Here is a 45,032-nt window from a genome sequence, read left to right as displayed (position 1 = left end):
AAAAGTATGCACGCCACCCACACCCCGAAGGACACAGGTAACAACCATACGAAGCGAACCCCAAAAGGGTCCTGATTAACTGGCACAGACCGAGCATGGCTCAGTCCGTCATCCAAAGGAATCCTCAACGAACCCGAGACAGCCACCGGCATGAACCGGCACCACATCGAGCCCGCCAACGAGGAAAATAATTGGCATTGACTATCAAGCACACTGTTGAGTTCTCAAACAACCGACGCACACCGTCGCAGTCCGTAGCACTACTGGCTTCGAACCCCGTCCGGGGCAACCTCTTAAACTTACCAGACCCGATCCGCCGGCGCAAATCCGCAGTTCCGGAGAACCAGCGAGATCCGCGACGTGGGCTGAGCCCGGTCCCCATCCGCAGAGGAGAGACGGACGCTCGAAGCGTCTGTCTCAGAGATGGGAACCAGCCCCGGCGCGGCCACCCGATCTCTCGGTTGTCCGTCCGCCCGTCGGGCTGACATCCAGAACATTACACAGGTCCACGGGCAGGTGCCAACTCGGGAGGCGTGACCCCGCCCACACCGCTCAGCCGAGCAGAACCGCTGGTCAGGCGCGTCACGGACGTCCATCCAGCGCCACCGGGGGTCTCAGCCCTCCGCGGCCTCGTCCAGCGCTTCCTGCACCGCCGACCAGAACCCCACCTGCACCCGCGGCGTCGCAGCGACGGTGGACGGGGCATGGTCCTCCCCGTACAGGCTCGGCAGGTAGGGCGGGCCGGTCACCCAGTGGTCGGCCCGCTCGTCCCGGACGATCCGCAGGTCCGCGTCAGTCCCCGACTCCTCCACCTGGTGGACGATCGCGTCGAGGTACCCGCAGGAGGACCACAGGGAGTCCCTTCCCCCGCACGCCAGCACCACCGGTCCTGCGATCTCCTCCACGGGCACCACCGAGCCCGCCGGCGGCGGGCTCACCGTGTCCTGGGCGCGGGAGATCAGATGCTGGCAGGTGAACGGCAGCGGCTCCCCGCCGAGCGACCAGGCGGACCGGCTGCGCGCCACCGGCGAGCACACGAGGCGCCCCGCACCCACCGGCGCGAACGCCCCGTGCACCAGGGCAGGCCGGTGCGCCGCGAGCCACAGCGCCATCTCGCCACCGCGGGAGACCCCGAAGGTGAAGACCCGTCCCGTGTCGACCTCGGGCCGGCCGTGCAACCAGTCCAACGCGGTCAGGAAGGTCTCGACGGGTACCTCCGTGAGCTCGGCGGGCACGCCGGGCGCGTCGAAGTACGCGACGGCGAGGGCCGGGTAGCCGAGCCCGGCGATCGTGCGGGCGGCGTCCTCCCCGCCCAGCAGGCCGCCCTCGGAGCCCCCGAACGTGAGCACGGCCGGGCGCCGCTCGCCCTCGCGGAGGTCGTCCGGGACGACGTACACGGCGGTCAGGCCGCCGTGGGTGACCCGGGTGACCCTGACGTCGTCCGGGTAGTAGGGCGGCCGCTCGACGGTGGCCGCGGCCAGCTCGTCGCCGCCGCTCAGCACCCGCAGGCCGGCGGTGTGCCCGGCGACGAACGCGTCGTGGGGTACGTCGCCGGCGGGCTGCATCGACCAGAACGGCGCCATGGCGTCCGGCTCGGACCACGTGCCGTCCACCGGCTCCGCCCTCGCGAGGTCGAGCACCCCGTCGTCGGGCGCCACGAAGGTGGCCCAGGACGAGAAGCCCCACTGCTCCGCCGTCGCCTCGAGGCGCACCTCCTCGCCGGCGGGGAGGCCCGACAGCTCGACCGCGAGCGGCTCGAACGGCCCGTCGACCTCGGTCACGTCGATCCGCGGCTCGGCGGCAGCGCAGCCCGCGAGACCACCGACCAGGGCGACGATCAGGACGAGGGCGAGCGACCGCCGTCGGGCAGGCATGGTGTGACTGTGGCACAAACCGGACACCGGGTCGTGCCCGGCGCGCGGGCGGTACGTTCGGCGCATGATCGTGCGCCCCGCCACCACCGACGACGCGGCCGAGGTCGCCTGGCTCGCCGCCCTCACCTTCCCGCTCGCATGCCCGCCGGGCACGCTCCGCGAGGACATGGCCGCGCACGTTGCTCACAACCTCACCCCCGCGCACTTCCGCGCCTGGGCGGGCAGCCCGCACCACGCGCTGCTCGTCGCGGAGGCGGCCGACGGCGGCGCTCGCTTCCGCGGGTACGTCCTGCTCGCGCTGGGGTCGCCCGACGGCGAGGCGGAGGCCGCGGCCGTCCGCTCAGGCTCCGGGCAGGACGCGCCCTACGTCGAGCTGTCGAAGATCTACGTGCACCCCGACGACCTGGGGTCCGGCGTCGCGTCCGCGCTCATGACCGCCGCCGTGGACGAGGCCGGCCGGCTCGGGCCCGGGCGGCCGCTGTGGCTGGGCACCAACGGCCTCAACGAGCGCGCCCAGGCGTTCTACCGCAAGCACGGCTTCGAGGTCGTGGGCAAGCGCACCTACCTGGTCGGCGGCGTGGAGCACGACGATGTCGTCATGCTCCACGCCGCCTGAGATCAGGAACGGGTCGAGAACGCGGCGTCGAAGGCCGCCTCGGGCGCGTCGAAGGCGTTGCGGCGCACGAACTCGAGCGCCTCGGGCGCCCCGACGAGCCGGTCCATCCCCGCGTCCTCCCACTCGACCGAGATGGGCCCGTCGTAGCCGATCGTGTTGAGCATGCGGAACGCGTCCTCCCAGGGCACGTCGCCGTGGCCGGTGGACACGAAGTCCCAGCCGCGGCGCGGGTCGGCCCAGGGCAGGTGGGACGACAGCCGGCCGTTGCGGCCGTTGGTCATCCGCTTCTTCGTGTCCTTGCAGTCCACGTGGTAGATGCGGTCGCGGAAGTCCCAGAGGAAGCTCACCGGGTCGAGGTCCTGCCACACCATGTGGCTGGGGTCCCAGTTGAGGCCGAACGCCTCCCGGTGGCCGATGGCCTCCAGCGTGCGGACCGTCGTCCAGTAGTCGTAGGCGATCTCGCTGGGGTGCACCTCGTGGGCGAACCGGACGCCCACCTCGTCGAACACGTCGAGGATCGGGTTCCAGCGGTCCGCGAAGTCCTGGTACCCCGCCTCGATCATGGCCTCGGAGGCCGGCGGGAACATCGCCACGTACTTCCAGATGGACGACCCGGTGAAGCCCACGACCGTGCTCACGCCCAGCCTGGCGGCCAGGCGGGCCGTGTGCTTCATCTCCTCGGCGGCGCGGCGGCGCACGCCCTCCGGGTCGCCGTCGCCCCAGACCACGTCGGACAGCATGTCGCGGTGCCGCTGGTCGATGGGGTCGTCGCAGACGGCCTGGCCCTTGAGGTGGTTCGAGATCGCCCACACCTTCAGGCCGTACCGGTCCAGCAGGTCGAGGCGACCCTGCACGTAGTCGTCGTCGTCCCAGCGCCACGGGTCCAGGTGGTCCCCCCAGCAGGCGAGCTCCAGGCCCTCGTAGCCCCAGCCGGACGCGAGGCGGGCCACCTCCTCCAGCGGCAGGTCGGCCCACTGGCCGGTGAACAGGGTGATCGGTCGTGTCATCGTGCGTTCCTCTCTCGGACTCGTGCTCTGCGCAGCACCACGACGGCGGCGAGCGCCGCCAGGAGGGCTGCGCCGCCCACCAGGTAGGGGACGGTCGCCGGGGCCGCTGCCCCGGCGGAGGCGGCCTCGGCGGCGGGTGCGGCGTCGGGCGTGCTGCCCGACGGCGACGCGGCCGGCTCGGGTGCGGGCGGCGGCGGGACCACGTCGACCTGGGTCGACGCCTCGGCCTGCACGGGGCCCGCCACCGTGGCGGTCAGCGTCCAGTGGCCCGCGCCGAGGATCCCGGCGTCGGACCGGTACCAGCCGACCCCCTCGGAGGCCGACGCCAGGACGACCGGGCCGACCACGGAGCCGTCGTCGGCCACCGCTGTGACCGTGACCTGGACCGCCTCCTCCACGGGGTGGCCGTCGGCCGCCCAGGTGAGGGTCGCGGAGACGCCGCCGGCGCCGTCCGTCCCGAGCGCCACCGCGACGTCGCCGCCGTGCGCCGCGGCCGGGAGCGGCGCGAGCGCCGCCACGGCGAGGGCGACGGCCGCGGCGGCCAGGGCCGCGCGTCGCGTGATGCCTCTCCACATGCTGTTCCTCCTGACGCTGGTGGTCCCTCGGCGCAGGACCGGAGCGCGGCTCCTGCGCCGAGGGGTGCCGGCTGGGCCGGCGGGTGTCGCGAGCGGGGCGCCGCCCCCGGGCGGACCGGGGCCGCGGTCACGTCCGGGCGCCCCTCGGCGTCCCGCTCGCGACGTTCGGGCGGCGCCTCACGGGGCGCCGCGGTCTGTCAGCCGCAGGCCACCTCCCCGACGGTGACCAGCAGGGTGGCCTTGCCGGACGGGCTGGCGACCCAGCCCGGGTCGAGGTCGAGCGTGACCTTCTTGTCCGGCGTGGCGGTGACGAGGTACTGGCCGGGGGCGAGGTCACCGAGGTCCTTCGGCTTGCCCGCGGTTGCCCCGTCCGCCCAGACATGGACTGTGTACCCCTTGACGCCCGGGACCTCGACGGGGGTCAGGACCGCGCCCGCGTCGCAGGTGGGCGGGGTGAGCTCGACGGCGGGGGCACGGTCGCAGCCGTACCGCCCGATGGTGACGACGAGCTGCGCCTTGCCGGACGGGCTGGCGCGCCAGCCCTCGGCCAGCTCGAGGACGTGGCCCTCGGCCGGGGTGGCGATGACGCTGTACTGGCCCGGTACCAGGTTCGCGAGGTCGGCCGGCTTGCCGGCCAGCGCGCCGTCGACCCAGTTGTGGACCACGTACGAGGCGACGCCGTCGACCGGGACCAGGGTGATGGACCCGCCGGCGCGGACGTTCCCGCCCGCGCCGTCCACCGTGCAGGAAGCCTGCACGACGTCCACGACGGGCGTGGCGGCGACGGGCGCCGGGGTGGCGATCATGAACCGCAGGGTCTCCCCGGTCGCGGTCTCGCCGCCCGCCGACGCGCGGACCTCGACGGCGTGCTCGCCCGGGGCGCTGACCACGACCGGGGCCGTGTACTCGGCCCAGCCCGCGCCGTCGACGTTCACCTCGCGGTAGACCTGCGTGCCCGCGGGCCCGCCGGCCGTCTCCACGGTGACGGTGACCGGTCCGAGCCACGACCCGTCGGGGCCGTCCGGCTCCGCCGGGGAGAGCGACCCGGTGACGGCGAGCGGCTCCGTGTCACCGACCACCCGGAAGTGGTCGAACGACGCCGTCACCGCCGCGGTCTGCGAGGCGCCGAGGGCGTACAGCCCCACACCCGCTCCGCCGACCGCCGCGTTGGTCACCGCGCCCGGGATCTCGGACCAGGTCTGGCCGTCCGCGCTGTACGACGCCGTGAACGTGGTGCCGGACCGGGACAGCCGCAGCCACCACTCGCCGGACAGGAGGTCGCCGGCGTTCGGCTGCGGGTCCTGCACCACGCCGCCCACCTCGCTCCGCAGCTCGATCCGGCGGACCGGCGTCTGCCCGGCCTGGTTGTCGGTGACGACGTCGAGCTTGACGTAGTTGTCGTCGTCGCCGTACACGATCAGGCCGGCCTGGTGGTACTGGCGGTCGAAGGCGGAGCCGTCGACCCGGGTCTGGACCGTCCAGTCTCCGTCGGGCTGGTCCTGCAGGACGATGTTGGGCACGCCCGTGTTGCCCGACCCGTAGATGTCGGTCGGGGTCGTGTCGAGCTGCAGGGCTCCGCCGGCCACCCGCAGGCCCGCCGGGTCCGGCCGGACCACCGACCAGCGGCAGCCGTCCAGGCTCGTGCCGTCGAACTCGTCGTCCGGCCCGGGGGCCACCGCCGTGTCGTCGGGCGTGAGGTGGAACCAGTCGAAGCGCGCGTCCACGACGGGCGCGGCCGAGCCGGTGCCCGCGAGCGCCACCAGGCCGATCCGCGCGTCGGTCAGGCCGGCGAGCGACTTGGTCTCCGGCATGTCGGTGAACGTGAGGCCGTCCGCCGAGTAGGACGCCCGGAGGGACGTCCCGTCGGTGCTGGTGAACCGGACGTAGACCGTGGACGGGTAGGCCGCGCCGAGCGCCGCCGTGTTGGACGCGGCGACCTCGTTGGGCGCGCCGCCCTCCTCGCGGATGAGCTGGAAGACCCGCGTGGCGGGGTCCGCCGGGGCCGAGCGGCCCTGGATCACCATCTTGGCGTAGTCGTCGGGACCGCTGTAGATCAGCAGCCCTGCCTGCTGGTACTGCGCGTTCGCGGGGATCGTCAGCCGGGCGGTGGCGGTGAACGGCCCGTCGGGCAGGTCCTGCAGCACGACGTTCGGCACCGTGGTGTTGGTGGTGCCGTAGAAGTCCGACGGCGTGGCCGGGATCACCAGCTCGCCGTCCGTGACCCGCAGGTTCTGGTCGCGGTCGAGCACCTCCCACCGTGCGGGGTCGAGGTCGGCTCCGGTGAAGTCGTCGGACCGGCCGGAGAAGCAGAGCGCCGGGCCGCCGCCGCCCGCCCGGACCGTGACGGTCTCGTACCGGACCGAGTACGCACCACGCGCGTCCGTGGCGCGGACCTGGAGCCGGTAGGTGCCCGGCTCGGTGTACGTGGTGGTGAACGTGCCGGACCCGTCCTCGAAGCCGGCCCCGCGGCCCGCGTCCCAGGCGAGGGTGACCGCGTCGCCCTCGGCGTCGGTCGCGGCGGCCGACGCCGACACCACGAGGGGTGCGGTGCCGGACAGCGGGTCGACGTCGAACGTGGTGATCTCCGGCCGGACGTTCTCGGTGACCCCGCGGCCCACGAACTCGAGCCAGTTCACGTTCGACTGGCCGGAGGTCTGGACGAAGTACAGGGTGCCCGTGCCGGAGGGGACGTCGTGCAGGGTCGCGGTGACGTCGGTGTAGACCTGCCAGCCCCCGGTCGCGGGGACGGTGACGCTGCCGATCTCGGGGCCGTCGGGCGCGTCCCACCGCAGGGAGACCTGTCCGCCGGGCGACGACGCCGCCCGCAGGGTGATCGCCTCGACGCCGGCGAGCGACACGGGCGAGAACGCCCACCAGTCGTCGGCCTCGATGAACCCGATGTTCTGCCCGCCGCCGGCGGTGTCACCGGTGGTCTCGGTCTGGACGCCCGGGTCCCCGCTGCTGGCCGAACCCGCGAGCCGCCCCGTGGACGTGAAGAACTCCGCCTGGAGCAGCTTGGGCTGCAGGATCTGCAGGTCGTTGCCGGTGAGCGGCACGCCCGCCGCGCCGCCGTCGTCGGCGTACGAGCCCTCGACCACCCAGAAGATGTTGGACTCGATGCCGTGGCCCTCGTCGCGGGCGGTCTGGAGCATTCCCTCGCAGCCCGTGAGGTCCTCCATCGGATGGGCGTGGGAGTCGTGCCCCAGCGAGGTGAAGAGGTGGACCTTGGAGCAGTCGACGGTGCCGTCCGGGTCGTCGACCTGGACCTGGTACCGCACCTGGTCGCCCCACTCGAAGAAGCCGCCGTCGTCGGGGAACGTGATGGTCACGGTGGGCGCGACGTTGCCCACCACGATCGTCACGTTCGCGACGCCGGTCTGGCCGGACGGGTCCGTGGCGACGAGCTGCGCGGTGTAGCTGCCGTTCGCCGTGTAGACGTGCGAGGGGTTCGCCTCGGCGGACGGCGCGGAGCCGTCGCCGAATGTCCACTGCAGGCTGAGCGGCTCCCCCGCCGGGTGGCGCGTGCCCTCCGAGGAGAACTGGACCGTCAGGGGCGCGAGGCCGCTGGTCACGTCCGCGCTCGCCCGCGCGACGGGCGCCGGGTCGCCCCGGACGTAGTCGACGCGGTAGATGCCGCTCGTGTCGTTGTTGCCACCGAAGCCCTCACCCCAGTCGACGACGTAGAGAGCACCGTCCGGGCCGAAGTCCATGTCCATGGGCCGGTCGAAGCCCGCCGACGGGTCGAGGTGCTGCGGCAGCACCCGGTTGATGTCGACGAGGTCGTCGCGTTCCGGCCCGTCGAGCTGGAACGAGTACACCTTGCCCTGGTTCCACTCGCCGAAGAGGGCCTTGCCGTCCCAGTACTCGGGCCACTTGACGTCGGAGTCCAGCGCGGGGTCGTAGTCGTACACAGGGCCGCCCATGGGCGCGCCTCCGCCGCCGATCTCCGGGAAGAGCGGGTTGGTCGCGTAGCCGTACCAGACCTCCGCCTCGACGGCGGGCGGGAGCTGGCGCAGGCCCGTGTTGTTCGGGGAGTCGTTGACGACGCCCCCGGCACAGTCGAACGGTGCCCCGGACTGCCCGGTCGCGAAGTCGTAGTCGACGTAGGCGCTGTTCGCGCCCGTGCAGTACGGCCAGCCGTAGAAGCCCGGCTCGCTGACCACGTTCCACTCGACGGTCCCGGCCGGTCCCCGGGCAGGGTCGGCGGAGCCGGCGTCGGGCCCGTAGTCCGCGACCAGGACGTTGCCCGTGTCGGGGTCGAGGCCGATCCGGAACGGGTTGCGGAAGCCCATCGCGAAGATCTCGGGCCGGGTCTGGGCCGCGCCCGCGGGGAACATGTTGCCCGCGGGGACGCTGTAGCCGCCCGCCGCCTCGGGGCGGATCCGGAGCACCTTGCCGCGCAGGTCGGCGGTGTTGGCCGACGTGCGCTGCGAGTCGTAGTTCTCGCGACCCGTGCGCTCGTCGATCGGCGCGTAGCCGGCCGACTCGAAGGGGTTGGAGTTGTCCCCCGTGACGACGTACAGGTTGCCCTCCGCGTCGAACTGCATGTCACCGCCCGCGTGGCAGCACGTCTGCCGCTGGGTGGGGATCTTCAGGACGACCGACTCGCTCGACGGCGGGACCGTGCGCGTCACCGGGTCGTAGGTGAACCGCGAGACCCGGTTGTGCGGGCCGTCCGCTCCCACGTCGGAGGGCGACCAGAAGAGGTAGAGCCACCGGTTCTCCGCGAAGCCCGGGTCGAGCACGATGCCCGTGAGCCCGTCCTCGTTGGCGAGGGTCACCGGCAGCGTCGCCGCCGTGGTGGTCTGCTGGGTCACCGGGTCGATCAGGCGGACGCGCCCGTCCCGCTCGGCGTAGAAGACCGTGCCGTCCGGGGCGACGTCGAGCATCATCGGGTTCGAGGTGCCCTCGTCGAGCGGGACCACCTCGTAGCTCGCGCTCTGCGTCGCGTTGCAGTCGGAGTCGACGACGCCCGCCGCCGTGCGGATCCCGCCGAGCAGGTGCTGGAGGAACTCCGGCTCCGCGAACGACTCCTGGGTGTGGCCACCGCCCGTGTACCAGGAGCGGCCGCCGTCGAAGGCCTGGCACCAGGCCGTGGGGTGCTCGGCGCCCATCGCGCCGCCGCCGGCCGAGTAGGTGGTCTCGTCGAGGCTCGCCAGGACGTGCACCGTGTCCCGCGGGTTGCTGCGGAAGTTGTACCACTCGTCGAACCGCTCCCACCGAGGGGGCAGGTGCGCCGTGGAGTCGTGGACGTGGTCCTCGACCTTGACCGTCGCCGTCTGGTTGGCGGGGTGCGCGCTGAAGTAGGCGCCGACGAGCTCGCCGTACCAGGGCCAGGCGTACTCGGTGTCGGACGCGGCGTGGATGCCCGCGTACCCTCCACCCCCCTGGATGTAGCGCTCGAAGGCCGCCTGCTGGCCGGCGTCGAGGACGTCGCCCGTGGTCGACAGGAACACGACCACCTCGTAGCCGGCCAGGCCCTCGTCGGTGAAGACGCCGGGGTCCTCGGTGGCGGTCACCGTGAAGCCGTTGGCGGAGCCGAGCTGCTGGATGGCGGCCACGCCCGCCGGGATGGAGTCGTGGCGGAAGCCGGCGGTCCTCGAGAACACGAGGGCGTCGAACGGCTCGGCGGCGGCCTCGGCCGCTGCGGCGGCCGTCGTCGTCAGGTCGGCGACGGCGGGGGCGGCGTGAGCCGCCTGCACCGTCGCGATGGTCAGGGGAAGGGTCATCGCCGTGACGGCAGCTGCCGCTACGGCTCGCCGCCAGGCGGCTGAGACCTCTCGGGGCACGTGTGTCACCAGGACTCCTCGTCGAGTAGGGATCGGTCGTGCGCTCCGGCGTGACGCCGCGCCGGCCCGAGGTCGCGGCGTCACCGGTCGTGCACCGCGGGCAGCTCCCGCGGTCGTCCTTCTGTCAGCCGAGCGGCACCCAGCCGCTGCCCGTGGTCGCGCTGGTCTCGACGGCCTCGAGCACCTTCTGGACCCCGAGCCCGTCGGCGAACGTCGGCTCGGGCTGGGTGCCTTCGGCGATCGCCCGCACCAGGTCCACGACCTGGTGGGTGAACGCGTGCTCGTAGCCGAGCCCGTGGCCGGCCGGCCACCAGCTCGCGATGTAGTCGTGCTGCGGCTCCGTCACGACGATCCGGCGGAACCCGGCCGTCGCCGGATCCTCCGTGGCGTCGTGGAAGTGGAGGACGTTCATGTCCTCGAAGTCGAAGGCCACGGACCCCTCCGACCCGTTGATCTCGATCCGGATGGCGTTCTTGCGGCCCGTCGCGAACCGCGTCGCCTCGAACACGCCCATCGCCCCGCCGGACATCCGCGCGAGGAAGGCTGTGGCGTCGTCGACCGTCACCGGACCGCGCTCCGGGCCGCCGCGGCCCGAGAGGCCGGCGAACTCGGCGGCCACCGGCCGCTCCGTGACGAACGTGTCGAGGAGCCCGGACACCCCGGTGATCCGCTCCCCGGTGATGTACTGCGCGAGGTCGATCACGTGGGCGCCGATGTCGCCGAGCGCGCCGCTGCCCGCCTTGGTCTTGTCCAGCCGCCACGACAGCGGCGTCTGGTCGTCGGAGAGCCAGTCCTGCAGGTACTGGGCGCGGACATGGCGCACGGTCCCGAGCCGCCCCTCGGTGACGAGGCGGCGCGCCAGCCGGATGGCGGGCACCCGGCGGTAGGTGAAGCCGACCATCGCGACGACGCCGTGCCGGGCCGCTGCCTCGGCGGCCGCCACCATGACCTCGGCCTCGGCGACGCTGTTGGCGAGCGGCTTCTCGCACAGCACGTGCTTGCCCGCCTCGAGCGCGGCCACGGCGATCTCCGCGTGGGTGTCGCCGGGGGTGCAGATGTCGACGAGGCCGACGTCGTCCCGCTCGACCACCGCCTGCCAGCCGACGGCCGAGCCCTCCCAGCCCAGCCGGCCGGCCGCGGCCGCCGCCGCGGCGCCGTCGCGGCCCGCCACGACACGCATCCGAGGATGGAGCGGCAGGTCGAAGAACCTGGGGGCCGTACGCCAGGCCTGCGAGTGCGCTGCCCCCATGAACGAGTACCCGACCATGCCGACGCCCAGGTCCGGGCGTTCCTTGACTGCCATGTCTATCCCTTCGTACGCGCGCCGACGGCCCGTCCGGGCTCACTGGTGGAGCCGGGCCCGGCCGGGCCGTCGGCGCGCGTGGTCGTTCTCGGTGGTTCGGTCAGGACTCGAAGGCGCTGGGCAGGAACTGCTCCACGTTGTCCGAGGTCACGACAGGCGCGTAGAGCTGCACCGTGCGCGGGACGCTCGAGGAGGCGAGGTCGCTCATGTTCTTCTCGTGGACCACGAGGCGAGCCAGCTTGATGCCGTCAGCGGCCTGCGTGGACGGGTAGATCACGGTGGCCCGGACCACGGAGTCGCCCGACTGGATCTCGCGCATCATGTTCGCCGAGCCGGCTCCGCCGACCAGGAAGAACTCGTCGCGGCCGGCGTTCTCGACCGCGGCCAGCACGCCGACGCCCTGGTCGTCGTCGTGGTTCCAGATGGCGTCGATCTGCCCCTCGGCCTGGAGCAGGTTCGCGGCCGCCTGCTCGCCGCCGGCGACGGTGAAGTCCGCCGCGACGCGCCGGTCGACGTCGAGCCCGCAGTCCTCGAGCGCGTCGGCGAAGCCCTGGCTGCGGTCCTGCGTCAGCGGCAGCGAGTCGATGCCCGCGATCTCGGCGACCACGGCGTCCGGGTTGTCGCCGAGCTCCTCGCAGATGTAGGTGCCCGCCGACACGCCCATCCCGTAGTTGTCGCCGAGCACGGTCGCCCGCGCGGCGAACGGGCTGGAGAACTCGCGGTCGACGTTGATGACGGGGATGCCCGCCTCCATCGCCTCGGTCGCGACCTCGGTGAGCGCGGCGCCGTCGAACGGCAGAAGCACGATCGCGTCGACGCCGTCGTTGATGAAGCCTTCGATCTGGCTGATCTGCACGCTCACGTCGTTGGTGCCCTCGGCGACCCGGAGCTCCACGTCCTCGTACTTCTCGGCCTCGGCCCGGGCGGAGGCCGTGATGGCCCCCATCCAGCCGTGGTCGGCCGCCGGGGCGGAGAACCCGATGACGACGGGGTCGCCGGGAGCGTCGTTGTCGGACGCGGCCTGGTTGGTGGTGCCGGTGCCGCCGTCTCCCTCGTCGTCCGAGGGGGGCGGGGTGTTGGACGTGCACGCCGTGGCGAGCAGGGCCGCGGACGCGGCCATGACGGCCGCGGTGGCGACGCGGCGGCGGAGGGTGGTGCGTGCGGACATGAGATCTCCTTCGATGCTGTCCTGGGGACTTGCGGGGGTGAGAAAGCCGGTCAGGCGCTCGACGACCTGGTGGTGAATCGCTGCTGGAGCAGGACGGCGACGACGATGATCGCGCCCTTGGCGATCAGCTGGACCGAGCTGTCGAGGTTGTTCTGGATGAACAGGTTCTGGAGCGACGCGAAGATCAGGACACCGAGGACGGTGCCGACGATGGTTCCGCGGCCGCCCGCGATGAGGGTGCCGCCGACGACGACCGCGGCGATCGCGTCGAGCTCGTAGAACATGCCGTTGGTGGACGAGCCCGCCGTGGTGCGGGCGAGCATCATCACGGCCGCGATCCCGGCGGCGAGGCCGGCGAGCGCGTACAGGTACATGGTGTGGCGCCGCACCTTGATGCCCGCCAGGCGGGCGGCCTCCGGGTTGCCGCCGACGGCCACGGTGCGGCGGCCGAAGGTGGTGCGGTTGAGCAGGAACCAGCCCGCGGCCGCGACGGCGACGAAGATCCAGACGATCTTCGGCACGCCGAGCAGGTCACCACGGAACGTGTCCGTGAACGAGTCCACGCTGACGATCTGGGTGCGGCGGTTCGCGATGAGCTCGGCGAGCCCGCGGGCCGCCACCATCATCGCGAGCGTGGCGATGAAGGCCACGACCCGGCCGTAGGCGATGAGCACGCCGTTGACCACCCCGGCACCGAGACCGACGGCCAGGGCGCACGCCACCATGATGATCCAGCCGTTCTGGTCGGCCATGGTCTGGGTGGCGAGCGTGGTGGCCCACACGGAGGCCAGGCCGAGCACGGAGCCCACCGAGAGGTCGATGCCGCCGCCGGTGATGACGAACGTCATGCCGATGCTGAGCACGCCGATCACGGAGGCCAGCGAGAGGATCACCATGAGGTTGTCGACGCTCGCGAAGCGGTCCCCGGCGGTCAGGTACCCGACCACGCCGATCACCGCGAGCGCCACCACCAGGCCGAGGTTGCGGCCGGCGGTCCCGCCGGGGAGCCCGGCCCGCCGGGTGCTCTCCTTCCGCGCCGGGGGCTCGGCGGCCCGGTCCGCCTCGCGGACGTCCTCCACGCGTGCCGGGCTGTCTGCCGGCACCTTCTGCTCGTTCACGCGACGCTTCCTTCCATGACCATGTCGAGCACCTGGTGCTCGTCGATCGAATCGGCGGGGCCTTCGTGGACGACCCGGCCCTCGGAGACCACGAGGACGCGGTCGGCGAGACCGAGGACCTCGGGGATCTCGCTGGAGACGACGACCACTGCGGCTCCCGAGTCCGCGAGACGGCGGACCAGGCTGTAGATCTCGGCGCGCGCCCCGACGTCGACACCGCGGGTGGGCTCGTCGAGGAGGAGCACCCGGCACCCGTGGACGAGCCAGCGCGCCAGCATCGCCTTCTGCTGGTTGCCGCCCGACATCGTCCGGATGGGGCGGTCGACGCCCGCCGGGCGGAGGTCGAGCGCGCGGGACTGCTCCAGCGCTGCGGCCCGCTCGGCGGGCTCGTCGAGCACGCCGCCGCGGGCGAAGCGGGCGAAGGTGGAGAGGGTGACGTTGCGGTAGACGGGCTCGTCGAGGAGCAAGCCCTGGCTCTTGCGCTCCTCGGGGGCCAGGCCGATGCCCGCACCGACTGCCGCGGGGACGGACCCGGCGGGCAGTCGCCGTCCGTCGACCCGGACCTCGCCGGCGCTCGCCCGGCGGGCGCCGTAGACGGTCTCGAGGATCTCGGAGCGGCCGGAGCCGACCAGGCCGGCGAGGCCGACGATCTCCCCGGCCCGGACAGTGAGGTCCACGTCGCGGAAGACCCCGCGCAGCGCCAGGCCGCGTACCTCGAGGACGACAGGGGCGTCGTCGGCGAAGGTGCCGGCGGGCGGGAAGACGTACTCGACCGAACGGCCGGTCATGAGCCGGATGAGGTCGGCGGTGGGCGTCTGCGCGACGGGGAGGTTCTGGGCGACGGTGCGCCCGTCCTTGATGACGGTGATCCGGTCGCCGATCTCGCGGATCTCCTCGAGGCGGTGGGAGATGTAGACGACGGCGACGCCCGCGGCGGTGAGCTCGCGGACGACCCGGAAGAGGTTGGCGACCTCCTCGGAGTCGAGGACGGCCGAGGGCTCGTCCATGACGATGACCCGCGCGTCGTGCGAGAGGGCGCGCGCCATGGAGACGATCTGCTTGCCGGCGGCGGACAGCCGCCCGACCTCCTGCCGCGGGGAGATCTCCGGGTGACCGAGCCGGCGCAGGATCTCCCTGGTGCGGCGGATGGCCTCGGTCCGCCGGGACACGCCCAGGGTGTCGAGCTCGTGGCCGAGGTAGACGTTCTCGGCGACGCTCAGGCCGTCGACGACGTCGAGCTCCTGGTACATCGTGGCCACGCCATGGCCGAGCGCGGCCACGGGGTCGGCGATGGTGATGGGGCTGCCGTCGAGGAGGACCTGTCCCTCGGTGGGCTGGTGCGCACCGGCGAGGACCTTGATGAGGGTGGACTTCCCGGCGCCGTTCTGGCCGAGGAGGCAGTGGACCTCACCGGGGGCGATGTGGAGGTCGACGCCGTCGAGGGCCCGAGCACCGGGGAAGACCTTGACGATGCCTTGCATCTGGAGAAATGGCTGGGGGTCTGCACTGACCATGCGGCGAACCTAACGCACCTTTTGACGGCGGTCAATCATAAGTTGCGAAGTCATCCGCAGAGATCTTCCGTTGTCGATGCGGAAGTGTGACCTCCTCCGTGATTCACTGTGCCCATGGAGGAGCTGCTCAAGTTCGCACCCCGGCCGACCGGCGCGGGAGAGATGTTCCAGCTGCTCCGTGACGGCCAGCCCCGGACGCGGGCCGACCTGGCGGCGATCACGGGGCAGGCGCGCTCGACAATCGCCGCCCGCATCGACCTCCTGATGTCCGCCGGTCTCATCGCTCCCGCCGGCGAGGCGAGCTCGACCGGCGGGCGACCGCCCGCGACGTTCGCGTTCCACCCGGGGGCACGGGTCGTCCTCGCCGTCGACCTCGGCGCCACGCACGCCCACCTGGCGGTCACGGACCTCGCCTCGAACATCCTGGCCGAGCTGGAGACGCCGCTGGCGATCGCGGACGGGCCGGACGCCGTCCTGTCCTGGGTCGCCGAGCACGGCGACAAGCTGCTGGAGACGGCGGGACGCCGCCGCGACGAGCTGGTGAGCGTCGGGGTGGGCCTGCCGGGCCCCGTCGAGCACTCCACGGGCCGCCCGATCAACCCGCCGATCATGCCCGCCTGGGACGACGTCGACGTGGCCGGGATCCTCCACCGGCACTTCGGTACGGCGGTGCTCGTGGACAACGACGTCAACATCATGGCGCTCGGCGAGCACCGGACGGTGTGGCCGGCGGTCACGGACATGCTGTTCGTCAAGGTCGCCACGGGCATCGGGTCCGGGATCATCGCGGACGGCCGGCTGCGGCGCGGGGCCCAGGGCGCCGCCGGCGACATCGGGCACATCGCCGTGCCGCACGCGCCCGACGTCCCGTGCCGGTGCGGCAACGTCGGCTGCCTCGAGGCCGTCGCGAGCGGGCAGGCCGTCGCCGCCGCGCTGCGTGCCACCGGGCTGGAGGCTGCCACGAGCGGCGACGTGGTCTCCCTCGTCCGCTCGGGCGACCTCACCGCGAGCCGGGCCGTCCGTCAGGCCGGCCGTGACCTCGGCTCCGTGCTCGCCGCGTGCGTGAGCCTCCTCAACCCCTCGCTCATCGTCATCGGCGGCATCGTCGCCGACGCGGGCGAGCACCTCATCGCCGGGATCCGGGAGGTCGTGTACCAGCGGTCCCTCCCCCTGGCGACCCAGCACCTGCGGATCGTGACGTCGCAGGCCCGGGCCCGAGCCGGCGTCCTGGGCGCCAGCGCGATGGCCGTCGATCACGTACTCTCTCCCGCAGCGATCGACGCCCTCATCACCTGAGGCGCGGAGCCGCGCGTCGTCAGTGCCGTCGACAACCCTAGGAGCACCTATGACCGTCGGGAACCGCCGAGCCCTCGTCGTACGGGGCGGCTGGCCCGGGCACGCGCCCGTGGAGGCCGCCGACCTGTTCGTGCCGTTCCTCCAGGAGTCCGGGTTCGAGGTCGCCCTCGAGGAGACGCTGGAGGCCTACGCCGACGACGAGTTCATGGCAGGGATCGACCTCGTGGTCCAGTGCTGGACCATGGGCGAGATCCTGCCGGACGAGATGCGCGGCCTGCGGGCCGCCGTCGCGGGCGGTGCGGGCCTCGCCGGGTGGCACGGCGGGATCGTCGACTCGTTCCGGCTGGCCACCGACTACCTGCAGATGGTGGGCGGCCAGTTCGCGGCCCACCCGCACGACCTGGTGCACCACACCATCGACGTGGCCCCCGGCAAGGAGGACCACCCGGTGATGGCCGGCATCGATACCGTCTCGCTCCACTCGGAGCAGTACTGGGTGCTCACGGACGCCCTGTCGGACGTGCTCGCCACCACGACGATCGTGCCGCAGCCGGGAGACCCGTGGACCGAGCCGCTCGTCTGCCCCGCCGTGTGGACCCGCCGGTGGGGGGCCGGGAAGATCTTCGTGTCCACGGCCGGCCACCAGCTCGCCGACCTGGAGAACCCCGCGCTGCGCGCGATCGTCGAGCGCGGGATGCTCTGGGCCAGCCGCTGACGGTCACCTGCTGACGCGGTCGTCCTGCCGGTCCGGCGCCTGCCGGTCCGGCGCCTGCCGGTCCGGCGCCTGCCGGTCCGCGGCCTGCCGCAGCGCCCGGCCCCTCGCCAGGTCCTCCTGCCGCTTGGCCTCCCGCTTCTCGCTCGCCCGCGTGCTGCGGGGCGGGAGCTGGAGGGTCTCCTCGGCGGCGATCCCGGACTGGAGCTCGCGCCCCCGTTCCAGCTCGGAGTCCAGCTCCGCCCCGAAGAGGAGCGCCAGGTTGGTGATCCACATCCACAGGAGGAAGACGACGAAACCGGCCAGCGTGCCGTACGTCGCGCCGTAGTCGGAGAATCCCGAGACGTAGAGCCCGAAGGCGGCCGACGCGACCAGCCAGACGAGGATCGCGACGACCGCGCCGACGCTGAGCCAGCGGAACCGCGGCTGCCGCACGTTGGGCGTCCAGTGGTAGAGGATCGCCACCAGGAGCACCACGAGCAGCAGCATGACCGGCCACTTCGCGATGTTCCATACGGTCACGGCGGCCTCGCCCAGCCCGACCGTCTCACCCACCGCCCGGGCCACGGGCCCGGTGAGGACGAGCGACGCGACGACCAGCCCGGCGAGCAGGACCGTCACCAGCGTCAGGAGCAGCATCACGGGCCGCAGCACCCAGACGGGCCGGCCCTCGTCGATCTCGTAGACGCGGTTCATCGCCCGCCCGAAGGCACCCACGTAGCCGGACGCCGACCACAGGGCGAGCACGACACCGAGGACGAGGGCCAGGCCTGCCCTGCCCCCGCCCTCGGCGGCGTTCGCGACGAGCGGCTCCACGACGGAGAGCACGTCCTCGGGCACCACGCCCTCCACGGTCCCCAGCACCTGGTCGACCATGCGCTGCCCGTTCCCCGCGAGCCCCAGCAACGACACCAGCGCCAGGAGCGCGGGCGCCGCGGCGAGGACCGCGTAGTAGGTCAGGGCGGCGGCCAGGTCGAGGCACTGGTCCCGCGAGAACTGGCGCACCGTGGTGCGCAGCACGTACGCCCAGGACCGCTTGTGCAGGTCGGTGGGGTCGTCCGGCTTGCGCGAGTCGTCGGGGGCAGGCGCCCCCGCCTTGGACGTGCTCTCCGCGTGGCTCATCGCTGTCCTCCCCGGTCAGGCCCCGCCGCTCGCCGACGAGCGGACGTCGCCGGCGGCACCCTTGCCGTGCTCACCGACCTCCTGCGCGGCCTGGCGGCCGTGCTCCTTCACCTCGCGGGCCTTCTCCTTCGCGGAGTCCTGCACCGCGCGGAGCTCCTCCTGGGCGGGGCCCTTGAGATCCTGGGCCACCTCGTTCGCCGTCTGCTTGACGTCCTCCATCAGCGGCTGGGCCTTGTCCTTGACCCGTGTCGCAGCGCGCGCCTCCGCCTGGCTCGCCGGGATGAGGGACGCGGCGATCATGCCCACGCCGAAGGCTACGAGACCCGCGGCCAGCGGGTTGCCCTCCGTCTGCCGGCGGACCGTCTGCGGGGCCGAGGACACGGTGTCCGCGACCGACGACGCCGCGCCGCGCACCGAGTCCGCCGCGCCGTGCGCCGTCCCGGACACGCTCTCGCCCACGCCGTGCCTGGCGTCGTGCGCCGTACCCATCACGCGGTCCTTCATGCGCGACACCGAGCCGCGCACGCGGTCCGTCCGGCGGCGCACCACGTTCTTGGGGCTCACCTTCTCACCCAGCGCGTCCACGTCCGCGCTCAGCTCCACGCGGGTGCGCTCGATGTCGGCCCGGATCACCTCAGGATCGGTGCTCATGAGTTCTTCTCCTCGTGTCCTTTGAGTGCGTTCGGGATCTTCTTCAGGGAGTCGGTGGTCTCGGGCAGGCCCTTGACCCGGCGGACCTCGGCCCGCCCGCGCAGGTACAGCACCGCCGCCACGATGCCCCAGACCAGGGCGACGACGACCGCCGACCACGCCCGGCCCATGACGGAGCCGAGGCCCCACCACAGGGCGATCGACAGGAACAGCAGGACCATGTGGCCCGCCATCCCGGCCCCGGCGAACATGCCCGCGCCCTTGCCCGCCTCCTTGGCCGACTGGGTGGCCTCGGCCTTGGCGAGCGCCACCTCCTGCCGTACCAGCGTCGAGAAGTCACGGCTCAGCTCGCTGACGATCTCGCCGAGGCTCGCGGTCTCCGGGTCCGGAGCACTGCCGGGTACCCGGTCGGTGGCCGGCACCCGGGCGTGGGTGCCCGACGGCGTCGTGGCCGGGACCGGCGGCTGCGCCCAGTCGGGCTCACGTCCGATCGACATCGTCCACACCTCCCGTGCTCGTCCGGTGCGGCGACGTGGGGACGTCCAGCTCGTCCGCCAGCGGGTCGCCGGTGGTGGCGGGGTAGCCGCCCGAGGTGCCCAGGTCCGACGTCGGCGCGTACGCCCCCGAAGCCGCACGCGTACCCACGGCGGGCTCGCCCGTCACGCCGCCGACGCCCGCGGCGGGGTCGCTGCCGTAGCCCGTGCCCGCGCCGTACGCCGAGCCGGTCGCGTACTCCGTGCCGGTCCCGTACGTGGTACCGGCCGGGCCGTACGAGCTCGCGACGTCGGCCCGCCCGGCCGGGCCGTCACCGTCCGCGTCCTTGAGCCCGCGGGCCAGGCGTCCGGCCAGCAGGCCGGCCCCGGCCGCGACGGCGAGGAACACCCCGGGACGACGACGGGCGAAGTCCTGCACCTCGCTGAGGATCGAACCGGGGTCGCGGTCCTCGAACCACGACGCCGCGCGTCGGCTGAGGTCGCCCGCGCGGTCGGCCAGGTCGGCGGCGTAGCCGTGCTCCTGGCTCGAGCCCGCCATCTGCGCGAGCTCGTCGCCGAAGGTGCGCAGCCCGCCGGCGAGACGCTGCTGCTGCGTCTGCGCCTGCCCGCGCAGCTGCTCGCGAGCCTGCCCCGCGAGGTTGCGCGCGCGCTCCTTGGCCTCGCCGGCGACCTCGCCGGCCTTCTCACGGGACTCCTGTGCCAGCCCCTTGGTCGCCTCGCCGGCGTGCGACGCCACCTCGGCGGCACGGCCCTTCGCCTCCTGGGCCGTGGACCCCGAGGACTGCTGCGAGGACGGGACACCCGGTCCGGACGACAGACCGGAGGACGCCCCTGTGGTCTCGTGCGCCACGCCCGTGGGCGTGCGCTGCGGGTAGCTGCTCTCACTCATGCTCGGTCTCCTGTCGTCAGACGCCGGCCGCGTGGCGGCCGGTCTGCCTACGGGAGCGAGGCGGGCTGAAGCGGTGCGAGCCCGACTCGCGGGCGGCCGTTTCCTGACCTCTTTCGAGGCTAGGCGGCCTCGGGGCACTCACAACTCAGGGGCCCGGCCCGTCCGCACAGAGCATTCAGAGGGCGTCCGGCCCGCCCTCCAGCAGCCTGACGAAGCCCGCCTCGTCGAGCACCGGCAGGCCGAGCTCCTCCGCCTTGGCCGCCTTGGTGCCGGCGTTCTCACCCACCACCACGTAGTCCGTCTTCTTGGAGACCGAGCCCGCGGCCTTGCCGCCCGCGGCGATGATGGCCTCCTTGGCGCCGTCGCGCGAGAAGTTCTCGAGGGAGCCGGTCACCACGACAGTGAGCCCGGCCAGCGGGCCGGTCGGCGCGGCGCCCGCGGCCGCCTGCGCGGCCATCGCCTCCGGGCCGGGGTGGCCGGGGGTCGCGAACCGGACTCCCGCCGCTGCCCACGCCTCGACGATCTCGCGGTGCCAGTCCACGGTGAACCACTCGACGACCTGGTCGGCGATCACCGGGCCGACGCCCTCGACCGCGGCGAGCTCGTCGCGGGTGGCAGCGCGGATCGCGTCCAGCGAGCCGAACCAGTCGGCGAGCGCCCGGGCCGCCACGGGCCCGACATGCCGGATGTTGAGCGACACGAGGATGCGCCACAGGTCCTTGGTCTTGGCACGCTCGAGCTCCTCCAGCAGCTTGCCGGCCTGGGCCGTGGGCTCCCACCCGGGGAGGGTCTCGCCCCGCTGGGCGGCCTCGGCGACGGCCCTGCGGGTGTGCTTGACCTGCTTGCGGAACGGGGTGCGGCGGCGCGCCGTGCCGTCGTCGTCCAGCTTGGGCAGGCCGGTCTCGGCGTCGCGCACCACCACCTCGATGGGCAGCAGGTCCTCCAGGGTGAGGGAGAACAGGCCCGCCTCGGTGCGCAGCGGCGGCTCGTCCGGGACGTCGGGCTGGGTGAGCGCGGCGGCGGTGACCTCACCCAGCGCCTCGATGTCCAGGCCGCCGCGCGACCCGATGTGCTCCACCCGCCCGCGCACCTGCGCCGGGCACGACTCCGCGTTGGGGCAGCGCAGGTCGACGTCGGCCTCCTTCATGGGCCGCAGCTCCGTGCCGCACTCGGGGCACGTCGTGGGCATGACGAAGTCCTCACGCGGGTACCCGTCGCCGGCCAGCGCGGAGACCGGGCCGAGGATCTCGGGGATCACGTCGCCCGCCTTGCGGAGCACCACCACGTCGCCGATGCGGACGCCCTTGACGCGCACCACGTCCTGGTTGTGGAGGGTGGCCTGCCGCACGGTGCTGCCGGCCACCTTCACCGGCTCCATCACGGCGTAGGGCGTGGCCCGGCCGGTGCGCCCCACGGCGACCCGGATCTCCAGCAGCCGGGTGTTGACCTCCTCCGGCGGGTACTTGTACGCGATGGCCCAGCGGGGCGCACGGCTCGTGGCGCCCAGCCGGCGCTGCAGCTCCAGCTCGTCGACCTTGACCACGATGCCGTCGAGCTCGTGCTCGATGGCGTGCCGGTGCTCGCCGAAGTACTCGATCATCTCGGCGACGGCGTCGACGCCCTCGAGCACCCGGTTGTGCGGGGAGACGGGCAGGCCCCACTCCGCGAAGTGGGTGTAGGCCTCGGACTGCCGCTGCAGCTCGGCGTGCTCCCCCGCCGTCCACTGCAGCGCACCGACGCCGTGCACGTACAGCCGCAGGGCGGCGATCCGCGCCTGCCCGGCCTCGAGCTCCAGGCCGTCCTTCTTGTCCAGGAGCTGCCGCAGCCCGCCGGCCGCCGCGTTGCGTGGGTTGGCGAACGCGGGGAAGCGGCGCTCCGCGGCCAGGCGCGCCCGCGCCTCGTCGAAGTCGCCCTGGGCGGCGACCCTCCCGCCGAAGCGGTCGCGCGCCTCCGCGACGACCCTCTCCCGCAGGTCGGCCTGCAGCGCGTTCAGCCCGTGGAAGGCCTCGACCGGGATGAACACCTCGCCCCGCACCTCGACGACGTCGGGGTGGTCGTCGCCCGCCAGCCGGTGCGGGATGTCGGCGATCCGGAGCGCGTTGGCCGTGACGTCCTCGCCCGTGCGGCCGTCGCCGCGCGTGGCGGCGCGCACGAGCCGCCCCTTCTCGTACAGGAGCGCGATGGCGAGCCCGTCGATCTTGACCTCGGAGAGGTAGCCCACCTGGGCGCCCTCCCCCGCACCCAGGTCGCGGGCCACCTTGGCGTCCCACGCGCGCAGCTCCTCGACCGAGAAGACGTTGTCCAGCGACAGCATGCGCTCCAGGTGCTCCACGGTGGCGAATCCGGCGGCCACCTGGCCGCCCACCCGCTGCGTGGGCGACTCCGGCGTGGCCAGCGCGGGGTGCTCCGCCTCGAGCGCCCGCAGCTCGGCCATCCGCGCGTCGTACTCCGCGTCGGACACCACCGGCGCGTCCCGCTCGTAGTACGCGCGCTGGTCCTCCTCGACCAGGGCGACGAGCTCGGCCCAGCGGCGCTGGGCCGCCGTCTCGTCGGCGATCGCGGCGCCGGTCTCGGCGTCGTCGGGGCGGGTGCTCAGGTCGGTCGTCTCGCTCACGCGCCCATCATTGCGCGGGACACCGACATCGCGCCGTCTCAGACGGGCCAGCCCGCCGCCTCCAGCAGGACGTCGACCAGCCGCTCCGCGGCGTCGGGCCGCCCGTGCTCACGGGCCGCGCGCGCCATCTGCTCGCGGCGCGCCGGGTCGGCCAGCAGCGGGCCGACTGCGTCGCGCAGCCGGTCCGAGGTGACCTCACCGGCGAGCGCGACGGCGGCGCCCACCTCCTCGAGCCGCGCGGCGTTGTGCGCCTGCTCGTTCCCCGCCGCCGAGGCGAGCGGGACCAGGACCGAGGGCTTGCCCAGAGCGGTGAGCTCGGCGATGGTCCCGGCACCGCTGCGGGAGATCACGACGTCGGCCAGGGCCAGCAGGTGGGGCAGCTCCGGGCCGACGAACCCGGCGAGGCGGTAGCGCGCCGCGAGGTGCTCCGGCAGCGTGGCGGCGCGCGCGCTCATGTCGTCCACGTTGGCGGGGCCGCACTGGTGCACCAGGTTGGCCCGCTCCAGCAACCACGGCAGCGCGTCCGCCACCAGGTTGTTGATCTGCACGGACCCCTGGGCACCACCCGTCACGTAGACGGTGGGCAGGTCGGGGTGGAAGGTGTCGAGGTTCAGCGCCTCGACGGCCTTGAGCGGCTCGCCGGTGAGGACCTCCGCCCGCACCGGGTTGCCCGTGACCACCGCACGCTCCCGGACGCCCGACGGCAGCAGGTCCAGCGTCGAGGGCGACGACACGGCGACGCGCGTCGCCGTCCGGACCAGGACGCGGTTGGCGAGCCCCAGGCGGACCGTCTGCTCGTGCACCACGAGCGGACGGCGGCAGAGTCCCGCGGCGATCCCCACGGGGACGGCGACGTAGCCCCCGGTCGACAGGATCACGTCCGGCCGGAACGTGGCGACGATCGACCGCGCCTGCGCGACCCCGACCGGGACCCGGGCCATGTCCCGGGCGTTCTGGGCGGTCAGCATCCCGAGCGGGTTGCCCGACCGGCGTACCTTGCCCGTGGCGACCTCGGCGAACGCGATGCCCTCCGCGGCGGCGACCCGGGCCTCGAGCCCGTCCTCGGTCCCCGCCCACAGGGCCTCCACCACCGCGCCGCGCTGTGCGAGCCGCGCCTGGAGCGTGCGGAGCGTGGTGAGCGCCGGGTACGTGTGGCCGCCGGTACCGCCGCCGGTGACCAGGAGCCGGAACCGGGTGGAGGTGTTCTGCCCTGCAGGGGAAGCGCTGCTCATGAGTAGAAGGTAGCCCGCGTCTGGGGGTGGGTGGGATCGGCCGGACTCGCTACCGGTCAACCAGTTGATATCGCTACCATTCGACCAAATCGGCAGGTGTATACCGCCACGAATGGGAGACAACGTGAAGATCGCCGTCATCGGTGCAGGTTTCGCGGGTCTCGCAGCGGCAAAGGTGCTGCTCGAGCTCGACCACGACGTCACCGTCTACGAGAAGGCGCCCGACGTGGGCGGGGTGTGGAGCGCCACCCGCCGCTACTCGGGCCTCCGCACGCAGAACAACAGGGACTCCTACACGTTCTCCGACCTCACGATGCCCCGGAGCTTCGACGAGTTCCCGCTGGGCGAGCACGTGCAGGCCTACCTGGAGACGTACACCGACACCTTCGGCCTGCGTCCGTCGCTCCGGCTCTCCACGGAGGTCGTCCGCGCCGAGCTCACCGACGGCGAGGACGGCTGGCTGATCACCGCCCGGCCGGCCGGTGGCGCCGTCGGCGGACCGGAGCGCTACGACCACGTCGTCGTGGCCAACGGCATCTTCTCCGACCCGGTGTTCCCTCGCTACGAGGGCTACGCCGACCTCGTGCGAGCCGGCGGGCGCATGGTGGCCGCCTCGCAGCTGGTCGACGTCGAGGCGGAGCGCGGCAAGCACGTCGTCGTCGTGGGCTACGGCAAGTCCGCGTGCGACGTGGCCGCGGAGCTCGGCCCCGTCGCCGCGAGCACCACGGTGGTGGCGAGGCAGCTCCTGTGGAAGATGCCGAAGTACATCGGCAAGGTCCTGAACATGAAGTACCTGCTCCTTACCCGGATGGGCGAGGCCCTGTTCCAGTACAAGGAGCTGGAGGGCTTCGAGAAGTTCCTGCACGGCCCCGGCAAGCCGGTCACGTCGGGCATGGTGGAGTCCCTGGGCGCGGTCGCCACGGCGCAGTTCAGGCTGAAGAAGCTGGGGCTCGTGCCGCACGGCAAGTTCGCGGACATCGCCAGCAGCACCGTCAGCCTCGCGACGGACAGCCTCTACGACCAGATCGCCGACGGCACGATCACCGTGCACCGGGACGCCGAGATCGAGCGCTTCGTCGTCAAGGACGGCGAGCCGTGGGCACGGCTGACCGACGGCGCCGAGGTGCGCGCCGACCTGGTGGTCTGCGGCACCGGCTTCCACCAGAGGCTGCCGTTCCTGTCGGAGGAGCTGCAGTCGCGCGTGGTCGGCGAGGACGGCAACTTCCACCTGTGGCGGCACATCCTGCCCCACGACCTGCCGCACCTGACCTTCTCGGGCTACAACTCGTCCTTCTTCAGCCCGCTGTCGGCGGAGGTGGGCGCCGTCTGGACCGGTGCGTACCTCGCCGGGCTCGTCGACCTGCCCCCGATCGAGGAGCGCCGCCGGCTGGTCGCCGAGCGGGTGCGCTGGCTCCAGGAGCGCACCAACGGCCGGCACGCCCGCGGCACCAACGTCATCCCGTTCTCGCTGCACAACATCGACGAGACGCTCGGCGACCTCGGACTCGACATCGGCTCCGCCGCGAAGCTGAAGCAGTGGCTGCTGCCCGTCGACCCCACGGCCTACCGCGGCATGACCGCCCGGCTCAAGCAGCGCATCGCGGAGCGCGCGCCGGCCGAGGTCTGAGCCGGGACCGCCCGGGTCACGCCGTCCCGAGCCGCACAGGCAGCGCGCTCGGACGGCGTGACCACGGCGACGGCACCAGCTCGATCGCCTCGGGCTCGACGGCCAACGCCATGCCCGGCGCACGGTGCAGCACCGTCTCCACCGTCGTGCGGGTGATGATCGTCGCCGCGCGGTGCGCGGGGCACGCGTGCGCGCCCGCGCCCCACGTCAGGTGGAAGCGGTTGTCGGCCTCGAGCCAGGGCTCGGACGTCGCGTGCACCGCCTGGTCCGCGTTCGCGGCGGCGAGCGCCGGGACGACGGCGTCCCCGCGCGCCACCAGCCGGCCGCCCAGCTCGCAGTCGGACACGGCGAACCGCGGCAGGACGTGGCTCGTCGGGGGCGTCGTGCGGGAGACCTCGGCGAGCGCGCCCTCGAGGTCGATCCGCCCGCCCTGGAACCGGGCGACGAAGGCACCGTCGGTGAGGAAGGCGTGCAGCGCGCTCGCGATCCAGGCGGTCCCCGCCTCGTGCCCGATGGTGAACAGCAGGGCGACCGCGGCCTGCACCTCGATGTCGTTGGCGAGCTCGCGCCGGGCGATCAGGGACGTGGTCAGGTCGCCGGCCGGCTCGGCGCGGTGCGCGGCGACGTGCTCGATGAGCAGCATGAGCTGCTCGTCGGACGCCTCCTGGGCCGCCGTCAGGCCCTGGTGCTGCGCCTGGGAGAGGTCACGCATCCGTGCGGCGTCGACGAGGCTCAGGCCCAGCGTCTCCCCGAGGACCTGCACCACGACCTCGACCGCGTAGTCGCGCACCAGGTCCACCTCGGCGCGGGGGGCGAGGCGGTCCAGCACAGCGTGCGCGGTCGCGGACGTGGTCCGTGCCAGGCGGGTCTCGTCCAGCTCCGCCAGGGCGTCGTCGATCGCCTCGCGCAGCCGGCGGTGGTGGGCACCGTCCACGTAGTAGGCGTTCTCGCGGGGGGCGAGCAGCCCGAGCACGGCCGACACGGGGTCGAGGCCGTGCTCGGCGACGTACCGCCAGGTCCGCGAGTCGCGCGAGAAAAGGAGCTCGTTGCGCAGCACCGAGCTCGCCTCCCGGTGCCCCAGCACCAGCCAGGCCGGCACGCCGGGCTCCAGGTCGACCGGCGCCACGGGGCCCCACTGCAGCCGCAGGCGTGCGTACACCTCCTGCGGGTCCGGTGCACCCGTCACCTCGACGAGCCGGACGCGGTGCGGCACATCCTCGAGCCGCTCCTGATGGGTCGTCACGCGCCACCGATCGACGAGGCGGACTCCCAGGGCGCCCGGCGCCGGCCCCCCTGGGCCAGCCCGGTGGTGGGAGTGAAGACCACCGGCATCGCCGCGGGGTAGCGCGACCAGGGCGACGGCGCCCAGACCACGTCAGGGCCCGCGAGGCGCAGGTCCAGCCGCTGGACCAGGCTCTCCACGGCGATCTTGACGATCAGCCGGCCGGCGCGGGGCGCGGGGCAGGCGTGGGGCCCGACGCCGAACGACACGTGGGACCTGTTCCCGGTCTCGAACCACTCGTCCTCGGTGTGCACCCGGGGGTCGGCGTTCGCCGCTGCCACGCCCATCACCAGGGCGTCGCCCTCCCGCACCACGCGGCCGCCGAGCTCGCAGTCGGTCAGCGCGAACCGCGCGGGCAGGTTGGCGATCGGAGGCTCGCGCCACAGGGTCTCGTCGAGGGCGTCGTCCAGGCCGCGGCGCGGTCCCGACACCCTGCCCGTGTACCGCGGGTCGGTCATGATGAGCCGCAGGGTGGCCGCGACCCAGGACACGAGCATCTCGTTCGCCGCGCAGATCGCGACCACGAGGGAGTGGACCACCTCCTCGTCCTCCTCGAAGGCTGGGTGACCGGCCAGCACCGTCGTGAGGTCCTCCGTGGGGCGGGCCCGCCGCTCCCGGACGTGGTCCAGGACGATCCGGTCCATCTCCGCGAGGCCCGTCTCCGGGTCGCCGCCGTGACCGAAGATCTCGCCCACGCACCGCAGCAGCGCCAGCCCGTCCTTCTCACGGAAGCCGAACATGCCGGCCACGGAGAGGAAGGACACCGCGATGGCGTACTCGGAGATGAGGTCGGCGCGCCCGCGCGGACCGAACTGCCCGATGAGGCCCTCGCAGATCCCCCGGACCAGGGCCGCGGTACGGGGCTCGTCGAGGGAACCGAAGGCGTCGTCGAGCGGGGCGCGGAGCCGGCGGTGCTCGGGACCGTCCGCGTAGTAGGCCGCCTGGCGCCCGGGAGAGAGCATGGAGCGCAGGGACGAGCCCGCCGGCAGGAGCCGCTCGTAGTTCCACCGCCAGTTCCGCGGGTCGCGCGAGAACAGGCCCTCGTTGCGCATCACGTCGCAGATCTCGCGGTGTCCCAGGACGAGCCAGCCCGGCACGCCGGGCTCCAGGTCCACCGGGGCGACCATGCCCCAGCGTGCCTGCAGCCCGGCCAGCGCCGCGTGCATGTCGTCCGCACCGGTGACGGAGACGAGCGGGGTGCGGTCGGGGATGTCGGTGAGGTGGAGGAACGAGTCCTCGGTCGGGGTCACAGGTGTTCCTTCGTCATGAGGTCGGGACACCGGGCGGCGGCGCCCCCGGCGTGGACCCGGCGGCACCCGCCCCCGCCCCCTGCGGGCGGAACGTCACCGGAAGGCTCTGGGGATGGCGCGACCACGGACGCGCCAGCATCGGCACGTCCGAGGCCGGGACCGCGAGGCGAAGGTTCTCCAGCGCGTGCAGCACCACGTCGACGGCGGTCCGGACGATGAGCCGCCCGTGCCGCGAGGCCGGGCACGTGTGCGCACCGGCACCCCAGCCGAGGTGGGCACGGTTTCCCTGCTCGGCCCAGGGGTCCGCCGCGTGCACCCGCGGGTCCGCGTTGGCGGCGGCCAGGCTCAGCACCAGGGCGTCGCCCGCGGAGATCGCGGTGCCGCCGAGCACGCAGTCCACCCGGGCGTACCGCGCCGGCAGGTTGCTCATCGGCGGGTCCCGCCACAGCACCTCGTCGAGGGCGTCGTCGACGCCGAGCCGTCCGCCCAGCACGCGCCCGGCGAACCGCGCGTCGGTCAGGACCAGGCGCAGCGCGTTGGTGACCCACGCGGTCGTCATGTCGTGGCCGGCCGTGAACATGAGCATCATCCCGGCCACCACCTCGTCGTCGTCGTGCAGGTTGGGGTGGCGCGCCAGCACGCTCGCGAGGTCGCGCGCCGGGGCGCGGCGGCGCGTCGCGGCGACGTCGGACAGCATGCGCAGCAGCTCGTGGCGCGCGGCGCCCGTGTGGGCCGGGGTTCCGCCCGCCATGGTCAGGGCCAGATCCATGAACCGCGCCTGCTCGGACCGGTCCAGGCCCACCATGCCGGCGACCGCCAGCAACGGCACCACGTTCGCGTACTCGACCACCAGGTCGGCGGAGCCGCGGTCCGCGAAGCGCTCGACGAGCGACTCGCACACGTCGCGGATCATGACCGCCGTCGCGTGCTCGTCGAGGGCGGCGATGCCGTCGTCGAGCGGCTCGCGCAGCCGCCGGTGCTCGTCGCCGTCGCTGTAGTACGCCGTGTGCGGCGCGGGGGTCATCATGCTGCGCACGGCCGGGTCCTGCGCCCGGCCACCACGCCGGTGCAGCGACCAGAACGACGGGTCGGCCGAGAAGAGGTGCTCCCTGCGGCTCACCTCGCGCAGCTCGTGGTAGCCGAGCACCAGCCAGGCGTTGAGGCCGGGCTCCAGCTCCACCGGCGCCACGCCGCCCCACCGGTCCCGCAGGCGGGCGTACACCGCCGCGGGGTCCGGGCAGTCCGTGGTCTCCACGAGCCGGGTGAGGCCCGTCATGGCATCCAGGCCGCCCGGGGCCGGGAGGTCCTCCCCGCCCACCGGCAGCGACCAGCCGATCGCCTCCAGGTCGTGGTGGCGGGCCGGGTCCTGCGTCTCCATCAGCGTCTCCTGTCCCTGAGGGTGCCCGCGCCCGGAACGGCGCGCGGGCGCGGAGGCCTCAGAACTGCTCGGCGACCGCCGGGGTCCCGCTCACGCCAGGACCTTCTGGAAGACCGGGAAGGTCAGGGCGTGCTCGACGAGCGCCACGAGCACCCGCACCGCGGACGTCCTGTCGCGCGCGTCGCACTTCACGATGGGCGTGGTCGGCAGCAGGTCCAGCGCGGCGCGGAGCCGCTCCACCGGGTACTTCGGCGCGTCGGGGAACTCGTTGACGACCACCGCGAACGGCATGGTGGTCCGCAGCTCGAGCTGGTCGAGCACCTCGAAGCTGTCCTCGAGGTGGCGGGTGTCGATCATGACCACGGCCCCGACGGCGCCGTCGGCCAGGCCCGCCCACAGGTCCCAGAACCGGCGCTGGCCCGGCGTGCCGAACAGGTAGAGCGCCACCTCGGGGCTCACCGTCACCCGGCCGAAGTCCATGGCGACGGTCGTGGTGGTCTTCTCGCCGTGGACGGCGACGGGGTCGACGCCGACGCTGGCCGTGGTGATGACCTCCTCCGTCCGCAGCGGCTCGATCTCGCTGACGGAACCGATGAGGGTCGTCTTGCCCACGCCGAAGGCTCCGACCACCAGCACCTTCACCGACCGTGCGACGGTCGGTGCCAGGTGCTGCGAGGTGCGGGCCGTCTGTTCAGAGGTTACGGAGTCCATCGAGCACCTTCTCCAGGACGTCCCTGCTGGGCAGCGCGTGGGCCTGGTGGTTGGAACGGATCGTGAGGTGACCGGTGTCGACCAGGTCGGAGACCAGGACGACGACGAGGCTGACCGGGAGGCCGAGGTACGCGGCGACCTCGGCCACGGCCAGCGTCCCCCGGCACAGCCGGAGCAGCTCGCGCTGCTGCCCGCTCGCCGTGGCGGGTGCGGGGCGTCCGTCGACCGCGACGATCAGGGTCTCGGGCCGCAGGGTGTTGCGGGTCGGGTGCGCACGTCCCGAGGTGAGCACGTAGGACCGGACCGGGTGGTCGCGGTACTCCTCGTCGTCCCTCATGGGTTCCTCCCCGTCCTCAGGCGAGCGCGTCCGTGCCGAGCGTGCGCTCCCCGATCATCAGGACCTGCGCCTGCATCTGCTGCGCGATGAGCGCCGGATCGATGGTCGCCTCCGTGACCACCGCGAGCCGCGAGCCGTCCCCGGCGCCGCGGACGAAGAGGAAACCGCCCTCGAACTCGACGACGACCTGGCGGATCGTGTCCCCCGTGCCGAACTCCCGGCTCATCCCGACCCCCAGGGCGGCGAGGCCCGCGCACGCGGCCGAGACCTTGTCGGCCACGTCGAGCGGCGTGTTGTCGGTCCGGACCTTGAGGAGGCCGTCGGACGTGAGCACCACCACGTGGCGCACCCCGCGCACCCCGCTGATGAGCTCGAGCATCCAGCTGTTGCTGTCGGCCTGAGTGGTCTCGTCGGCCTGTGTGGTCATCGGTCCTCCGAAGTCATGTCAGCATCGGCTGACGTGCTGCTGTGTGGTGCCCCGCCCGGATCACCGGTGCTGAAGAAGGCGCCCATCCACTGGCCGGCCTCCTCGGCGCTCTGCTGGCGGACAGGGCGGGACGGGGCGGCCGGGGCGGGGACGCCGGGCACGTCCTCCCCGCGGCGGGAACGACGCTGCGGGAGCGCGGCAGGATCGGCGAACTCGTCGTCCTCCGGGGTGCGTCCGCGGCGCAGGAGCGGGGTCTCCGTGGTGGAGGCGGGGGGCGCGGGCGGAGCCGTGTAGGTCTCCTCCTCGGCGGGCACGCCGTTGTCGGCCTGCGGCTCGGCCGGGGGCTCCCGGTCGAGCGTCGCGGGCGACGCCCCGGCGGCGGGCGTCTCGATCGGCCTCTCGGCCGGCCAGGCGTCGTCGGTCCGCACTGTCTCCTCCTCGGCGAGCAGCCCGGCAGCGGGCTCCGTGACGGCGCGGGCCGCGGGCAGGCTCGGCACCGTGGGGACGCTCGCCGGCGACTGCCTGACGGGCACCGACGGGACCGTCGGGATGGAGTGGACCGTCGCGACGGCGGCCTGGCGGGGCTCGGGCAGGCTCGTCGTCCCGGTCGTCATGCCGGCGGGGACGAGCGGCTCCGTGAGCTCGGCGGGGATCATGACGATCGCCCGCAGGCCGCCGTACACCGACTCCGTGATGTCGACGCGGAACCCGTGCCGGCGGGCGTAGGTGCCCACCACGGCGAGGCCGGTCTGCGGGATCTCGCCCAGATCGACGATGCTGACGGTCTTGCGGCCGGACGCGATCTCGCGCGCCTGGTCGAGCTGCTTCGTGTCGAGGCCCACGCCGCAGTCGTCGATCTCGACGACCGCGCCCCGCTGGACCTGCCGCAGGGACACGAGGACCTGCGTGGTGGGCGGCGAGGACTGGGTCGCGTTCGCGAGCAGCTCGGACACCAGGTGGATCAGGGGCTCGACGACACGGGCCGAGACGGCGACCCCAGGGTCTCCGGAGACCTCGACGCGGTGGAAGGCGGTGATGCGCCCGGCGGCGCCCTTGACGACGTCGGGCAGCGCGAGCGGCTCGTTCCACTGCTGGCCCGGCCACTCGCCGCACAGCGCCGCCAGGCTCTGCGCCTGGCGCGCCTGCTGGGCGGCGGCGTGGTCCACGCGCATGGACGTCTGCAGGATGTCGGGGTCCGTGGGGTGCCGCTGCACCATGCGCGCGGCCTCCTCCTGGATGCGGTGCGCCGACGCCTGGACCTTCCGGCCGAGCGCCACGACCGCGACCTGCACCGCGTCGCGGCGGGCGAGCCGGGAGTCCTGGACCCGCATGATGGCGGTGGCCGCCTCGTCGAGGTAGCCGCGGGCGACCTCGTCCTCGAGCGGCGGCTGCGGCGGCGTGGGGGCGCCGTCGAAGTACGCCTGGAGCTGGCCGTTGACGAGAGCGTCCAGAGCGATGCGCCGTGCCTCGGCGCTCGCCTCGGCGGTGCGGGCGCGGTACAGCAGGCGCCGGTGCTCCTCCTCGTCGGCGCGCACGCTGCGGGCGGACACGAGCGCGGCGACGACGGCCAGCAGCACGGCTGCCCCTCCGACCACCCACGCGAGCCACTCGGCACCCATGCCGGTCTGGAGGTACAGCACCGGGGTGACCACGGCATAGGCGACGACGCCGACCACGCTCACCCAGGGCGCGACCTGCCGGATCCGGCTCGGCGGGTTAGAAGACATCGAGCTCACCGAGCCGGTCCTCCCAAAGGTTTCTCGTCGGAACCGCACCCGCGGCGTGCGGGTGTGCCGTGAAGATCGCGCGAACTTCACCGCGAACGCGGTTGAACAGGGCGAATACCCCGTCGGGATGGTTTTCTACCACAGCCGACACGCCCGGGGAACCCTCCCACGTGATGTGACGCGGGCGCCCGCGGCACCTCCGGCGCCCCGGAACGGCCTGGCCTGGCCCTTCGCGTGTCGCCACGCCCGCGAACCGGGGTGGCGGCTCGCCGGGGAATGCGGGGAATTCGCCGGGCGTGAATCCAGCACCCGCCACAGGGCGAATTCCCCGATTTGACATATAAGGAGGCTAAAGGGCAGTATTCGCCGCCGCAGACGCCGAAGACCCGGCCCCGCCGGAGGGGACGGCCGGCGGGGCCGGGTCGGTCTCGGGGGCGTTACGCCGCGGCGGCCCGGCGGGCCGCCCGCACCTCCTCGCGGGACGTGCCGTAGTACGCGGCGGTCATGATGTCCTTCATGTCGTCGAGCATCGGCAGCCGGGGGTTGGCCGGGGCGCACTGGTCCTCGTAGGCACGCATCGCGAGGGCGTCGAGCCCGCCGACGAACTCGGCCTCCGGGACTCCCTGCGCCTGGAACGACCGCTCGATCCCCGCGGCGTCGCGCAGCCGCTCCACCGCCCGGGCGTAGGACTCCACGCCCTCCTCGGGGGTGCCGGCCGGGAGGCCGAGGTGCCGGGCGAGCTGCTGGTACCGCTCGGGCGCCACGTACCGCTCCGCCTTGGGCCAGCCCGTCACCTTGGACGGGACCTGGCCGTTGTAGCGGACCGCGTGCGGCAGGAGCACCGCGTTGGTGCGGCCGTGGACCAGACGGAAGGTCGCGCCCACGGTGTGGGCCATCGCGTGCACGATCCCGAGGAACGCGTTGCCGAACGCCATGCCGGCGATGGTCGCCGCGTTGTGCATCTTCTCGCGCGCCGCCTCGGTGGCCGGGTCGTCCGGCCGCCCGGTGACGGACTGCTCCAGGTTCTCGAACACCAGCTTCACCGCGTGCAGCGCGAGGCCGTCCGTGAAGTCGTTCGCGTACACGCTGACGTACGCCTCGGTGGCGTGGGTCAGGGCGTCGAAGCCGGAGTCGGCGGCGAGCCGGGCCGGCATGGTCGAGGTCAGCACGGGGTCCACGATCGCGACGGACGGCGTCAGGGCGTAGTCGGCGAGGGGGTACTTGTAGCCCGTCGAGTGGTCGGTGATCACGGCGAACGGGGTCACCTCGGCGCCGGTGCCGCTCGACGTGGGCACGCACACGAGCTGGGCGAGCCGGCCGAGCGCCGGGTAGGTGAAAGCCCGCTTGCGGACGTCGAAGAACTTCTCGCGCAGGTCGCTGAAGCTGACCTCCGGGTGCTCGTACTTGAGCCACATCACCTTGGCGGCGTCCATCGGGGAGCCGCCGCCGATCGCGATGATCGTGTCGGGCCGGTGGTCGCGCATCATCTCGGCACCCTTCTCCACCGTCTCGACGGACGGCTCGGGCTCCACCTGGTCGATGATCTGCACGGCCACCTTGTCGGGGCGGCGGTTCAGCACGTCGAGCACCTTGTCGACGATGCCGAGCCCGCTCATCACCTTGTCGGTCACCACCGTGACGCGGTGGACGCCCGGCATGTCGGCCAGGTACCGGATCGCGTTGGGCTCGAAGTACGTCTTGGGCGGCACCTTGAACCACTGCATGTTGTTGTTGCGGCGTGCCACCCGCTTGACGTTGACCAGGTTCACCGCGGACACGTTGTTCGAGACCGAGTTGCGGCCGTACGAGCCGCAGCCCAGCGTCAGCGACGGGATCAGCGCGTTGTAGATGTCGCCGATGCCGCCGAGCGCCGACGGCTGGTTCCACAGGATGCGCACCGCCTTGACCGCGTGGCCGAACCGCTCCGCGAGCGCCTCGTCCTGCGTGTGGATTGCGGCGCTGTGGCCGAGCCCGTCGAACTCGACCATCTGCTGCGCGAGGCTCACGCCGTGGTCGGTGCTCTCCGCCCGCAGCACGGCCAGCACGGGGCTGAGCTTCTCCCGGCTGAGCGGCTCCTGCGGCCCCACGGAGGAGATCTCCGCGAGCAGGACCGACGTGTCGTCGGGCACCGAGAAGCCCGCCTGCTCGGCGATCCACTGCGCGCTCCTGCCCACGACCGCGGGGTTCAGCCGCGCGCCGGCGCAGTTCACGTGGTCGGCGCGGACCCCGAAGACGAGGTCCTCCAGCAGCTCCTTCTCCTCGGGGGTGACGCGGTAGGCGTGCAGGCGCGCGAACTCGGCCAGGGCGTCGTCGTACACCTCGGCGTCGATGATGACCGCCTGCTCGGAGGCGCAGACCACGCCGTTGTCGAAGCCCTTGGAGAGCACCACGTCGTTGACGGCCCGGCCCAGCTTCGCCGTGCGCTCGATGTAGGCGGGCACGTTGCCCGCGCCCACGCCGAGCGCGGGCTTGCCCGCGCTGTACGCGGCGCGGACCATCGCGTTGCCGCCCGTGGCGAGGATGAGCGAGACGCCGTCGTGGTGCATCAGGGCGTGCGTCGCGCCCATGCTCGGGCTCTCGACCCACTGCACGCAGTCCTCGGGCGCGCCGGCGGCGAACGCCGCGTCGCGGACGATCCGGGCCGCGGCCACCGAGGAGCGCTGCGCGTTCGGGTGGAACGCGAAGATGATCGGGTTGCGGGTCTTGAGGGCGATGAGGGCCTTGAAGATCGCGGTGCTGGTGGGGTTCGTCACCGGCGTCAGCGCCGCGATCACCCCCACGGGCTCGGCGATCTCGACGATCCCGTTGAGGTCGTCGCGGCCGACGACGCCCACGGTGCGCAGGCTCGCCATCGAGTGGGTGACGTGCTCGCACGCGAAGATGTTCTTGGTCGCCTTGTCCTCGAAGACGCCGCGGCCGGTCTCCTCGACCGCCATCATGGCGAGGTTCCCGTGCTCGTGCAGGGCGGCGACGCTCGCCTTCCTCACGATGCGGTCGACGTCCTCCTGGGTGAAGGTCTCGTACTCGTGCAGGGCCTTGAGGCCTCGCTGCACGAGGGCGTCCACGGCGGTGGCCGCGGGGTCTGGCTGGGTCTTGGTGCTCACGTCCCTCTCTCCTCCTCTGACATGTGAAAGTCTTCACGAACTGTGGTCAGACCACAAGAGAAGGAGGGGTGGCGTTGGTCACGCCACCCCGGATGGCTACCCCAGCCGCCCCCAGAGGAAGGTCCAGTGGGTCGCCGCCATGTACGCGGCCTGCGCGTTGTTCGCCGCGCCCCCGTGCCCGCCCTCGATGTTCTCGTAGTACGTCACGTCCTTGCCCGCCCCCAGCATGAGCGCCGCCAGCTTGCGGGCGTGGCCCGGGTGCACGCGGTCGTCCTTCGTGGACGTCGTGAACAGGACCGGCGGGTACTCGCCGTCGGCCCTGAACAGGTGGTACGGCGAGAACGTGCGGATGAACTCCCAGTCGTCCGTGTCGGGGTCGCCGTACTCGGCCATCCACGAGGCGCCCGCGAGCAGGTGCGAGTACCGCTTCATGTCGAGCAGCGGCACGCCGACGATCACGGCACCGAACAGGTCCGGGTACTGCGTCAGCATGTTCCCGGCCAGCAGGCCGCCGTTGGACCGGCCCTCCATCCCCAGGCGCTCCGGCACGGTGATACCGCGGGCCACGAGGTCGCGCGCCACGGCGGCGAAGTCCTCGTACGCGCGGTGGCGCCGCTCGCGCAGCGCCGCCTGGTGCCACGCCGGCCCGTACTCGCCGCCACCGCGGATGTTCGCCACCGCGTACACGCCGCCGCGCGCCAGCCAGGCGCGGCCCACCGTCCCGGAGTAGCCCGGCAGGATCGCGTGCTCGAACCCGCCGTAGCCCCACAGGAGCGTGGGCGCGGGGCCGCCCTCGCCCGACACGAGGTCCGCCCGGCCGACGACGAAGTACGGGACGCGCGTGCCGTCGTCGGACACCGCGAAGTGCTGGCGGGCCACCAGGCCCTCCGCGTCGAAGTAGGCCGGGGCCTGCTTGAGCACCTCGGGCGCGGCCTGCTCCCCGTCCGGACCTGTCACCGTGACACGGCCCAGGGTGGACGGCGTCAGGTAGCCCGTGGTCACCACCCAGACGTCGTCGCTGTCGACCGGGTCCACGGCGCCCACCCCGACCGTGAGGAGCTCACCGCCCAGCGGCAGCTCGCTGCGCGTCCACTCCCCCGCGCCCGACGCGGGCGGGGTCAGCACGTGCAGCCGGTTCTTGACGTCGTCCAGGACGTTGAGGACCAGGTGGTGCCGCGTCCAGGTCGCGCCGGCGAGCGAGGTGGTCGGCGTCGGCTCGAACAGGACGGCGAGGTCGCGGGAACCGGCCATGAAACCGTCGAACGCGGCGGCGAGGAGCGAGCCGGCGAGGAAGGTGCGGCCGTCCACCGTCCAGTCGTCGCGGAGCTCCACGAGCATCCACTCGCGGTGCAGGCCCACCTTGGCGGAGTCGGGCACCTCGATCTTGGTGAGCGTCTGCTCGGGGGTGCCGGGCGCCGTCGCCAGGTACGTCTCGCTGCGGTAGAACGCGATCGCGCGGGACACCAGGTCGCGCTCGAAGCCCGGCGTGCGGGAGCGGCGGGCGCTGATGTACATGTCCTCGTCGGTGCCCTCGTACACCAGGGCCGCGTCCTCCACGGGGGTGCCGCGGTGCCAGAGCCGCACCGTGCGGGGGTAGCCCGCGGGAGTCAGCGTGCCCGGGCCCAGGTCGGTGAAGACATAGACCGAGTCCTCGTCCGCCCAGGACAGGCCGCCCTTGGCCTGCTCGCGGTAGAAGCCGCCCTCGGCGGGCTCCACGAACCGCTTCTCCACGAGGTCGAACTCGCGGGTCACGTCGCTGTCCGAGCCGCCGGGGCTCAGGTCCACCAGCGCCCGGCGGTACGGCTCGCCGGCCGCCAGCTGCTCCGGTGTGGGCCGCAGCACGCTCGCGCCGTGCCACACCCACGACCGGTCCTCCGCCTCGGCGAGGGCGTCGAGGTCGAGGATCGTCTCCCACTCGGGGGACTCGGTGCGGTACGACTCCGGCGTGGTACGCCGCCACAGCCCGCGCTCGTGCTGGGCGTCCTGCCAGAAGTTGTAGTAGTAGCCACCCACCTGCGAGACGTGGGGGATCTTGTCCTCCGAGTCGAGGACCTCGCGGACCTCGCGCTCGATCGTGGCGAAGAGGTCGCCGCCGAGCGCGGCGGCGCTGTGGGCGTTGCGGTCGCGCACCCAGGCGAGGGCCTGCTCGCTCTCCACCTCTTCCAGCCAGGTGAACGGGTCGGGTGCGGTCGGGTCGATCGGGGTGACGATCTGGGCGGGCTCAGCACTCATGCGCAGCACCCTACGCGGCGCCGGGGCGGTGCCGTCGCCTCGTCGTCAGGCGTTCGCGCGCTCCGCCAGCGCCTCGGCGACGCGCCCCAGGTTCGCCAGCTCGGCGCGGTGCTCGTCCACGGTGGCGAGCTGCTGGCGGTGCGCGCCCAGCAGGGTCACGCCGTCGAGGTCGGCGGCCGGCAGGCCCACCCGCCGCCACGGCACGCCCACCAGGTCGACGAGCTCGCCGAGCGCCGGGCCCGCGCACTGGGAGACCCGCACGGGCGGCAGGCCCGCCCAGAGGCCGATGCCCCGCTCGGTGGCCCGCGCGACGAGCTCCCACGCTCGCTCGTTCCAGCCACCCGGGCCCAGCGCGGCGACGTCGAGCCCGATCGCGTCGGCCCCCGCGAGCGCCACGGGCGGGATGCCCACCCACGTGGCGCCGAGATGCACCACCGAACGGGCACCGACCTCCCGGACCACCGCGATCACCGGCTCCAGGCCGGCCACGATGTCGGGGCCCTGGACCGCGCGGAGGCGGCTGAACCCGGAGAAGGTGGGCAGCACCCCGGCGTGGACCTGACCGAGGAGCGGCTCCGCTACCTGCACCACGACGTCGGCCCCGGGCACCTGCTCCCGCAGGTCCGCGACGTGCTCACGGATGCCCTCCGCGAGCGCCAGGGCCAGTGCCCGGCGGGCGCCCTCGTCGGCGAGGACGCGGTCGCCCCGAGCGGACCAGAGCTCCGCGGCGAGGGTCCACGGGCCGGTGACCTCGACGGTCAGCGGGCCGCTGTAGCCGTAGGCGGCGATGGCGAGGGCGCCCAGGTCGTCGGCGCGGAACGCGTGCGCGCGCCGCTCGTCCAGGCCCGGGTTGTCCGTGAGCTTCCAGCCGTGCGGGCCGAGCTCCACGGGCATCTCGTCGAGCAGGGCGGCGGTCCGGCCGACCAGGTCGGCGCCCGGGCCGCGCTCCGGGAGCTGGACCACGAACGGGACCACGCCCACGCCGGTGGGTACGTCCGCGAGGTCGCCGAGCACCATCTGCTGCGCCTCGAGCACGTCCCGCTCACCGCCGGGCCACGGCCCGTGCCCGCTGACTGCCGTCATGCTCTGCTCCCTCGTCGGTGGTTCCCTCGGCCCCTCGCCGAGATAGTACGTCCGTCCGACGAAGCCGCTGTCCCGGCGGGGTGGGCGGCTCTCAGCCGGGGGCTCTCGGCCGGGAAGCCGGGCTACCGCGCGCGCCACGCTCCCGAGACCGTCGCCTGGCCCAGCACCCGGGTGCCGCGGTACACCACCACCGACTGGCCGGCGGCCACCCCGCGCAGCGGGTCGCCCACCAGGTGGACCTCCAGCCCCGGGGTGCCCGACGGCGCCACGCGCTCGCCCGGGCCCACCACCTCGCCCGGGTCGGTGGCCCGGACCCGTGCGGGGACCGCCGCGCCGTGCGCTCGCACCTGCACCTCGGCGTCGATCCAGCCGTCCGGCCCGGACTCCTCGGCCGGCGAGCAGAGCCAGACCGCCTTCTCCCCCGCGATCCGGTCGACGCTCAGCAGCTCGGCGGGGCCCACCACGACGGTGTTGGTCGCCACCTGCACGTCGACCACGTACCGGGGCGCGCCGTCGGGCGCCGGACGGCCGAGCGCCAGGCCCTTGCGCTGGCCCACCGTGTACGCATAGGCGCCGTCGTGCTCGCCCACGACGTCGCCGGACACGTCGACCACGGTGCCCGGCCGCGACCCGAGGCGGGAGCGGAGGAAGCCGCGGGTGTCGCCGTCGGCCACGAAGCAGATGTCGTAGGAGTCCGGCTTGGCGGAGACCGACAGGCCACGCCGCGCCGCCTCGGCGCGCACCTCGTCCTTGGTGGCGAACCCGCCGAGCGGGAACATCGCCCGGGCGAGCCGCTCGGGCCCCATCACGGCCAGCACGTAGGACTGGTCCTTGGTGTCGTTCGGCGAGCGGTGGAGCTCGCGGACCACGCGCGGCGCGCCGTCGGGCCCGGTGTCCTCGCGGGTGACGACCTGGGCGTAGTGGCCGGTCACGACGGCGTCGAAGCCGAGCGCCGTGGCCTTGTCGAGCAGCGCCTCGAACTTGATGTGCTCGTTGCAGCGCACGCACGGGTTGGGCGTGCGGCCCGCCTCGTACTCGGCGAGGAAGTCGGCCACGACGGTGTCCTCGAACCGCTCGGACAGGTCCCACACGTAGTACGGGATGCCGAGCACGTCGGCGGCACGGCGGGCGTCGCCCGCGTCCTCGATCGAGCAGCAGCCGCGGGAGCCGGTGCGGAACTGGTCGCGGTTGCGCGACAGCGCCATGTGGACGCCGACCACCTCGTGCCCCGCCTCGACCGCGAGGGCCGCCGCGACCGCCGAGTCCACGCCGCCCGACATCGCGGCCAGGACCCTCACGCGGCACCACCCATCGCACGCCCGGACACGAGGCCGGCGGCCTGGGCTCGCGACACCACCTGGGGCAGCGCAGCGGCGAGCCGCTCGACGTCGTCGGGCGTGGAGGTGGTACCGAGCGAGAACCGCAGCGCGCCGCGCGCCTCTGCCTCGGGCACGCCCATGGCGAGCAGCACGTGCGACGGCTGCGGCACGCCCGCCTGGCACGCCGAGCCGGTCGACGCCTGCACGCCCGCGGAGTCCAGGAGGTAGAGGAGCGAGTCGCCCTCCGCACCCGGGAAGGTGAAGTGCGCGTTGCCGGGCAGGCGGTCCTGCGGGCGGACGGCGGGGTCGGGGCCGCGCAGCACGGCGTCGGGCGCGACCTCGCGCACCCGCTCGACGAGCCGGTCGCGCAGCGCCGCGAGCCGCGCCGCGCGCTCCTGCCGGCCGGCGACGGCGTCGCGCACCGCGACGGCGAACGCGGCGATCGCCGGCACCCCCAGGGTGCCGGACCGCACGCCACGCTCCTGCCCGCCACCGTGCAGCACGGCCTCCAGCGCGAGCTCGCGCCGCGCCACGAGCGCGCCGACGCCGGTAGGACCGCCGAGCTTGTGGCCGCTGATCGTCATGGCGTCGACGCCCGACGCCGCGAAGTCGACCTCCACCTGCCCGACCGCCTGCACCGCGTCCGTGTGGACGGGGATGCCGTAGGGCCGGGCGGCGCGCACCACCTCGCGCACGGGCTGGACGGTGCCGACCTCGTTGTTGGCCCACATCACCGAGACGAGCGCCACCTCGTCGCCGTGCTCCGCGAGCTCCGCGCGCAGCGCGTCGAGGTCGAGCACACCGTCCGCGTCCACGGGCAGCAGCACGATCTCCGCGCCCGCGTGCCCGGCCATCCAGAACGCCGGGTCCAGCACCGCGTGGTGCTCCACGGCCGAGACGAGGATCCGGGTGCGGCGCTTGTCCTGCCTCCGCCGGCCCCAGAAGATGCCCTTGATGGCAAGGTTGTCGGCCTCGGTCCCGCCGCCGGTGAAGATGACCTCGCTCGGCCGGGCGCCCACGGCCAGCGCGACGGTCTCGCGGCCCTCCTCGGCCGCGCGCCGTGCGCCGCGGCCCGCGGAGTGGAGGCTCGACGCGTTGCCCGTGAGCTGCGCGTGCTCGACGAACGCCGCCAGCGCCGCCGCCGACATGGGCGTGGTCGCGGCGTGGTCGAGATAGGCGCCGGCGGGCTGGGCCGCACCGGGCTCGGGAGGGGTCACGGTCATCAAGTCTACGAACGCCCCGGCGATGCCCGTTCATCCCGGGGTGCGAGAGCCTCCCGGAGTTGTCAGAAGCTCCCCGGCCAAGAGGCCGGGGAGCTTCTGACAGCGGGTCAGGCGACCGAGGTCAGGCGACCGAGGTCACGCGCCGCGCGGGAACGGCGACGGGCCGGGGCCCTTCCACACGCCGGGCCGCGGCGCGTTGGCCGACTTGAAGACCTGGACGGTCGACGGGCGCGGGCCGCGGAACGCGCCCGCGGGGACCGGCTCGCCCGCGGCCAGGTAGTCGGGGAAGTAGGACGTGGGCGCGGCGTAGCTGCCGTCGTCGCCCGGGTGCTGCACGTTGACGTAGACCATCCCGTCGACGGAGTCGATCAGCGGGCCGCACGTCTCGGCGTTGGTCGGCACCGACAGGAACTGCTGCACGTGGCCGCGCTCGGAGCCGGTCAGCGGCACCTTGAACAGTCCGTCGCACTTCTGGATCGACGACGGCTGGCCGTCGGTCGAGATCCAGAGGTTGCCCTCGGCGTCGAACGCGAGGTTGTCGGGGCAGGAGATCGGCGAGACCTTGTCGGCCGGGTAGCCCGAGAAGTACGTGGTGCTGTTGACCGACGGGTCGCCGGCCACGAGGAGCAGGTTCCACGTGAAGGTGGTGGCGAGCTGGTCGTCGCCGGCCTCGATGATCTCGACCACGTGCCCGTCGCGGTTGCTGTTCCGCGGGTTGGCCTCGTCGGCCGCGCCGCGCGAGCCGCCGCGCGAGGAGTTGTTGGTGCACGCCACGTAGACGCGGCCCGTGACCGGGTTGGGCTCCACGTCCTCCGGACGGTCCATCTTGGTGGCGCCCACGGCGTCGCCCGCGAGGCGGGTGAAGACGAGGACCTCCTCGAGGGACATGCCCGGGACCTGCGACACGCCGTCCTTGACCAGGGCGACCCACTCGCCGGTGCCGTCGAAGGCGCCGTCGGCCGGGACCGCCCCGCTGCCGTCGATCTCACCGGCGCTGTTGCCGTGGAACTTCGCCACGTAGAGGTCGCCCTCGGACAGCAGCGTCTTGTTGTGGGCGCGGGCCGCGGCGCTGTTGCCCTCGCGCATGGTGCGCTTCGAGACGAACTTGTACACGTAGTCGAAGACCTCGTCGTCGCCCATGTAGGCGACGGCGTGCTTGTCCTTCGACAGGATGACGTTCGCGCCCTCGTGCTTCATGCGGCCCATCGCGGTGTGCTTCACCGGGGCGGCAGACGGGTCGTACGGGTCGAGCTCCACGATCCAGCCGAACCGGCGGTTCTCGTTCTCGTAGCCCGGGTTGTTGCCGTCGAAGCGGGGCTCGTCGAGCTCCCAGCCGTAGCTCGTCGCGGCGTTGCGCAGGCCGTAGCGGGCGTCGCGCGGGTCCTTGCCGTTGACCCGGAGGTAGCCGTTGAAGTTCTCCTCGCCGGAGACCACGGTGCCCCACGGCGTGGTGCCACCGGCGCAGTTGTTGAGCGTGCCGAGCACGCGCGTGCCCGTGGGGTCCGCGACGGTCTTCAGCAGGTGCGAGCCGGCGGCCGGACCGTCGATGACGAACTCGGTGCCCATGTGGAGGCGGCGGTTCAGGGGGCTGATCCGCTCGTACGTCCACGGCCGGCCGGCGCCCTCGCGGCGGACCTCGACCACGGACATGCCGTGCGCGGCGCGCTCGATCGCCCGCTTGGTCGGCGCGTCGTACGACGCGTCGAACATGATGCCGGGGTTGGTGTACTCGTGGTTGCTGACGAGCAGGCCTCGCTTGCCGCGGCCCGGGCCCTTGCCCGACTGCCACCCGCGGGCCTGGCAGTGCGCCGGGTCCTCCGGGAGGATGTCCAGGTAGTCCACGTTGTAGCCGAACTGCAGCGCCTGCTGCTCGGGCGACTGGGTACGCGGGTCGAACGCGCGGCCGCCCGGGAGGATCGGGTCGCCCCAGCGGATGATCGGGCTCCACGAGTAGCCCTCGGGCACCACGAACGCGTCGGTCGCGGCGGGCTGCGAGGCGATCGGGCCGAACGCGAGGCCCTTGCCGGCGCGCGGGCGGGCGGCGGCGGGGGCGGCGGTGCCCACCTGCGTGCCGATCACCACGGCGGCCGCGGCGGCGCCGATGCCGCCCAGCATCGCGCGGCGGGAGAGCGCGGCGCTCGCCACGTCACGGAAGTACTCGTTGTCGGACTGGTTCGAAGCAGGGTGGGAGCACGCGTCGGCGCACTTCAGGCGGCACGTCACCGGGCTGCGCTTGCCGCGCGCGTAGGGCGCCAGCTCGAGCAGCTGGCGCGATTCGGGGGCGATCGTCATCGGAGGACTCCGGTTCTGGCATGGGGGGCCGTGGGACGCTGCCGACGCTAGGAGCGGGCGATGACCTCGCGACGAAAGGCCCGGTACGTCCAGGTGAACACCAGGTGACCGGGAGGAGCCGGTTGTGTGGAGCCTTCAGACCGGGCGGAGCGCGCGGGCGGTGACGTGGCGCCAGCCCTCGGCGGACAGCAGCGCCGCCGCCCCGCGCGAGCGCAGCCCCCGCTCGCACACCACGACCACCGGCGCGTCCATCGGGTGCGCGAGCAGCTCGGGCGGCAGGTCGCCCGCGGCCAGGTCCTCCAGCCGCGCGTGCACAGCCCCCGGCACCGCGCCGGGCACGAGCCCCACGTCGAGCACCAGCGTCTGCCCGACGGCGGTCGGGTCGCCCAGGTGCACCGGGTCGCCGTCAGCAGGGGCAGGCTCGGCGGGCAGCGGCTCGGCCGCCGTCGGCCCGCCCGCCGGCGCGAGCTCGACCGCGTCCCAGCCCGAGGTACGCGCGTCGTAGACGAGGATCCGCCCGAGCGCGACGTCGCCCGTCCCGGTCAGGAGCTTCACCGCCTCGACCGCCATCGTGGCGCCCACCACCCCGCACGCCGGGCCGAGCACGCCCGCGGTCGCGCAGGACTCGCCCTCCTCGGGCTGCGGCCCGAACACGTCCGGGTACGTGATCGCCCGGCCGCCCGGCGCGGCCGACCACCACACGCTGACCTGGCCGTCCCAGCCCAGGACCGTGCCCCAGACGACGGGGAGGCCGAGCGCGGCGGCGGCGTCGGACACGGCGTAGCGCGTGGCGAACGTGTCGGAGCCGTCCACGACCACGTCGTAGCCGTCGAGGAGGCGCCGCGCGTTGCCGTCGTCGAGCCGCTCGCGGTGCTCGACGACCGTCAGCCCGCCGCTCAGTGCCCGCAGCGACTCCGCGGCCGACGCCGTCTTGGGCCGGCCCACGTCGCCCGCCCCGTGCAGCACCTGACGCTGCAGGTTGGAGGTGTCCACGACGTCGTCGTCCAGCACGCCGAGCGTGCCGACCCCCGCCGCCGCGAGGTAGGGCAGCACGGCCGAGCCGAGC

General features: G+C 73.4%; 32 protein-coding genes (1 of these 32 only partly in view). 4 read left to right on the top strand and 28 right to left on the bottom strand.

What is annotated here, in order from left to right; all coding sequences use genetic code 11:
• Positions 1–614 precede the first annotated feature (614 nt).
• Positions 615–1,874, bottom strand: a complete 1,260-nt coding sequence (locus AC060K_RS03370) for an acyl-CoA thioesterase/BAAT N-terminal domain-containing protein (RefSeq protein WP_483764039.1) — start codon at positions 1,872–1,874, stop codon at positions 615–617.
• A gap of 64 nt (positions 1,875–1,938) precedes the next feature.
• On the opposite strand from AC060K_RS03370, the gene AC060K_RS03365 reads away from it, so the two are divergent.
• The gene (locus AC060K_RS03365) at positions 1,939–2,490 is read left to right on the top strand and encodes an N-acetyltransferase family protein (RefSeq protein WP_483764038.1); all 552 of its coding nucleotides are present in this window, start codon (positions 1,939–1,941) and stop codon (positions 2,488–2,490) included.
• Between the two features lie 2 nt (positions 2,491–2,492).
• Here the strand turns inward: AC060K_RS03365 and AC060K_RS03360 are convergent, their stop codons facing one another.
• The 7 genes from AC060K_RS03360 to AC060K_RS03330 form a co-directional block, all read right to left on the bottom strand.
• Positions 2,493–3,497: a sugar phosphate isomerase/epimerase family protein gene (locus AC060K_RS03360; protein ID WP_483764037.1), complete on the bottom strand. Its 1,005-nt coding sequence runs from the start codon at positions 3,495–3,497 to the stop codon at positions 2,493–2,495.
• Positions 3,494–4,072, bottom strand: a complete 579-nt coding sequence (locus AC060K_RS03355; RefSeq protein ID WP_483764036.1) for a hypothetical protein — start codon at positions 4,070–4,072, stop codon at positions 3,494–3,496. Before AC060K_RS03355 ends, AC060K_RS03360 begins: the two co-directional genes overlap by 4 nt.
• 197 nt (positions 4,073–4,269) lie before the next feature.
• The gene (locus tag AC060K_RS03350; RefSeq protein WP_483764035.1) at positions 4,270–9,801 is read right to left on the bottom strand and encodes a ThuA domain-containing protein; all 5,532 of its coding nucleotides are present in this window, start codon (positions 9,799–9,801) and stop codon (positions 4,270–4,272) included.
• Positions 9,802–9,985: 184 nt separating this feature from the next.
• Complete coding sequence (locus AC060K_RS03345; protein ID WP_483764034.1) at positions 9,986–11,164, bottom strand: Gfo/Idh/MocA family protein; 1,179 nt, start codon at positions 11,162–11,164, stop codon at positions 9,986–9,988.
• Positions 11,165–11,264: 100 nt separating this feature from the next.
• On the bottom strand, positions 11,265–12,332 hold the full coding sequence (locus tag AC060K_RS03340; RefSeq protein ID WP_483764033.1) for a substrate-binding domain-containing protein: 1,068 nt from the start codon (positions 12,330–12,332) through the stop codon (positions 11,265–11,267).
• Positions 12,333–12,382: 50 nt separating this feature from the next.
• Positions 12,383–13,450 carry an ABC transporter permease gene (locus AC060K_RS03335; protein ID WP_483764032.1) on the bottom strand — a complete coding sequence of 356 codons (1,068 nt, stop codon included), beginning with the start codon at positions 13,448–13,450 and terminating at the stop codon, positions 12,383–12,385.
• Positions 13,447–14,964 (bottom strand): sugar ABC transporter ATP-binding protein, encoded by a 1,518-nt coding sequence (locus AC060K_RS03330; protein ID WP_483764031.1) that lies wholly within the window; start codon positions 14,962–14,964, stop codon positions 13,447–13,449. Before AC060K_RS03330 ends, AC060K_RS03335 begins: the two co-directional genes overlap by 4 nt.
• A gap of 114 nt (positions 14,965–15,078) precedes the next feature.
• Here AC060K_RS03330 and AC060K_RS03325 point away from each other — a divergent pair, with 114 nt between their 5' ends.
• Both AC060K_RS03325 and AC060K_RS03320 read left to right on the top strand, forming a co-directional pair.
• Complete coding sequence (locus tag AC060K_RS03325) at positions 15,079–16,260, top strand: ROK family protein (RefSeq protein WP_483764030.1); 1,182 nt, start codon at positions 15,079–15,081, stop codon at positions 16,258–16,260.
• 49 nt (positions 16,261–16,309) lie between these two features.
• On the top strand, positions 16,310–16,975 hold the full coding sequence (locus AC060K_RS03320; RefSeq protein WP_483764029.1) for a ThuA domain-containing protein: 666 nt from the start codon (positions 16,310–16,312) through the stop codon (positions 16,973–16,975).
• Positions 16,976–16,978: 3 nt separating this feature from the next.
• Here the strand turns inward: AC060K_RS03320 and AC060K_RS03315 are convergent, their stop codons facing one another.
• From AC060K_RS03315 to murG, 6 genes are all read right to left on the bottom strand, one after another.
• Positions 16,979–18,094, bottom strand: a complete 1,116-nt coding sequence (locus AC060K_RS03315) for a YihY/virulence factor BrkB family protein (RefSeq protein WP_483764028.1) — start codon at positions 18,092–18,094, stop codon at positions 16,979–16,981.
• Positions 18,095–18,109: 15 nt separating this feature from the next.
• A complete protein-coding gene (locus tag AC060K_RS03310; protein WP_483764027.1) occupies positions 18,110–18,745 on the bottom strand; it encodes a DUF3618 domain-containing protein in 636 nt (211 codons plus the stop codon).
• Positions 18,742–19,242: a phage holin family protein gene (locus tag AC060K_RS03305; protein WP_483764026.1), complete on the bottom strand. Its 501-nt coding sequence runs from the start codon at positions 19,240–19,242 to the stop codon at positions 18,742–18,744. The genes AC060K_RS03310 and AC060K_RS03305 overlap by 4 nt, the downstream gene beginning before the upstream one ends.
• Positions 19,226–20,128, bottom strand: coding sequence for an ATP synthase subunit B family protein (locus tag AC060K_RS03300; protein ID WP_483764025.1), 903 nt, complete (start codon positions 20,126–20,128; stop codon positions 19,226–19,228). The genes AC060K_RS03305 and AC060K_RS03300 overlap by 17 nt, the downstream gene beginning before the upstream one ends.
• 175 nt (positions 20,129–20,303) lie before the next feature.
• Positions 20,304–22,742, bottom strand: coding sequence for an NAD-dependent DNA ligase LigA (ligA, locus tag AC060K_RS03295; protein ID WP_483764024.1), 2,439 nt, complete (start codon positions 22,740–22,742; stop codon positions 20,304–20,306).
• 38 nt (positions 22,743–22,780) lie between these two features.
• Positions 22,781–23,974: an undecaprenyldiphospho-muramoylpentapeptide beta-N-acetylglucosaminyltransferase gene (gene murG, locus AC060K_RS03290; RefSeq protein WP_483764023.1), complete on the bottom strand. Its 1,194-nt coding sequence runs from the start codon at positions 23,972–23,974 to the stop codon at positions 22,781–22,783.
• 112 nt (positions 23,975–24,086) lie between these two features.
• On the opposite strand from murG, the gene AC060K_RS03285 reads away from it, so the two are divergent.
• A complete protein-coding gene (locus AC060K_RS03285; RefSeq protein WP_483764022.1) occupies positions 24,087–25,601 on the top strand; it encodes a flavin-containing monooxygenase in 1,515 nt (504 codons plus the stop codon).
• A gap of 16 nt (positions 25,602–25,617) precedes the next feature.
• Here the strand turns inward: AC060K_RS03285 and AC060K_RS03280 are convergent, their stop codons facing one another.
• From AC060K_RS03280 to AC060K_RS03215, 14 genes are all read right to left on the bottom strand, one after another.
• Positions 25,618–26,844, bottom strand: coding sequence for a cytochrome P450 family protein (locus AC060K_RS03280; protein WP_483764021.1), 1,227 nt, complete (start codon positions 26,842–26,844; stop codon positions 25,618–25,620).
• Positions 26,841–28,133 carry a cytochrome P450 family protein gene (locus AC060K_RS03275; RefSeq protein WP_483764020.1) on the bottom strand — a complete coding sequence of 431 codons (1,293 nt, stop codon included), beginning with the start codon at positions 28,131–28,133 and terminating at the stop codon, positions 26,841–26,843. Before AC060K_RS03275 ends, AC060K_RS03280 begins: the two co-directional genes overlap by 4 nt.
• A 13-nt stretch (positions 28,134–28,146) precedes the next feature.
• Entirely contained in the window at positions 28,147–29,511 is a 1,365-nt protein-coding gene (locus tag AC060K_RS03270) for a cytochrome P450 family protein (protein WP_483764019.1), read from the bottom strand.
• A gap of 90 nt (positions 29,512–29,601) precedes the next feature.
• The gene (locus tag AC060K_RS03265) at positions 29,602–30,222 is read right to left on the bottom strand and encodes a GTP-binding protein (RefSeq protein ID WP_483764018.1); all 621 of its coding nucleotides are present in this window, start codon (positions 30,220–30,222) and stop codon (positions 29,602–29,604) included.
• Positions 30,203–30,559, bottom strand: a complete 357-nt coding sequence (locus tag AC060K_RS03260) for a DUF742 domain-containing protein (RefSeq protein ID WP_483764017.1) — start codon at positions 30,557–30,559, stop codon at positions 30,203–30,205. Before AC060K_RS03260 ends, AC060K_RS03265 begins: the two co-directional genes overlap by 20 nt.
• Positions 30,560–30,575: 16 nt before the next feature.
• Positions 30,576–30,986 (bottom strand): roadblock/LC7 domain-containing protein, encoded by a 411-nt coding sequence (locus tag AC060K_RS03255; RefSeq protein ID WP_483764016.1) that lies wholly within the window; start codon positions 30,984–30,986, stop codon positions 30,576–30,578.
• Complete coding sequence (locus AC060K_RS03250) at positions 30,983–32,713, bottom strand: ATP-binding protein (protein WP_483764015.1); 1,731 nt, start codon at positions 32,711–32,713, stop codon at positions 30,983–30,985. The genes AC060K_RS03255 and AC060K_RS03250 overlap by 4 nt, the downstream gene beginning before the upstream one ends.
• A gap of 437 nt (positions 32,714–33,150) precedes the next feature.
• Positions 33,151–35,817: a bifunctional acetaldehyde-CoA/alcohol dehydrogenase gene (gene adhE / locus AC060K_RS03245; protein ID WP_483764014.1), complete on the bottom strand. Its 2,667-nt coding sequence runs from the start codon at positions 35,815–35,817 to the stop codon at positions 33,151–33,153.
• A gap of 96 nt (positions 35,818–35,913) precedes the next feature.
• Positions 35,914–38,049: a prolyl oligopeptidase family serine peptidase gene (locus AC060K_RS03240; RefSeq protein ID WP_483764013.1), complete on the bottom strand. Its 2,136-nt coding sequence runs from the start codon at positions 38,047–38,049 to the stop codon at positions 35,914–35,916.
• A 45-nt stretch (positions 38,050–38,094) separates the two neighbouring features.
• Entirely contained in the window at positions 38,095–39,132 is a 1,038-nt protein-coding gene (locus tag AC060K_RS03235; RefSeq protein ID WP_483764012.1) for a uroporphyrinogen decarboxylase/cobalamine-independent methonine synthase family protein, read from the bottom strand.
• 122 nt (positions 39,133–39,254) lie between these two features.
• Positions 39,255–40,430, bottom strand: coding sequence for a tRNA 2-thiouridine(34) synthase MnmA (gene mnmA, locus AC060K_RS03230; RefSeq protein ID WP_483764011.1), 1,176 nt, complete (start codon positions 40,428–40,430; stop codon positions 39,255–39,257).
• On the bottom strand, positions 40,427–41,674 hold the full coding sequence (locus tag AC060K_RS03225; RefSeq protein WP_483764010.1) for a cysteine desulfurase family protein: 1,248 nt from the start codon (positions 41,672–41,674) through the stop codon (positions 40,427–40,429). Before AC060K_RS03225 ends, mnmA begins: the two co-directional genes overlap by 4 nt.
• A gap of 135 nt (positions 41,675–41,809) precedes the next feature.
• On the bottom strand, positions 41,810–43,966 hold the full coding sequence (locus tag AC060K_RS03220) for a PhoX family protein (RefSeq protein WP_483764009.1): 2,157 nt from the start codon (positions 43,964–43,966) through the stop codon (positions 41,810–41,812).
• A 135-nt stretch (positions 43,967–44,101) separates the two neighbouring features.
• Positions 44,102–45,032, bottom strand: partial view of a ThiF family adenylyltransferase gene (locus AC060K_RS03215; RefSeq protein ID WP_483764008.1) — the 3' portion only. The gene runs 149 nt beyond the window's last position; only the last 931 of its 1,080 coding nucleotides appear in the window; the start codon falls outside the window, past its right edge; the stop codon is at positions 44,102–44,104.

Source organism: Antribacter sp. NEAU-D49, from assembly GCF_057158775.1.
This window is presented reverse-complemented; position numbering and strand designations above follow the sequence as displayed.

Excerpts from the sequence above, each read along its gene's own strand:
- AC060K_RS03370 (WP_483764039.1), bottom strand. The coding sequence starts at position 1,874 with ATGCCTGCCCGACGGCGGTCGCTCGCCCTCGTCCTGATCGTCGCCCTG.
- AC060K_RS03365 (WP_483764038.1), top strand. The coding sequence starts at position 1,939 with ATGATCGTGCGCCCCGCCACCACCGACGACGCGGCCGAGGTCGCCTGG.
- AC060K_RS03360 (WP_483764037.1), bottom strand. The coding sequence starts at position 3,497 with ATGACACGACCGATCACCCTGTTCACCGGCCAGTGGGCCGACCTGCCG.
- AC060K_RS03355 (WP_483764036.1), bottom strand. The coding sequence starts at position 4,072 with ATGTGGAGAGGCATCACGCGACGCGCGGCCCTGGCCGCCGCGGCCGTC.
- AC060K_RS03350 (WP_483764035.1), bottom strand. The coding sequence starts at position 9,801 with ATGACCCTTCCCCTGACCATCGCGACGGTGCAGGCGGCTCACGCCGCC.
- AC060K_RS03345 (WP_483764034.1), bottom strand. The coding sequence starts at position 11,164 with ATGGCAGTCAAGGAACGCCCGGACCTGGGCGTCGGCATGGTCGGGTAC.
- AC060K_RS03340 (WP_483764033.1), bottom strand. The coding sequence starts at position 12,332 with ATGTCCGCACGCACCACCCTCCGCCGCCGCGTCGCCACCGCGGCCGTC.
- AC060K_RS03330 (WP_483764031.1), bottom strand. The coding sequence starts at position 14,964 with ATGGTCAGTGCAGACCCCCAGCCATTTCTCCAGATGCAAGGCATCGTC.
- AC060K_RS03325 (WP_483764030.1), top strand. The coding sequence starts at position 15,079 with ATGGAGGAGCTGCTCAAGTTCGCACCCCGGCCGACCGGCGCGGGAGAG.
- AC060K_RS03320 (WP_483764029.1), top strand. The coding sequence starts at position 16,310 with ATGACCGTCGGGAACCGCCGAGCCCTCGTCGTACGGGGCGGCTGGCCC.
- AC060K_RS03315 (WP_483764028.1), bottom strand. The coding sequence starts at position 18,094 with ATGAGCCACGCGGAGAGCACGTCCAAGGCGGGGGCGCCTGCCCCCGAC.
- AC060K_RS03310 (WP_483764027.1), bottom strand. The coding sequence starts at position 18,745 with ATGAGCACCGATCCTGAGGTGATCCGGGCCGACATCGAGCGCACCCGC.
- AC060K_RS03305 (WP_483764026.1), bottom strand. The coding sequence starts at position 19,242 with ATGTCGATCGGACGTGAGCCCGACTGGGCGCAGCCGCCGGTCCCGGCC.
- AC060K_RS03300 (WP_483764025.1), bottom strand. The coding sequence starts at position 20,128 with ATGAGTGAGAGCAGCTACCCGCAGCGCACGCCCACGGGCGTGGCGCAC.
- murG (WP_483764023.1), bottom strand. The coding sequence starts at position 23,974 with ATGAGCAGCGCTTCCCCTGCAGGGCAGAACACCTCCACCCGGTTCCGG.
- AC060K_RS03285 (WP_483764022.1), top strand. The coding sequence starts at position 24,087 with ATGGGAGACAACGTGAAGATCGCCGTCATCGGTGCAGGTTTCGCGGGT.
- AC060K_RS03270 (WP_483764019.1), bottom strand. The coding sequence starts at position 29,511 with ATGGAGACGCAGGACCCGGCCCGCCACCACGACCTGGAGGCGATCGGC.
- AC060K_RS03265 (WP_483764018.1), bottom strand. The coding sequence starts at position 30,222 with ATGGACTCCGTAACCTCTGAACAGACGGCCCGCACCTCGCAGCACCTG.
- AC060K_RS03260 (WP_483764017.1), bottom strand. The coding sequence starts at position 30,559 with ATGAGGGACGACGAGGAGTACCGCGACCACCCGGTCCGGTCCTACGTG.
- AC060K_RS03255 (WP_483764016.1), bottom strand. The coding sequence starts at position 30,986 with ATGACCACACAGGCCGACGAGACCACTCAGGCCGACAGCAACAGCTGG.
- AC060K_RS03250 (WP_483764015.1), bottom strand. The coding sequence starts at position 32,713 with ATGTCTTCTAACCCGCCGAGCCGGATCCGGCAGGTCGCGCCCTGGGTG.
- AC060K_RS03240 (WP_483764013.1), bottom strand. The coding sequence starts at position 38,049 with ATGAGTGCTGAGCCCGCCCAGATCGTCACCCCGATCGACCCGACCGCA.
- AC060K_RS03235 (WP_483764012.1), bottom strand. The coding sequence starts at position 39,132 with ATGACGGCAGTCAGCGGGCACGGGCCGTGGCCCGGCGGTGAGCGGGAC.
- AC060K_RS03225 (WP_483764010.1), bottom strand. The coding sequence starts at position 41,674 with ATGACCGTGACCCCTCCCGAGCCCGGTGCGGCCCAGCCCGCCGGCGCC.
- AC060K_RS03220 (WP_483764009.1), bottom strand. The coding sequence starts at position 43,966 with ATGACGATCGCCCCCGAATCGCGCCAGCTGCTCGAGCTGGCGCCCTAC.